The 55452-nt window shown below is 65.7% G+C and carries 56 protein-coding genes and 2 pseudogenes (2 of these 58 cut by a window edge); 48 read left to right on the top strand and 10 right to left on the bottom strand.

All coding sequences use genetic code 11. The annotated features are described in order from the left end of the window. The 3 genes from ACPYIS_RS06700 to ACPYIS_RS06710 all read left to right on the top strand — a co-directional run. Window positions 1-247: the end of a glycoside hydrolase family 108 protein gene (locus ACPYIS_RS06700; protein WP_425974029.1), read on the top strand. Its footprint begins 272 nt before the window's first position; only the last 247 of its 519 coding nucleotides appear in the window; the start codon falls outside the window, past its left edge; it ends in the stop codon at window positions 245-247. After that, complete coding sequence (locus ACPYIS_RS06705) at window positions 244-672, top strand: holin family protein (RefSeq protein ID WP_369668594.1); 429 nt, start codon at window positions 244-246, stop codon at window positions 670-672. Before ACPYIS_RS06700 ends, ACPYIS_RS06705 begins: the two co-directional genes overlap by 4 nt. Window positions 673-1072: 400 nt before the next feature. Continuing rightward, entirely contained in the window at window positions 1073-1273 is a 201-nt protein-coding gene (locus ACPYIS_RS06710; protein WP_424894836.1) for a hypothetical protein, read from the top strand. A 37-nt stretch (window positions 1274-1310) separates the two neighbouring features. Here ACPYIS_RS06710 and ACPYIS_RS06715 read toward each other — a convergent pair. Continuing rightward, a protein-coding gene (locus ACPYIS_RS06715) for an IS3 family transposase (RefSeq protein WP_424859250.1) occupies window positions 1311-2482 on the bottom strand; the annotation gives its coding sequence in 2 pieces (ribosomal slippage) (window positions 1311-2227 and window positions 2227-2482; 1173 coding nt in all). A gap of 102 nt (window positions 2483-2584) precedes the next feature. Here ACPYIS_RS06715 and ACPYIS_RS06720 point away from each other — a divergent pair. Beyond that, entirely contained in the window at window positions 2585-3067 is a 483-nt protein-coding gene (locus ACPYIS_RS06720) for a hypothetical protein (RefSeq protein WP_424894835.1), read from the top strand. A 119-nt stretch (window positions 3068-3186) separates the two neighbouring features. On the opposite strand, the gene ACPYIS_RS06725 is transcribed toward ACPYIS_RS06720, so the two are convergent. After that, the gene (locus tag ACPYIS_RS06725; RefSeq protein ID WP_424894834.1) at window positions 3187-4389 is read right to left on the bottom strand and encodes a tyrosine-type recombinase/integrase; all 1203 of its coding nucleotides are present in this window, start codon (window positions 4387-4389) and stop codon (window positions 3187-3189) included. Between the two features lie 124 nt (window positions 4390-4513). Between ACPYIS_RS06725 and ACPYIS_RS06730 the strand changes: the two genes are divergently transcribed. Then, entirely contained in the window at window positions 4514-4765 is a 252-nt protein-coding gene (locus tag ACPYIS_RS06730) for a helix-turn-helix domain-containing protein (protein WP_425974068.1), read from the top strand. 386 nt (window positions 4766-5151) lie between these two features. Continuing rightward, window positions 5152-5973: a hypothetical protein gene (locus ACPYIS_RS06735; RefSeq protein ID WP_424894832.1), complete on the top strand. Its 822-nt coding sequence runs from the start codon at window positions 5152-5154 to the stop codon at window positions 5971-5973. Here ACPYIS_RS06735 and ACPYIS_RS06740 read toward each other — a convergent pair. Beyond that, complete coding sequence (locus ACPYIS_RS06740; protein ID WP_424894388.1) at window positions 5857-6822, bottom strand: IS481 family transposase; 966 nt, start codon at window positions 6820-6822, stop codon at window positions 5857-5859. The genes ACPYIS_RS06735 and ACPYIS_RS06740 overlap by 117 nt on opposite strands. A gap of 78 nt (window positions 6823-6900) precedes the next feature. Between ACPYIS_RS06740 and ACPYIS_RS06745 the strand changes: the two genes are divergently transcribed. Further along, entirely contained in the window at window positions 6901-8109 is a 1209-nt protein-coding gene (locus ACPYIS_RS06745) for a beta strand repeat-containing protein (RefSeq protein WP_425974069.1), read from the top strand. 333 nt (window positions 8110-8442) lie between these two features. Here ACPYIS_RS06745 and ACPYIS_RS06750 read toward each other — a convergent pair whose 3' ends face one another. Beyond that, complete coding sequence (locus ACPYIS_RS06750) at window positions 8443-8850, bottom strand: integrase core domain-containing protein (protein WP_424894829.1); 408 nt, start codon at window positions 8848-8850, stop codon at window positions 8443-8445. A 175-nt stretch (window positions 8851-9025) separates the two neighbouring features. Between ACPYIS_RS06750 and ACPYIS_RS06755 the strand changes: the two genes are divergently transcribed. The 7 genes and pseudogenes from ACPYIS_RS06755 to ACPYIS_RS06785 all read left to right on the top strand — a co-directional run bounded on the left by ACPYIS_RS06755 (window position 9026) and on the right by ACPYIS_RS06785 (window position 13813). After that, the gene (locus tag ACPYIS_RS06755) at window positions 9026-9634 is read left to right on the top strand and encodes a hypothetical protein (protein WP_058615537.1); all 609 of its coding nucleotides are present in this window, start codon (window positions 9026-9028) and stop codon (window positions 9632-9634) included. Between the two features lie 175 nt (window positions 9635-9809). Then, window positions 9810-10352 carry a DUF3782 domain-containing protein gene (locus tag ACPYIS_RS06760; protein ID WP_424894828.1) on the top strand — a complete coding sequence of 181 codons (543 nt, stop codon included), beginning with the start codon at window positions 9810-9812 and terminating at the stop codon, window positions 10350-10352. 73 nt (window positions 10353-10425) lie between these two features. Then, complete coding sequence (locus ACPYIS_RS06765) at window positions 10426-11961, top strand: class I SAM-dependent methyltransferase (protein WP_424894827.1); 1536 nt, start codon at window positions 10426-10428, stop codon at window positions 11959-11961. A gap of 53 nt (window positions 11962-12014) precedes the next feature. Further along, a complete protein-coding gene (locus ACPYIS_RS06770) occupies window positions 12015-12266 on the top strand; it encodes a hypothetical protein (protein ID WP_424894826.1) in 252 nt (83 codons plus the stop codon). 76 nt (window positions 12267-12342) lie between these two features. After that, a pseudogene (locus ACPYIS_RS06775) lies at window positions 12343-12435 on the top strand (DUF4124 domain-containing protein); the annotation flags it as partial. A gap of 30 nt (window positions 12436-12465) precedes the next feature. Further along, a pseudogene (locus ACPYIS_RS06780) lies at window positions 12466-12678 on the top strand (lytic transglycosylase domain-containing protein); the annotation flags it as partial. A 34-nt stretch (window positions 12679-12712) separates the two neighbouring features. Next, the gene (locus ACPYIS_RS06785; RefSeq protein ID WP_424859746.1) at window positions 12713-13813 is read left to right on the top strand and encodes a glycosyltransferase family 4 protein; all 1101 of its coding nucleotides are present in this window, start codon (window positions 12713-12715) and stop codon (window positions 13811-13813) included. A 59-nt stretch (window positions 13814-13872) separates the two neighbouring features. On the opposite strand, the gene metK is transcribed toward ACPYIS_RS06785, so the two are convergent. Continuing rightward, window positions 13873-15057 (bottom strand): methionine adenosyltransferase, encoded by a 1185-nt coding sequence (gene metK / locus ACPYIS_RS06790; RefSeq protein WP_424859745.1) that lies wholly within the window; start codon window positions 15055-15057, stop codon window positions 13873-13875. Window positions 15058-15242: 185 nt separating this feature from the next. On the opposite strand from metK, the gene ACPYIS_RS06795 reads away from it, so the two are divergent. Continuing rightward, window positions 15243-16085: a lysophospholipid acyltransferase family protein gene (locus ACPYIS_RS06795; protein WP_424859744.1), complete on the top strand. Its 843-nt coding sequence runs from the start codon at window positions 15243-15245 to the stop codon at window positions 16083-16085. Here ACPYIS_RS06795 and ACPYIS_RS06800 read toward each other — a convergent pair. Both ACPYIS_RS06800 and yihA read right to left on the bottom strand, forming a co-directional pair. Next, on the bottom strand, window positions 16065-16991 hold the full coding sequence (locus ACPYIS_RS06800) for an alpha/beta fold hydrolase (RefSeq protein ID WP_424859743.1): 927 nt from the start codon (window positions 16989-16991) through the stop codon (window positions 16065-16067). The genes ACPYIS_RS06795 and ACPYIS_RS06800 overlap by 21 nt on opposite strands. 39 nt (window positions 16992-17030) lie before the next feature. Beyond that, window positions 17031-17681: a ribosome biogenesis GTP-binding protein YihA/YsxC gene (gene yihA / locus ACPYIS_RS06805; RefSeq protein WP_424859742.1), complete on the bottom strand. Its 651-nt coding sequence runs from the start codon at window positions 17679-17681 to the stop codon at window positions 17031-17033. A gap of 93 nt (window positions 17682-17774) precedes the next feature. On the opposite strand from yihA, the gene ACPYIS_RS06810 reads away from it, so the two are divergent. From ACPYIS_RS06810 to ACPYIS_RS06830, 5 genes are all read left to right on the top strand, one after another. Then, on the top strand, window positions 17775-18389 hold the full coding sequence (locus ACPYIS_RS06810; RefSeq protein WP_424859741.1) for a c-type cytochrome: 615 nt from the start codon (window positions 17775-17777) through the stop codon (window positions 18387-18389). 189 nt (window positions 18390-18578) lie between these two features. Then, entirely contained in the window at window positions 18579-20723 is a 2145-nt protein-coding gene (locus ACPYIS_RS06815; protein ID WP_424859740.1) for a cytochrome c biogenesis protein ResB, read from the top strand. Then, window positions 20720-22087: a c-type cytochrome biogenesis protein CcsB gene (ccsB, locus tag ACPYIS_RS06820; RefSeq protein WP_424859739.1), complete on the top strand. Its 1368-nt coding sequence runs from the start codon at window positions 20720-20722 to the stop codon at window positions 22085-22087. Before ACPYIS_RS06815 ends, ccsB begins: the two co-directional genes overlap by 4 nt. 15 nt (window positions 22088-22102) lie before the next feature. Then, complete coding sequence (msrP, locus tag ACPYIS_RS06825; RefSeq protein ID WP_424859738.1) at window positions 22103-23068, top strand: protein-methionine-sulfoxide reductase catalytic subunit MsrP; 966 nt, start codon at window positions 22103-22105, stop codon at window positions 23066-23068. Continuing rightward, window positions 23037-23693 (top strand): sulfite oxidase heme-binding subunit YedZ, encoded by a 657-nt coding sequence (locus ACPYIS_RS06830; RefSeq protein ID WP_424859737.1) that lies wholly within the window; start codon window positions 23037-23039, stop codon window positions 23691-23693. The genes msrP and ACPYIS_RS06830 overlap by 32 nt, the downstream gene beginning before the upstream one ends. Here the strand turns inward: ACPYIS_RS06830 and lysA are convergent. Then, a complete protein-coding gene (gene lysA / locus ACPYIS_RS06835; protein ID WP_424859736.1) occupies window positions 23650-24951 on the bottom strand; it encodes a diaminopimelate decarboxylase in 1302 nt (433 codons plus the stop codon). The two genes, ACPYIS_RS06830 and lysA, sit on opposite strands and share 44 nt — an antisense overlap. Further along, the gene (gene lptM, locus ACPYIS_RS06840) at window positions 24938-25237 is read right to left on the bottom strand and encodes an LPS translocon maturation chaperone LptM (RefSeq protein ID WP_425974077.1); all 300 of its coding nucleotides are present in this window, start codon (window positions 25235-25237) and stop codon (window positions 24938-24940) included. Before lptM ends, lysA begins: the two co-directional genes overlap by 14 nt. Here lptM and cyaY point away from each other — a divergent pair. Next, on the top strand, window positions 25119-25448 hold the full coding sequence (cyaY, locus tag ACPYIS_RS06845) for an iron donor protein CyaY (protein ID WP_299018777.1): 330 nt from the start codon (window positions 25119-25121) through the stop codon (window positions 25446-25448). The genes lptM and cyaY overlap by 119 nt on opposite strands. A gap of 36 nt (window positions 25449-25484) precedes the next feature. On the opposite strand, the gene ACPYIS_RS06850 is transcribed toward cyaY, so the two are convergent. Next, entirely contained in the window at window positions 25485-27854 is a 2370-nt protein-coding gene (locus ACPYIS_RS06850; RefSeq protein WP_424894825.1) for a penicillin-binding protein 1A, read from the bottom strand. A gap of 197 nt (window positions 27855-28051) precedes the next feature. Between ACPYIS_RS06850 and ACPYIS_RS06855 the strand changes: the two genes are divergently transcribed. The 27 genes from ACPYIS_RS06855 to hisA all read left to right on the top strand — a co-directional run. Next, window positions 28052-29134 (top strand): pilus assembly protein PilM, encoded by a 1083-nt coding sequence (locus ACPYIS_RS06855; RefSeq protein ID WP_299018507.1) that lies wholly within the window; start codon window positions 28052-28054, stop codon window positions 29132-29134. Next, a complete protein-coding gene (locus tag ACPYIS_RS06860) occupies window positions 29131-29742 on the top strand; it encodes a PilN domain-containing protein (RefSeq protein ID WP_424859733.1) in 612 nt (203 codons plus the stop codon). Before ACPYIS_RS06855 ends, ACPYIS_RS06860 begins: the two co-directional genes overlap by 4 nt. Before the next feature lie 18 nt (window positions 29743-29760). Further along, window positions 29761-30447 carry a type 4a pilus biogenesis protein PilO gene (locus ACPYIS_RS06865; RefSeq protein ID WP_299018504.1) on the top strand — a complete coding sequence of 229 codons (687 nt, stop codon included), beginning with the start codon at window positions 29761-29763 and terminating at the stop codon, window positions 30445-30447. Next, window positions 30444-31004, top strand: coding sequence for a pilus assembly protein PilP (locus ACPYIS_RS06870; protein ID WP_299018502.1), 561 nt, complete (start codon window positions 30444-30446; stop codon window positions 31002-31004). The genes ACPYIS_RS06865 and ACPYIS_RS06870 overlap by 4 nt, the downstream gene beginning before the upstream one ends. A gap of 44 nt (window positions 31005-31048) precedes the next feature. Further along, a complete protein-coding gene (pilQ, locus tag ACPYIS_RS06875) occupies window positions 31049-33190 on the top strand; it encodes a type IV pilus secretin PilQ (RefSeq protein WP_425974079.1) in 2142 nt (713 codons plus the stop codon). After that, a complete protein-coding gene (locus ACPYIS_RS06880) occupies window positions 33190-33738 on the top strand; it encodes a shikimate kinase (protein WP_299018509.1) in 549 nt (182 codons plus the stop codon). Before pilQ ends, ACPYIS_RS06880 begins: the two co-directional genes overlap by 1 nt. 10 nt (window positions 33739-33748) lie before the next feature. After that, window positions 33749-34921: a 3-dehydroquinate synthase gene (gene aroB / locus ACPYIS_RS06885; RefSeq protein WP_424859729.1), complete on the top strand. Its 1173-nt coding sequence runs from the start codon at window positions 33749-33751 to the stop codon at window positions 34919-34921. Continuing rightward, window positions 34899-36074 (top strand): deoxyguanosinetriphosphate triphosphohydrolase, encoded by a 1176-nt coding sequence (locus ACPYIS_RS06890; RefSeq protein WP_424894822.1) that lies wholly within the window; start codon window positions 34899-34901, stop codon window positions 36072-36074. The genes aroB and ACPYIS_RS06890 overlap by 23 nt, the downstream gene beginning before the upstream one ends. An 18-nt stretch (window positions 36075-36092) precedes the next feature. Beyond that, complete coding sequence (locus ACPYIS_RS06895; RefSeq protein ID WP_424894821.1) at window positions 36093-36827, top strand: transposase; 735 nt, start codon at window positions 36093-36095, stop codon at window positions 36825-36827. A 93-nt stretch (window positions 36828-36920) separates the two neighbouring features. After that, window positions 36921-41708 carry a glutamate synthase-related protein gene (locus ACPYIS_RS06900; protein WP_424894820.1) on the top strand — a complete coding sequence of 1596 codons (4788 nt, stop codon included), beginning with the start codon at window positions 36921-36923 and terminating at the stop codon, window positions 41706-41708. A 37-nt stretch (window positions 41709-41745) separates the two neighbouring features. Beyond that, a complete protein-coding gene (locus ACPYIS_RS06905) occupies window positions 41746-43212 on the top strand; it encodes a glutamate synthase subunit beta (protein WP_424859725.1) in 1467 nt (488 codons plus the stop codon). 96 nt (window positions 43213-43308) lie between these two features. Then, window positions 43309-44133 carry an ABC transporter ATP-binding protein gene (locus ACPYIS_RS06910; protein WP_425974081.1) on the top strand — a complete coding sequence of 275 codons (825 nt, stop codon included), beginning with the start codon at window positions 43309-43311 and terminating at the stop codon, window positions 44131-44133. Continuing rightward, window positions 44130-44912 (top strand): lipid asymmetry maintenance ABC transporter permease subunit MlaE, encoded by a 783-nt coding sequence (gene mlaE / locus ACPYIS_RS06915; RefSeq protein ID WP_299021864.1) that lies wholly within the window; start codon window positions 44130-44132, stop codon window positions 44910-44912. The genes ACPYIS_RS06910 and mlaE overlap by 4 nt, the downstream gene beginning before the upstream one ends. 21 nt (window positions 44913-44933) lie before the next feature. Then, window positions 44934-45404 (top strand): outer membrane lipid asymmetry maintenance protein MlaD, encoded by a 471-nt coding sequence (gene mlaD / locus ACPYIS_RS06920; RefSeq protein WP_299021861.1) that lies wholly within the window; start codon window positions 44934-44936, stop codon window positions 45402-45404. After that, window positions 45401-46120, top strand: a complete 720-nt coding sequence (locus ACPYIS_RS06925) for an MlaA family lipoprotein (protein WP_424859723.1) — start codon at window positions 45401-45403, stop codon at window positions 46118-46120. Before mlaD ends, ACPYIS_RS06925 begins: the two co-directional genes overlap by 4 nt. A gap of 108 nt (window positions 46121-46228) precedes the next feature. Next, the gene (locus tag ACPYIS_RS06930) at window positions 46229-46870 is read left to right on the top strand and encodes an MlaC/ttg2D family ABC transporter substrate-binding protein (RefSeq protein ID WP_299021855.1); all 642 of its coding nucleotides are present in this window, start codon (window positions 46229-46231) and stop codon (window positions 46868-46870) included. Between the two features lie 6 nt (window positions 46871-46876). Further along, window positions 46877-47173: an STAS domain-containing protein gene (locus ACPYIS_RS06935; RefSeq protein ID WP_299021848.1), complete on the top strand. Its 297-nt coding sequence runs from the start codon at window positions 46877-46879 to the stop codon at window positions 47171-47173. 12 nt (window positions 47174-47185) lie between these two features. Continuing rightward, window positions 47186-48112: an ABC transporter ATP-binding protein gene (locus ACPYIS_RS06940; protein WP_299021843.1), complete on the top strand. Its 927-nt coding sequence runs from the start codon at window positions 47186-47188 to the stop codon at window positions 48110-48112. Then, a complete protein-coding gene (locus ACPYIS_RS06945; RefSeq protein ID WP_424859721.1) occupies window positions 48109-48864 on the top strand; it encodes an ABC transporter permease in 756 nt (251 codons plus the stop codon). Before ACPYIS_RS06940 ends, ACPYIS_RS06945 begins: the two co-directional genes overlap by 4 nt. Window positions 48865-48908: 44 nt before the next feature. Further along, complete coding sequence (locus ACPYIS_RS06950; RefSeq protein ID WP_299021838.1) at window positions 48909-49163, top strand: BolA family protein; 255 nt, start codon at window positions 48909-48911, stop codon at window positions 49161-49163. Between the two features lie 2 nt (window positions 49164-49165). After that, window positions 49166-50440 carry a UDP-N-acetylglucosamine 1-carboxyvinyltransferase gene (murA, locus tag ACPYIS_RS06955; RefSeq protein WP_424894818.1) on the top strand — a complete coding sequence of 425 codons (1275 nt, stop codon included), beginning with the start codon at window positions 49166-49168 and terminating at the stop codon, window positions 50438-50440. Further along, on the top strand, window positions 50437-51129 hold the full coding sequence (gene hisG, locus ACPYIS_RS06960) for an ATP phosphoribosyltransferase (RefSeq protein ID WP_424859720.1): 693 nt from the start codon (window positions 50437-50439) through the stop codon (window positions 51127-51129). The genes murA and hisG overlap by 4 nt, the downstream gene beginning before the upstream one ends. A gap of 2 nt (window positions 51130-51131) precedes the next feature. Further along, on the top strand, window positions 51132-52469 hold the full coding sequence (gene hisD / locus ACPYIS_RS06965; RefSeq protein ID WP_424859719.1) for a histidinol dehydrogenase: 1338 nt from the start codon (window positions 51132-51134) through the stop codon (window positions 52467-52469). Then, window positions 52466-53563 (top strand): histidinol-phosphate transaminase, encoded by a 1098-nt coding sequence (hisC, locus tag ACPYIS_RS06970; protein ID WP_299021821.1) that lies wholly within the window; start codon window positions 52466-52468, stop codon window positions 53561-53563. Before hisD ends, hisC begins: the two co-directional genes overlap by 4 nt. Further along, window positions 53560-54177: an imidazoleglycerol-phosphate dehydratase HisB gene (gene hisB / locus ACPYIS_RS06975; protein ID WP_424894816.1), complete on the top strand. Its 618-nt coding sequence runs from the start codon at window positions 53560-53562 to the stop codon at window positions 54175-54177. Before hisC ends, hisB begins: the two co-directional genes overlap by 4 nt. Before the next feature lie 47 nt (window positions 54178-54224). Then, the gene (gene hisH / locus ACPYIS_RS06980) at window positions 54225-54917 is read left to right on the top strand and encodes an imidazole glycerol phosphate synthase subunit HisH (RefSeq protein ID WP_424859718.1); all 693 of its coding nucleotides are present in this window, start codon (window positions 54225-54227) and stop codon (window positions 54915-54917) included. Window positions 54918-54940: 23 nt separating this feature from the next. After that, window positions 54941-55452 carry the 5' portion of a 1-(5-phosphoribosyl)-5-[(5-phosphoribosylamino)methylideneamino]imidazole-4-carboxamide isomerase gene (hisA, locus tag ACPYIS_RS06985; RefSeq protein WP_424859717.1) on the top strand. The gene runs 229 nt beyond the window's last position, so the window shows 512 of its 741 coding nt (coding positions 1-512); its start codon is at window positions 54941-54943; its stop codon lies beyond the right edge, outside the window.

The following is a 55452-nucleotide window of genomic DNA, read 5'->3' on the forward strand; positions in this document are numbered from 1 at the left end:
TGTGCATTCCGGACCGAAGCGAGCGGCGCAGTGGTTGCAAAGCGCTCTCGGCGTCACGGCCGACGGCGTGATCGGTCCCAAGACCAGCGCGGCACTCGCACAAGCTGACCAAGGTGTGCTCTACGGCAAGGTGCTCGGCCAGCGCCTACGCCACCTCGGTCGGCTGATCACCAACGATCCGAAGCAGTCGGCCTTCGCCGCTGGCTGGATGAACCGAATGGCGGAATTCGTGGAGGGCACGGTATGACCCCGATACTTACCACCTTGGCCCCGGGCTTGCTCGAAGCCGGCAGCCGACTCATCGACCGCCTGGTGCCTGACCCAGCCGAACGTGAGAAAGCCAAGCTCGCGCTGCTGCAGGCCGAGGGGCAGCTGGCGCTGCAGGAGATGCAGACCAGCCTCTCGGCGATCCTGGCTGAGGCCAACTCGGCCGACCCCTGGACCAGCCGGGCACGGCCGACGTTTCTGTATGTGATCTACGGCGTGATCCTGCTGTGCGTGATGGGTGCCATCATCGGCATCTGGTGGCCAACGCACGTCTTCCAGGCAGCGGAGAACTTGAACAAGTTGCTGGGTGCAGTGCCCGAGAGCCTGTGGTGGCTATTCGGTGCTGGCTACCTGGGCTACACCGGCGCGCGCAGCTTCGACAAGTGGCGTGGGCCAGCCCGGTGACTGGTGCTGCCGGGCACGACAACCTGAAACGACGATCCCCCGATCTCACTGCCTTCATGGGTGGTGGGGTCGGGGGATTTTTGCTTTGTATTGGGGTGCGCCGGTAAAATGACGGCTTGGACAGGGGACAGGGGACAGGGGACAGGGGACAGGGGACAGGGGACAGGGGACAGGGGACAGGGGACAGGGGACAGGGGACAGGGGACAGGGGACAGGGGACAGGGGACGGAATCGTAATTTTCCGACCCCAGAAAAAACTAACCCCGGGTTCATCACCAGACTCATTGGAGACTGGGAGAGGAATAGCCCGGGGACTGCAGACGAAATATAACACACCCCCGCCACTCGTTGCCAGTTGCTCTTCCGCTGTGCCTTGACGGCGGAGTTGAGAAGGCCACCTATGCAACATACAGGCTCCAGCAGCCAAGCAGCACCAAGCCCCTCGGGCACGACGATCACCTGGTCGGAGCTCGAGGCTGCCTTTGCGCCTGAGCGCTTGGCGCCTTACCTGAACCACTCGGGGGGTGACCGCGACCGGGCGGTGGCACTCTACCTCTGGAACATCGCCCTGTGTGAGAGTCTGTATCCCTTGCTCAACTGACCTTGCCCGCGAGTTCCGGATCCCATAGCTGAGACCGTTACGCAGCCTGCCTTTTCTGGGCGGCAAGCCAAGCCCGTTCGAATTGCATCGGACTGACATAGCCCAACGACGAATGAAGCCGCCGGTGGTTGTAGAACGTCAGCCAGTCGACGATCTCGTCCATGGCGTCGCGCCGGGTCTTGAAGCGTTTGCCGTGCAGCCTGCCCACCTTGAGCGAGCCCCACAGGCTTTCCGTGGGCGCATTGTCCCAGCAGTTCCCCTTGCGACTCATCGAGCTGCGCATGCCGTAGCCGGTCAGCGCCTTCTGGAAGTCGGCACTGCAGTATTGGCTGCCGCGATCGCTGTGGCATATCAGTCCCGGCGGCGGATGGCGGCGGAACCAGGCCATGTGCAACGCGTCAATCACCAGCTCGCGCCGCATGTGCGGCTGCATCGACCAGCCCACGACCTGGCGGCTGAACAGGTCGATGATCACCGCCAGGTACAGCCAGCCCTCGTCGGTGGCCACATACGTGATGTCGCTCGTCCACACGGCGTTCGGCGTGGCCGGCTTGAACTGCCGATCCACAAGGTTCGGCGCCACCGGCAGCTTGTGGTTGCTGTCGGTCGTAGCCTTGAACTTGCGCTTGCCTCGGGCGCGGATGCCGTGCAGGCTCATGAGCTTGCGAACGCGCTCCTTACCCACCCGAATGCCGCGTGCCAGCAGTTCCTTCCAGATCCGCGGCCAGCCGTACTCGCCACGCGTTTCGGCATGGATCGCTCGGATATGAACCAGCAGAGCATCGTTGCTGATCCCACGTCGTGGTCGTGCCTGGCGCACACGGTGGTCGTGGTACCCACTGGGGCTCACCCCCAGAACTGCGCACGCCACCGACACGGGCCAGCGCTTGCGGTTACGCTCGATCCAGGCGTACTTCACCCCCGCTCCTTCGCGAAGTACGCCGTCGCTTTTCCCAGGATGTCGCGCTCCATCTTGACCCGCGCCAGCTCCGCGCGCAGCCTGGCGATCTCCATCTGCTCTGGGCTCACCGGCTTGCTTCCAGCCCCCGCCAGACGACCGTCTCGGTCCGCACGGATCCAGTTGTGCAGCGTCTGTTGCGCAATGCCCAGGATCTTCGCCGTCGCCGCCATGCTCTGGCCAGCCTTGACCAGCCTGACCGCTTCCAGCTTGAACTCCAGCGTGTAGCGCGCTCTCGTTGCCTTCGTCACTTCCGTTCTCCTTGCCTGTATTCAACCACTCAGCAAGGGATCCGGTTTCCAGGGGCAAGGTCAAACCTGAGTGAAATCACGTTACGCAATCGGTTCCATCAGGTGCTCAGCCAGCATTTCCAGCGACTGGACTGGTACGACGACGCGTGGCTGGATCAGCGGGATGCATCCAAGGTGTTGGAGGCCAAGCAGAAGATTGCTCGTCACCGGCTGAGTCCGACACCCGGGCGCGTGGTGGCCGAGTTGACGTTCGGATTCTGGACCAGCTTGCTCGACGTTCGCTACGAACGCAGCCGGGTTCTCTGGCCTGCCTTGGCGCCGAAGATTTTCAGCAACGCGCCTCGCAAGCTGCGCACCCGAAAAGATCAGTCTCCTTATGCAGCTCGACTGCGCACCCTGCGCAACCGGGTGTTCCACCACGAGCCGGTCTGGCACTGGCCCAATCTGCCGGCAGTGGTCAGGGAATCGGAAACCTGGCTACTCTGGTTGAATCCTGACATTGCCCGCTTGCACAGTCTGCTGGATCGCTTTCACAGCATCCACGCGGCCGGCCCAGGTGGTATGCCCAACATCAAGGCAGTTTGATGGCATCGGTACTGGGCATCCAGTTGCCCAGTCCAAAAGCCAAAGCGCGACAGCAATGTGTCGCGCTCCATTCCTCTCCAGCGTTGCCCGAAAAGTGATGACACTCTTCGGACAAAAAATCAGGCGGTGGCCACCGCCGCCGATTGATTCACCACCGGCCGCCGCCCCACGACATTCCCCACCACGTTGACCGCCTCAAGCATCGCCTGCGGCGACAGGTGCGCATAGCGCATCGTCACCTTCGGATCGTGGTGTCCCAGGAGCTTCTGCACCTCATACAACGACCGCCCGGCATTGACCAGGAAACTCGCATAACTGTGGCGCAGGTCGTGCAGCCGCACTTCCGAGAGTCCCACCTTCTTTCGGATCGAGTCCCAGGCGTAGAAGATCGACACCGGCGGCTTCTTGGTCTTCGGGTTGAAAAACACCCAAGGGATGTCGTCCTGCCGAGGTAGCGACTGCAGCAACTCGATGGCCGCATCCGACAGGGGAATGTGGCGCGCCTTCTTCGACTTCGAGCGCGCCGCCGGCACCGTCAGCAGCCGACGATTGAAATCGATCTCGTCCCAGCGGGCATCCAGGATCTCCCGCTTCCTCGCCCCGGTGTAGAGCAACAGCCGGATCACCTGACCCACCTGCACATTGCGGTTGGTGTCCAGCTCGTCAAAGAGCCGCTGCACTTCCTCGGTGGTCAGGTAGCGCTCCCGTGCCCCGTGGTCCTCAAAGGGCTCCACGCCATCGCAGGGGTTGCTCTTGGGCGGCAGGATGTCCCAGCGGATCGCGCAGTTGTAGATGAACTTCATCAGCACGATCATCCGGTTGCAGGTCCCGGCCGCGTAGCCCTTCTCGAACACCGCGTGGTGGAAGGCCACCACATCGGAGCGGGTGATCCGGTTCATCCGGAAGTCGGCAAACACCGGCAGCAGGTGGTTGCGCAGCATCGTCTCATCCGTTTCCCAGCTGCGCTTACGGGTCTTGGCGTAGGGCAGGTAGCGCTCGGCCACGAAAGCACCAAAGGTCGGCACATCCTTGAAGCGATGGCTCTCCACCTTCGGGTCGCCACCCTCGGCGACCATTTTGCTCATAGCATGGGCGCGAGCCCTGGCGTCAGCCAGTGATATTTCCTCCGCTCGACCAATGCGCGCCAAGCGTACCTTCTGCTCAGCATCGCGATAGCGGAAGTAGTAGGTGCCATTTCCGCTGGATCGGTGTTCCAGCAAGAAACCCTTGATCTCGGTGTCGAAGTAGCAAGTGGTCCTCTCGTCAGGTAGTTGCTTGCTCAGGCGTTCGATTAAACGGGGGGTCAGCAGCTGGGTTGGCATCTTCAATCTCCTCTATCTACGAACACCATACTACGATACAATTCTCCCGAAAGGACATAAAAAGCGTCCAATCAAGCAGAAATATTTAACTGCTAAGACCGAGCAAAGAGAAGAGGAGTCGACCATGATCGACGGAAGACAGATCCGTGCCGCGCGCGCGATGCTGGGCTGGAGCCGGGAAGACCTGCTCAAGGCCTCGGGCATCTCGATGTCGGCACTGCTGCGCATGGAAGGAGCGCTGGCCGACAGTCGCAGCTCGACGCTGAACAAGGTAGTCAAGGCCCTGAGCCTGGCCGGCATCGAATTCGTCACCCGCGATGACGGGGCGATTGGCGTGATCCTGAAGGCACAAAACCCACCTCAAGCGCCACAATGAGTACAGCGTCCCGAGCCACCCAAAAGGCACAAAGGCCACCTGATGAGACACATTCGGTGGCCTTATTTGTTGCAGCCCGAGGCAAAGTATGAGGCTTGTAGGTCGAACAAAGATTGTGGTAGAAAAAATCCTTAAAAGGAATATTTTGTGTTCTATGTGACTGGTAGGACGTTGGTAGGACGATCTACAGCACTTTCACTGCTATATAGATAGGTGGCGCGGCTAAGTGTTTGATAAGACAAATAAAATATCCGTAAAGACTGAAAATATGTCTTTTGTGGTAGGAAAGTGGTCGGAAGTGGGCGCTTAGGAGGCTTCAAAACGCGAGTAAGTCTTTGACTTAAAAATGGATTGCAGAGTAGCTGGCTATTATGCTCACAACGGGTGTGGACAACATCACCCTGTCCAACGCCCAGAAGTCCGTCGTCGGTATCGTGGACTTCAACAACTCCGTCTCCACCCTCAACGCCGGTGACGTCATCGTCGGCACCGGCGTCGTTGGCGACGAGCTGCGCGTGATTCTGGATAGCACAAGCTACCCCGGCTCGGCGACGATCACCGATGTCGACACGATCACCGTCCAGGTGGGCGCGGGTGGTGGTGTTACATTCAACGCCACCGGCGTCACGGGCGCCAAGCAGATCATCATGAAGGATGCCGTTGGCGCGCAGACCATCAGCAACATCGGTTCGCTTTCCACCGCGGTGGGGATCACCAACACCACGCAAAGCCTGACCGCCAACTGGTCCAACGCCTTGCTCGCCGGCTCGAACGACGCCGTGACCGTACTGCTCGACACCGCGACAGGCGCGGCAGCGCAAACCGTTACCGTCAGCAACGGCGTCGAAGTGGTCAACGTCAAGACCTCCGGCGGCAAGTCCGACATCAACAACATCACCGACAATGTTGCCAGCGGCTCGCTGAAGACCATCAACGTTGCTGCCGACGCTGCGCTGCGTATCCGGAACCTCGATGCCGACATCACCACCTTTGATGCCAGCGCCTCCACGGCCGGCGTGCGTGTAGCGTTCGGCGCAGGCAAAGACATCACGGCCACCGGCGGCAAGGGGGATGACCGCTTCACATTTGGCCTAGGTGTCAGGTCCCGGACGATTACGTGGTTTGAAGATGAAAAGATCGGGGCGTTGAGGGTACCACTTTTTCAAGGCCTCCAGAGGTGTTATGTGTCCGATTGCCTTCTGGGGTAAATGATGGTTGTACAGCCAAACATAACGGGTCAAGGTAGTCTCGAGGTCCTCGGCGCTGTTGAAGTGATGGGTGGCAAGGACCTCGGCAATACGGCCGTTGAAGCGTTCGACCATGCCATTGGTCTGAGGGTGTCTGGGCTTGGTGAGGCGATGCTCGATGCCAAGGGCCTGGCAGAGCTGATCGAACTCGTGCTTCCCGGACGGTGCGCGCGCGCCTGAGGCGAAGAGGCGATCCGTGAACTCCTTGCCGTTGTCGGTGAGGATGTGCGTGATTCTGACCGGGCAGGTCTTGTGCAAGGCCTTCAGGAAGCTTCTGGCCGCGGCTGCGGTCTTGTTTGGCTTAATCTGGATGAAGACCCAACGGGTGGCGCGGTCAATGGCGACGAAGAGATAACGCCTCTGATGTTCGTCGGGCATCTGCGGCAGGTACTTGACGTCGATGTGCAGGTAGCCCGGCATGTAGGTCTTGAATGGCTTGGAAGCAGGCGCATCCTTGGCTTCACTGGGCAGTTGGGATAGGCCATGGCGCTTGAGCAGACGATACAGCCCAGAACGTGAGGCCCGGGGGTTGATGAACTCCCGTGTGACCACCAGCAGATCGTCAAGGGGTAGCTGGAGGGTCTTGCGCAGCTCCACCACCAAAAGCTCCTGCGCCGGGGTGAGCGTCGTCTGCAAACGATGCGCGGTATGCGGGCGATCTTCCACAAAGTCCCGACGCTTCCAGCGGCGGATGGTGTCTTCGGATACGCCCAACTCGGCTGCCAAGGCCGCAACCGACAAGGACGAGGACTGGATGTAGGCGCGGGTGGCGGGGGTTGTGGTGGCGTTTTTGTGTAGGCGAATAATCATGGTTGAGCGCTCCGGAGGTTGTCGATCAGCTCTCGCATCACTGCGCGACTAACGAAGAGTGCACGACGCGAAGGATCTATGCAATCGTCCGGAACCCTACACCTAGGCGACTTCACCGACAAGGACAAAGTCACCGGCGGTGACGGCACCGACCGCCTCGATGTCACGCTGAATGCCAACCTCGCCACCAAGAACCAGATCAGCGGCATCGAGACCATTTCGGCGAGCGCCAATGGTGCCGCCTTCACCTTCAACCTCAGTGGCAACACCGACATCAAGACCTTTATCGTGCGTGAGGACGGTGGAGCGAACACCATCACCCTCACCAACGCCGAACAGGTGCTGCAGACGGTCGGCTACCAGGGGAATGAAACGAACGGCAACCAGACCTTTGACAACCTCACCGTCAACCTCGCCCCGGGCAAAGGCACGGGCTCGTCTGACGCCACCACGGTGGTCGTCAATAACAAGGACGCGAGCGGCGCTGAAGTGGCGCTGGCGACGGGGAATGCGTTCAACCTCGGCACCCTCACCCTGCCCAACGTCGAAAACGTCACCATCGACGTGCAGGCCAACGGCAACGCCAACCTGACGCTGTCCGACACCGCGCTGACCTCGCTCACCCTGAAGGCCACCAAGGACCTGACCTTCAATGCTGCGCTCAACTCGACCAAGCTGACCACCGTCGATGCCACCGGCGTCAATGGCAAGCTGACGATCGATACCAGCTTCTCGAACGAGTCGGTCACCATTTCGCTCGGCAATGGCAACAACGTGGTCACCGTGGGGGGGGGTAACGGCACGGACGACATCACGCTGGTTCAGCTCGGCACGGGTGCCAACACCATCGCCCTGGACCCCACAACGGTCGGTCCAAACGGCTTCTTCATCGCTACCGGCTTCAACGCCGGTGTAGGTGGGGATTTGATCGACTTTACTGGTCTTGTAAACTTTGAGAGCAAGGCTCTTAATGCCGCAGCGACAGGTTCGGCAGGTGTGGACGTCGTCGCCGTAACAAACGCTAACGCCATGAACGTGACAGGTAGCGATGAGGCGACCCTGATTGCCAATTTCCTGGCGCTGACCAACCCCACGGCTGGCAACGACAACGCTTTCGACAATAACCTTTCCGTGGGAGACCTCGTCGTTGTCAACGGTAATGATAGCAATGCCTATATCTTCCGTGTCACGGCAGTTAACGCTGATGTCGATATTAGCGGAGCTCAACTCGTCGGTGTTCTGACGGGTGTGAATGCGGCCCAACTCGTCCCCGGCAACTTCTCGTAAGCCGCTCGATCGGGCAGGGGGAACGCATAACGCCCCTGCTCTCCCGTCACCCTGCCCCGCCCTTCGCAAGAGGGGCGGGGTTTTTTCAGGGGGCCTGGGAGATGCGCAGGGCCTCTACTGTGCTGGTGAAAAGATCCCATAAACCACTTTTTGCACAGTTTGGTGCCCGACACCAGACGCATCAAGCGCGTGCTCGGGATGAATCCACCCCGTCAGACCGCTCTCTGGCGGCAAGGGTGGGACAAAGCGCCGGGCAAGGGCGGTCCCCCGGGCCGCCATGGCCTCGGCTGTCGGCGCCGATGGCCGCGAGTGGCGGCATGTATCCGTCGGGATTTACGCTGCCCAGCGGTAGCTGGAGTGCAGGCCACCGGTCCACTGCTTTCGAACCAGCTCGCGCGGCGATTTGAAGAAGTCCGGATCGTTGACCGCCGGATTGTTCGTCACGTCGGCAATGATGGGCGGCTCTGTGCCGCAAGCCATGTGCGGCCGGGCGGTGTTGTAGTACTGGCGAAACTCAGTCAACAGCCACTTGAGGTGCCGCTCGTTGAGCGGTTGCCCATAGCGCAGCAGTTCATCGTCGAGTATGCGGTGAAAGCGCTCCACCACCGCGTTCTGCCAAGGGCATGGGTAGCCGATGCGGATGGTCCGTATCCCCATGGCCGGCAGGGTCTGTTTGACCAGCGGCAGGAAAATACTGTCGCGGTCCATGACGATGGCCTGCGGCAGCTCGTCGACCTCCATGAACTATGTTGGTAAAAAAGCTCGGACAAGCCAGCGCCGCCAGACCTGCGCCAGCCGGCCGAGGCCGAACAAAAATGCGGACGCACGGGCGGCACCAGTGCCCGACGGGCCACGCCACGCCCGCCGCTGCGGGATAATGTGTGGCAGCCGCCGACATTCCCCAAGGGAGAGCCCCATGAGCACCAACGCCGCCGAGATGAGCTGGGACGACATCAAGGCCCTCGTGGCCGAACTCGCCATCCAAAGCAAGGAAACCGATCGCAAGTTTCAGGAGACCGAGCGCCTGCTCAAAGAGCGTTCGGAAGAGACCGACCGCAAGTTTCAGGAGACGCGCGAGCTACTCGATCGCCTCTCACGCCGCTTTGGCGATCTGGGCAACCGCCTGGGCGAGTTCGTCGAGGCGATGGTCGAGCCTGCGTTGGTGGACTTGTTTCGCGCGCGCGGGCTCGATGTCAGCGAGGTCCATCGCCGCGTGACCTCGCGTCGGGGTGGCGAGGCGATCGAGATCGACCTACTCGTGGTCGATGGTGACACCGCGGTCGCGGTCGAGTGCAAAAGCCGCTTGACCAAAGAGGAGGTCGAGCGCCACGTCGAACGCATGAACAAGTTCAAGCGGCTGCTGCCAAAGTATGCTGACATGCGGGTTCATGGCGCAGTAGCCGGGATGGTGGTCGATGAGGATGCCATCCAAGCCGCCCAGGCCGCCGGGCTGTGGGTGCTGGCCCAATCGGGCGAGACGGTGGCACTCAAGAACGACCCTGGCTTTGCACCCCGGGTGTGGTGAACCAAAAACACCCAGCGCGTGCTGATGAGTAAACCCGCCCCGTCGGACTAGCTCCAGCGGCAGAGGCCCAACAAAAATGCTGACGCGCGGGCGGCGCCAGTGCCCGACGGGCAACGCCACGCCCGCCGCTGCGCGATAATGGGGTAGCCGCCGACATTCCCCAGGGGAGTGACCCATGAGCACCAACGCCGCCGAGATGAGCTGGGACGACATCAAGGCCCTCTTTCGTGAGACCGACCGCAAGTTTCAAGAGACCGAGCGCATGATCAAAGAGCTCGGGCGGCAAATTGGCGGCCTGGGCGACAAGTTTGGCTACTTTGCCGAGGGCATGGCGCTGCCCTCGATGGAGCGATTGCTCCAGAAGCGCTTTCACATGACCAACGTCAGTGCGCGCCACCGCGTGCGCCTGGGCAGCCGTGAGCAAGAGTACGATGTGCTGGCCTGGGCGAATGGCAAGGTGAATCAGGCGGTGGTGGTCGAATTCAAAAGCCGCGTCAAGCGCGAGGCGATCGCGCAGCTTATCGAGCAAGTCCAACGCCTGCCGGAGTTGGTTCTTGTGCTTTCGGGCAAGACCCGCATTGGGATTCTGGCGGGCATCGACTGGGATGCAGGCGTGATGGAAGAAGCGCAGGCGGCGGGCCTCTACACTGCCACGATCCATGACGACCTCTTTGAGCTGACCACGCCCAAAGGCTTTGAGCCGCAGCGCTGGCAGTAAGTGTTGAAGCTGGCGGCTCGAGCCGCCCCACGACAATCTGCAATGACTGTGACGCACGACAGGGAGCCCTACGATGACCGACTGGAGCGCCGGCTATGTGGCCGACATCACTTACACCTACGGCTACTACGCCGAACTCAACCCGCTGCGTGCGCGGCAGGCGCTCGTCAACGCTGGCATGGTACCGCCAGAGGTGGTTACCGCGTGCGAACTGGGCTTTGGCCAGGGGCTGAGCATCAACCTGCACGCGGCGGCGTCCCCCATACAGTGGGTTGGCACCGACTTCAACCCCGCGCAAGCCGGCTTTGCCCAGCAGCTCGCTGTCGCCGCCGGCTCAGGGGCCAAGCTCTACGACGACGCCTTTGCCGAGTTCGCCCAACGGTCAGACTTGCCCGACTTTGACTTCATCGGCCTGCACGGCATCTGGAGCTGGATTTCGGACGACAACCGCCGCGTCATTGTCGACTTCATCCGGCGCAAGCTCAAAGTGGGTGGCGTGCTCTACATCAGCTACAACACGCAGCCGGGCTGGGCGGCCATGGTGCCGCTGCGCGAGCTCTTGACCGAACACGCCCAGGTGCTGGGTGCACACGGGGTGGGCATCGTCAGTCGCATCGATGCCGCCCTCGACTTCGCTCAGCAGCTGCTGGCCACCCAACCGGCGTACGCCCGCGCCAACCCCCAGGTCGCCGAGCGCCTCAAGCGTATCCAGGAGCAAAACCGTCACTACCTCGCGCACGAATACTTCAACCGCGACTGGCACCCGATGAGCGTGGCGCGCATGGGCGAGTGGCTCGCCAGCGCCAAGCTGCAATACGCCTGCTCCGCGCATTGCCTCGACTCTATCGATGCCCTCCACCTGACGGCGCAGCAGCAGGCGCTGCTCGCGCGCATCCCCGACCCGATGTTGCGTCAGTTGGTGCGCGACTTTTGCGTCAACCAGCAGTTCCGCCGCGACTACTGGGTCAAGGGCGCTCGCAAGCTTGGTGCGCTAGAACAAGTCGAAGCCTTGCGGGCACAGAAGGTCATTCTTGTCACCCATCGCCCGGATGTTTCGCTGAAGGTGACCGGGGCCCTGGGTGAGGCCAACATGAGCGAAGCCGTCTACACGCCTATCCTCGACCTACTGGCTGACCACAAGCCCAAGTCGCTTGCCCAGATCGAGCAGGCGGTCAAGGACAAGGGTGTCGCCTTCGCTCAGGTCGTCCAGGCGGCCACGGTGCTCACTGGAGCGGGGCATCTGGCGCCGGTGCAGGACGAGCAGGCCATCACCAGAGCAAAAAAACAGACCGACAAGCTCAATGCGCATCTGTGCCTGAAGGCACGGGGCAGCAACGACATCAGCTTCCTCGCCAGTCCAGTGACGGGCGGTGGCGTTGCCGTCAACCGATTCCAGCAGCTATTCCTGCTGAGCATGGCGCAGAACAAGAAACAGCCCGCCGAGTGGGCACAGGCGGTGTGGCAAACCATCGCGGCTCAGGGGCAGAAGCTGGTGAAGGAAGGCAAGGCGCTGGAAACGGCCGAGGAGAACATCGCCGAGTTGACCCAGCAGGCGCAGACCTTTGCGCATAAGCAGCTGCCCATCCTGAAGGCGCTGCAGATTGCTTGAGACGCCACTGTGGTCATCTGACGCGCGAGGGGGTCGAGCGGCATGTTGAGCGCATGAACAAGTTCAAGCGGCTGCTGCCCAAATATGCCGACATGCGCATTCAAGGCGCGGTGGCCGGGATGGTGGTCAATGAGGATGCCATCGAAGCAGCACAGGCCGCGGGGCTGTGGTACTGGGGCGTGACCCGGCACGCCTGGCCGCGCTGCGCGAGCGCCTACCGCGCAATTCACGAGCGGGTGCTGGCCGGGTTGCCGCCAGCACTGCTAGAGGTCGGACTGGACGGGCGGGTGACTGCCGTAGAATGAAAAAATGCGAAATCGGCAGATAGTTGTTCGGTGGAACATGCGCGGCAAAGTGGCGCGTGCGGCGTTGGCGGTCGCGATGGTTTGCGTGCCCCCTTGGGCGTGCGCGTCGCGGCTTTGGACGTACGTGGATGCCCAGGGGGTTACCCATATAGGTAACGTTGCGCCGCCCCCCGTCAAACGGTTGCAGTGGCTCGGGCCGGACGAGCGAGTGAAAGTCAGGGTTGCCACCCGCTATTTGGCCGATCTGCTGCGCATGTTCGAGGGGGAGCTGGAGCTTGCGATCGCGGCCTACAACGCGGGTGAGGGCGCCGTGCTGCGCCACGGTCAGCGCATACCGCCCTATCCCGAGACGCAGCAGTATGTCACCCGCGTCATGCGCTACTACCGCGCATTGACGGGCTCTGCAGGGTAAGCCCCTAAGTCGAGCGAGCCCACCACGCCACGCCATGTTGACGCAGTTGGTCCTTTCTTTTCTGGTGTCACTGCTCGCATGCGGATGGCTGGTACGCGAAGGCCGCAGGTTCGCCCATCGCTACCCCGCAGACGCGCCGCAGCGTTTCCACGCGGGGGACGTGCCACGCTTGGGCGGCGTAGCGATGCTCGCCGCGTTTGTGTTGGTCTCGGCACGACAGGTGCACCCCATCATGGGAGATTTACGCTTGTCGGTCGTGTCATGGCCAGTGTGGGTGGCTGTCGTGTTGACGGTGCTGCCCGCCGTGCTGGGGGGGATCTTCGAGGATTTGACGCACCGGCTCCGCCCGTTTCTTCGTTTTGCGTTGACGGGTGTTTCCGCAACGCTCGCGGTCGCCGTGCTGGGGTTGAATATCGATCGCTCTGGCTTGCCGTGGTTCGACGAATGGTGGCGTTGGACGCCGTGGTTTGGCATCGCCCTGGCATGGCTGGCGGTGGCAGGTTTGCCACACTCCTTCAACCTGATCGATGGCTACAATGGGTTGGCGGGTGCCGTGGCATTGGCCATCACAGCCGCACTGGCATATGTAGCGCTGAAGGTCGGCGACTGGCCGCTGGCGGCGCTGCTGTCGTCACTGGCCGGCGCGACGGCGGGCTTTCTGGTGTGGAACTACCCGCGTGGCCTGCTGTTTGCAGGGGATGGCGGCGCCTACCTGTGGGGCAGCGTGCTGGCCATCGCGGCCATTGCGTTGGTGCAGCGCAATCCGGCGGTGTCACCCTGGTTTCCGATGTTGCTGTTGTCGTATCCAGTCGTCGAGACACTTTTTTCCGTTTATCGCAAAGTGGTCCGGGGCGATTCTCCAGGGGTGGCGGATGCGCTGCACTTTCACCAGTTGATTTACCGACGCATCGTGCGCGGCGTGTTCCACGACGATGCCGCGCGGCAACTGTTGATGCGAAACAACCGAACGTCTCCCTACCTGTGGGGCTTTGCCATGACGACCGTCGTACCGGCGGTCCTGTTTTGGGACATGACGCCCGTGCTGATGCTGGGGTGTGGGTTATTCGTGGTGGGCTACGTCGCCGCGTATTTGACGATTGTGCGGTTCAAGGTGCCACGCTGGTTGCGGCGGTGAGATATGCGTTTCGGTGACCATTGATTCGACGATACCCCGAATGCACCCGCTTGCGACGCTCAGCCCTTGATTCCCGCCAAATCCCGCAACACCTGCACCTTGTCGGTGTGCTCCCAGGTGAACTCGGGCTCATCGCGGCCGAAGTGGCCGTAGGCTGCCGTTTTGCTGTAGATCGGCCGCAGCAGGTCCAGCATCTGGATGATGCCTTTGGGCCGCAGGTCGAATACCTCGTTGACGATGGCGGCGATCTTGTCATCCGGGATCACGCCCGTGCCTTCGGTGTACACGGTCACGTTGATCGGGCGCGCCACACCGATGGCGTAGCTGACCTGGATTTGGCACTGGCGCGCAAGCCCCGCGGCGACGATGTTTTTGGCCACGTAGCGCGCAGCGTAGGCCGCGGAACGGTCGACTTTGGTCGGGTCTTTGCCGCTAAAGGCGCCGCCGCCGTGCGGGCAGGCGCCGCCGTAAGTGTCGACGATGATCTTGCGCCCGGTCAGGCCACAATCACCCTGCGGGCCACCGATGACGAAGCGCCCCGTGGGGTTGATGAGGTAGCGCGTGTCCTTGAGCCACTCCTTGGGCAGCACGGGCTTGATGATCTCTTCGATGCACGCCTCGATGAACGCGGGCTTCATGTGCTTGCCGTCGCTCATCTCCGGGCTGTGTTGGCTGGAGAGCACCACGGTGTCGATGCTGTGTGGGCGGCCATCCACGTAGCGCATCGTGATCTGGCTCTTGGCATCCGGGCGCAGAAAGGGCAGGCGCCCGTCCTTGCGGAGTTGCGCCTGGCGCTCGACGATGCGGTGCGCGTAGTAGATGGGCGCGGGCATCAGCTCGGGCGTTTCGTCGCACGCGTAACCGAACATCAGCCCCTGGTCGCCCGCGCCGGTGTTGAGGTAGTCGTCACTCGCGTGATCCACGCCCTGCGCGATGTCGTTGCTCTGCTTGTCGTAGGCCACCAGCACCGCGCAGCCCTTGTAGTCGATGCCGTACTCGGTGTTGTCGTAGCCGATGCGCTGGATGGTGTCGCGCGCCACTTGGATGTAGTCCACATGCGCGTTGGTGGTGATTTCGCCCGCCAACACCACCAGGCCGGTGTTGCACAGGGTCTCGGCCGCCACGCGCGAGCGCGGGTCTTGTGCCAGGATGGCGTCCAGGATGGCATCCGAGATCTGGTCGGCCACTTTGTCCGGGTGACCTTCGGAGACGGATTCGCTGGTGAAGAGGAAGTCGTTCGCCATGGTGTTTACACTCCGTGTGTGGGTTGGCTGCCGGCGTTGCGCCGGCGCCCCGTGAGCGGGTGGTGTGGCGAACGCTTTAGCGGCATTTGTGAATCGCCCGCAAGTAGTTCGGTAACTCGGCGATAGGCCCGGATTGTATCCGCGTCGCCGAGAGATGTGTCGTTCCCTTGCTCAATCCCGCCGTCATGATGCGTTGGTTGTCGCTGCTGGCCCGCTGGCCCTTGCCGCTGCTGCACGCCCTGGGCTGGGTGGGCGGCTGGGTGGTGTGGCTGTTGTCGCCCCCCTACCGGCGGCGCTGGCGCGAGCACACCCGGCTGGCCGGGCTGCGCGGGTGGCCGCGCTGGGCGTCGGTGGGGGCGGCGGGCCAACAGGTGGCGGAGCTGCCGCGTCTGTGGTTTGGGCCGCCGGTGCGCGTGGGTTGGGAGGGGGCGGCGCACATCGAGGCGGCGTTGGCGCAGGGGCGTGGGGTGTTGTTCTTGACGCCGCACCTGGGGTGTTTCGAGGTCACGCCGCGCGCTTATGCCGAGCGCTTTGGCCGGGCCGGCGCGCCGATCACGGTGCTGTACCGCCCCGCGCGCCACGCCGGGCTGGATGCGGTGCTGCGCCAAGCCCGACAGCGCCCTGGCATGGCGGCGGCACCCACCTCGCTGGCCGGCGTGCGCCAGTTGATGCACGCCTTGCGCCGCGGCGAGGCGGTGGGTCTGCTGCCCGATCAAGTGCCGCCCGAGGGGCTCGGGGTGTGGGCGCCGTTTTTTGGTCGCCCGGCCTACACCATGACGCTGGCCGCGCGGCTGGCGCAGCAGCCCGGCGTGCAGGTGCTGCTGGCGTGGGGGCAGCGGCTGCCCTGGGGGCGTGGCTATGTGGTGCACGTGCAGCCGTGGTCGCAGGTGATGGACGAGCCCCTGGCCGCTGATGCCGCCCTGGCGGCTGCGCAGATCAACCGTGCGATGGAGCGCCTGATCGCGCGAGCCCCGGCCCAGTACTTGTGGGGTTATGCGCGCTACAAATCACCGCGCCCGCTGGGCTGACGCGACGAACGCTTCGATCGACGCGAGCACCCGCTCGGGTTGCTCGTGCAGCAACCAGTGGGTGGCGTCGGGCAGCCGCTCGATACGCAAGTCCGGGACCCACGCCTCCAGTCCCTCGAGCAGGCCGGGCAGCAGCGCCTGGTCGCGCATGCCCCAGATGGCCAGCGTAGGCACGGACACGCGCAGCAGCGCATTGGGTAGCTCCACCCCGGCGGCACCGGGGTCGTCGGCACTGGGTGGGCGCAGCGGCGACGCGGCGTAATAGTGGAGCCCTCCCTGCAGGCCGAGGGCCCACACCGCCTCGTGCTGCGCCTGCAGCGCGGGCGTGAGCCACCGGGACGTGTCGGACATCCCCCGAAAAAAAGCCCACAGCTTGGCGTAGCCGTTGGCCGCCAGCCACTGTGCGGCGTCGGGGCGACACAGGACGTTCATGTAGGCGCTGGCCTGCTGCTGCGCGGCCGAGGTGCGCAGCTCGCGCCAGAACGTGCCCGGGTGTGGGGAGTTGAGGATGACGAGCCGATCCAGCCGCTGCGGCTGCAGCGCGGCCAGGTTCCAGGCAACGGCGCCACCCCAGTCGTGGGCGACGAGCCCGGCCACGCGCCCGGGTGTGGGGCCATGGACGGTCACCTGTTCGATGAGTGCCGTGATGTCTTGCACCAGGTGCTTGGCGCGGTAGGCTTGCACGTCCTTGGGTGCGCTGGAGCGCTCGTAGCCGCGCAGGTTGGGTGCGATGCAGCGAAACCCACCATGTGCGGGGTCGACAAAGTGGCGCAGCGCGTCGTCCCACACGAAGGCGGCTTGCGGAAAGCCGTGCAGAAACAGCAGCACTGGGCGAGTGGGGTCGCCAGCGGCGCGCACACTCAGAGTGATGCCGTGGGGCAGCGGTAGATCGAAGGTTTCAATCATGGGAAGGGGCTCCGGCGCATGGCCCCGCCGCACCGTGGGTCAAGCAGAGGCTGGCGCGTGCGTCCAATCCCACAGCCGTTGGGCCACTGCCTCCACACCCTGGCGCTTGAGGGCGGAAAAGAGCATCGCATCCCCGCCGTGGGTTTGGAGTCGCGCAATGGACAGCGCCTTGGTTTGTTCGGGCCGCGAAAGCTTGTCGGCTTTGGTGAGCAACACGAGAAAATCCAACCCCTGCTCCACGCGCGGGCGGATGATGTCGAGCAGTGCTTGGTCGAGTTCGGTCAGGCCCAGACGCGCGTCACACAGCATCACCACCGCGCGCAGGTTGGGGCGGCTGACCAGATAGTTGGCCATGACCTGCTGCCAGCGCCGCTTGGCGGCCTGTGGCACGGCGGCGTAGCCGTAGCCCGGCAGGTCGGCCAGCACGGCATCGGTGGCGCCTTGCTTGCCCAGCGCGAACAGCACGATGCTCTGGGTACGCCCGGGCATCTTGGAGGCGAACGCAAGCTGGCGCTGTTGCGCGAGCGTGTTGATGCAGGTCGACTTGCCCGCGTTGGAGCGGCCGACGAACGCGATCTCGGGCACGTCCAGCGTGGGCAGGTTTTGCAGTTGCGGCGCTTCAGTGAGGAAGCGCGCCGTGTGCAGCCAGGCCATTGCCTGTGCTGCTGTCGAGGGGTTGATGGTCGTCATACGGGGTGTGTTTGGCGCCATTGTAGAATTGGGCGTTCCGTACAGGGCGTCGGGGTCGGCCCCGGTGCCGTCCCATCCTTCAGCGACCCAGCCATGAAACCCATCGCCACGCTCATCGGAGCCGTCCTGGCCGCCACCTTGCCCTGGAGCGCCCAAGCGCAGACCGCGCAGCCCAACCTCAAACGCGGTGCCGCGCTCTACGGTCAGGTGTGCGTGGCCTGCCATGCCGCGGATGGCAACTCCACCACTGCCGCCAACCCCAAGCTTGCACAGCAGCACCCCGAGTACCTGATCAAGCAGCTCAAGGAATACAAGTCGGGCAAGCGGGCCAACGCCGTGATGGTGGGTTTTGCGAGCGCGCTCTCCGACCAGGACATGACCGACATCGCCCACTGGCTGGCCAGCCAGAAGGGCGCGCCGGGATTTGCCACCGATGCCGAGCTGGTGCGCTTGGGTGAGCGGATTTATCGCGGTGGTATCGTCGATCGGCGCATTCCCGCCTGCGCGGGGTGCCACGGGCCGGCGGGCTCTGGCATCCCGGCCGAGTACCCGCGCCTGAGCGGCCAGCATGCCGAGTACACCGCGACGCAGCTCAAGCTGTTCCGCAGCAACGAGCGGGCCAACAACAAGACCATGCACGAGATTGCGCGTTACCTGACGGACCGCGAAATCCAGGCCCTGGCCGAGTACACGGCTGGGTTGCGCTGAGTGCCGGGGTGGGTGGCCCGACGCGCCCACCACGTGCCCACCCATACGCCCGCAGGCGGTCAGGGGAATATCAGTGTCGGGTAATATCTGCACGGGTCGTTTGTCTGCCCTCGGAACCTTCTCCCGACGCTCCACTCTCAATCCAGGCAGGCCCACCGTCGGCCTGCCTTTTTCGTGTCGTCTGCCCGCATGAGCGCCTCCACCGCCGGTATCGAGCTCAAGCTGCCCTCGCGCCGTTTCGCCACGGTGGTGGAGCTGCTGTCGTCCATGCGCTTTGCCATCGCGCTGCTGACGGTGATCTGCATCGCGTCGGTGGTGGGCACGGTGCTCAAGCAGCACGAGCCGATCAACAACTACATCAACCAGTTCGGGCCGTTTTGGTCGCAGGTGTTTGACGCGCTGGATCTGTATTCGGTCTATAGCGCGTGGTGGTTTTTGCTGATTCTGGCGTTCTTGGTGGTCAGCACCTCGCTGTGCATCGCGCGCAACACGCCCAAGATTCTGGCCGACTTGCGCCAGTTCAAAGAGCACGTGCGCGAGCAGAGCCTGCAGGCGTTTCACCACAAGGCGCAGGCGACCCTGCCCGAGGCGCCCGAGCGTGCGGCCCATCGCATCGGGCAGGCGCTGCTGGCGCGCGGCTGGAAGGTGCGGCTGCAATCGCGCGAAACGCCCCACGGCACCGGCTGGATGGTGGCGGCCAAGGCAGGGGCCGCCAACAAGCTCGGCTATCTGGCCGCGCATTCGGCCATTGTCATCATCTGCATTGGTGGGCTGCTCGATGGCGACCTCATGGTGCGCGCGCAGATGTGGTTTGGCGGCAAGGAGCCCCTGCAGGGCGGCGGCATGATCGCCGAGATTCCGGACAAACACCGACTGCGCGACACCAACCCGACCTTTCGGGGCAACCTGCTCGTCACTGAAGGCACGCGCGCTGGCGTCGCGGTGCTCGCGCAACCCCAGGGGATGATCCTGCAGGAGTTGCCGTTCGACGTCGAGCTCAAAAAATTCATCGTCGAGTACTACGACACGGGCATGCCGCGGCTGTTTGCCAGCGATATCGTCATCCACGACCGCTACACCGGTGAGGCGCGCCCAGCACGGGTGGAAGTCAACCACCCGGTCGAGTACCGGGGGATCCAGATCTATCAGTCCAGCTTCGACGACGGCGGCTCGCTGGTCAAGCTGCGGGCGCTGCCGATGGGCGCCAACGTCAAGCCGTTCGAAGTGCAAGGGCGCATCGGCGAAGCCACCACGTTGACCAATGGCGAGCAGCGGCTGCGGCTGGAGTTCACCGGGCTGCGCGTCATCAACGTGGAAAACTTCAGTGGCAACGCCGGCGCCGGCGCCGATGTGCGCAAGGTCGATTTGCGCCAAGCGATCGAGTCGCGCCTGGGGGCGGGCAACAAGACCGCGACCGAACGGGTGCTGCGCAACGTCGGTCCCAGCATCACGTACCGGCTGCGCGACGAGGCTGGGCAAGCGCGCGAATTTCATAATTACCAGTTGCCGATCGACTTGGACGGCCAGCGCGTTTACTTGCTGGGCGTGCGGGAATCCCCGTCCGAGCCGTTTCGTTACCTGCGCGTACCGGTGGACGAGAAGGACAGTCTCGACGGCTTCATTCGCCTGCGCGCCGCGTTAGCGGACGACGCGTTGCGAACGATGGCGGTGCGGCGTTATGTGGCGATGGCGGCCGCAGGCCAGCCCGCCAGCGTGGTCGAGGCGCTGACCGCGTCGGCGCACAGGACCTTGAATTTGTTTGCCGGCGACGACCCCGAGCTCGAGCGCCTGCCGCACAACGGCGCCCCGCGCTTGGGCGGCTTGCAAGCGCTGTCGGCTTTTCTGGAGGCCAACGTCCCCGAGGCCGAGCGCGAGCGCGCGGGCGAGGTGTTGCTGCGCATCCTCAATGGCACGCTGTTCGAGCTGCACCAGCTCAGCCGCGAGCGCGCCGGCCTGCCGCCCGCCGAGCGCAACGACGCCACGGCCGCGTTCATGACGCAAGCGGTGCTGGCCCTGTCGGATGCGTTTTTCTATCCGGCGCCGCTGACGTTCGAGCTGACCGACTACGAGCACGTACAGGCCAGCGTGTTTCAGGTCGCGCGTGCCCCTGGCAAGACCATTGTTTATATCGGTTGCCTGTTGCTCATCATCGGCGTTTTTGCCATGCTGTACGTGCGCGAGCGGCGCTTGTGGGTGTGGTTGGCGCCCACTGGCAGCGCGGGTAGTCAGGCGACGATGGCGCTGTCGAGCAACCGCAAGCTGCTCGACAACGATCGTGAATTCGACGGCCTCAAGGGCTTGCTGCATCCGCCCACCCAGGAGGGGACGACATGACATCGGCATCGCAGACGATCGATTTGCAACTGGACAAACAGCGCACCGGCGCCACGGGCTGGCGTGGTTGGCTGGTGGCGCGCACGCGCTGGGACTGGCTGTACGCCCTGCTGGTGCTGGCGGGCACGGCCGTTGCGTTTGCCGTCTATGGCGCGCGCATGGACGTCTATGAACGCGCGATCCTGGCTGGCACGGCGCCCAGCCTGATCGCACTGGCGTGGTTCTGGCGCCCGGTGCAGGCGCTCACGGTGGTGGTGGCGGCGCTGTCGCTGCTGGCCATCGGCTTGTATCAGGTCGATGGGCGTGCCGACTTGGCACGTGCCGATCAAGTGTTTTTGCTCAAGTACTTTTTGTCCAGCCAGTCGGCCATCCTGTGGATGAGCGTGCTCTTTTTCATGAGCACGGTGTTTTACTGGATCGGGCTGCTGGCACCGCGCGGTGGGCAGACCGCGCAGATGCTGGGCTCGCGCCTGGCGTGGGCGGCGGTGACGCTGGCGCTGGTGGGTACCATGGTGCGCTGGTACGAGAGCCACCAAATCGGCCCGGGGATCGGCCATATTCCGGTCAGCAACCTGTATGAAGTGTTCGTGCTGTTTTCGTGGTTGACCGCGGCGTACTACCTGTATTACGAGGATCGCTATCAGACCCGCAGTATGGGCGCATTCGCCATGCTGATCGTCAGTGCGGCGGTGGGCTTTTTGCTGTGGTACACCGTCGTGCGCGAGGCGCACCAGATTCAGCCGCTCGTGCCCGCGCTGCAGAGCTGGTGGATGAAGCTGCACGTGCCGGCCAACTTCATCGGCTATGGCACGTTTGCCATCGCGGCGATGCTGGCGTTTGCCTATCTGATCAAGCAAAGCGCAGCGGAGACGCGCTGGTGGAAGCTGCTGCCGCTGTGGGTGCTGGGGATCGTGCTGTGCTTCGAGCCGCTGGTGTTCCGTCAAGGGGCGGCAGACAAGGGAGGCAGTTACTGGTTCGTGTACTTCGGCGTCTCGGCGCTGATCGTGGGCGGCATTCTGGCCGCGCGGCGGCGCATTGCCGAGCGCTTGCCCAGCCTGCAGGTGCTCGACGACGTGATGTACAAAGCGATCGCGGTCGGATTTGCGTTCTTCACCATCGCCACCGTGCTGGGTGCGCTGTGGGCGGCGGAGGCGTGGGGTGGCTACTGGAGCTGGGACCCGAAAGAAACCTGGGCGCTGATCGTGTGGCTGAACTACGCCGCATGGCTGCACATGCGCTTGATGAAGGGCCTGCGTGGAACGGTCGCTGCCTGGTGGGCGCTGGTGGGGCTGGCCATCACCACTTTTGCTTTCCTCGGTGTCAACATGTTCTTGAGCGGCCTGCACAGCTACGGCTCGCTCTGACGGGGATTCCCAGCCATGTCTGCCGTGCGGCCCAGCGAGATCACGCCACGTACGGTCTATGAAAACCGGCGCGACTGGCTGCGCCGCCTGGGCCTGGTCACTGCCGCCGCATGGGCGCCAAAGGGATGGTCGTCATCGACCTCGGCGGTCGTTCGGCCAGGCAAGCGCCCGCCGTTGGCAGCCGTGCCCAGCACGCTGCCTGGCGCCCGCACCGCCGACGCATGGACGCCCTACGAGCAGGTCACCCAGTACAACAATTTTTACGAGTTCGGCGTCGACAAGGACGAGCCAGCTCGGCTCGCGCACCGCATGCCCCTGCGGCCATGGACAGTGCAAATCGATGGCCTGGTGGCCAAGCCGTTGACGCTGGACATCGACGACCTGCTCAAACTCGCGCCGATGGAGGAGCGCATTTACCGGCTGCGCTGTGTCGAGGGCTGGTCGATGGTGGTGCCGTGGATCGGTTACCCGCTGGCCGCACTCATCGAGCGCGTGCAGCCGCTGGGCAGTGCGAAGTTCGTCGAGTTCCACACCCTCGCCGACCGCGAGTCCATGCCGGGCCTGCGCTCCAACGTGCTGCTGTGGCCCTACGTCGAGGGCCTGCGCCTGGACGAGGCGCGGCACCCCCTGACGTTGCTGACCTTTGGTCTGTACGGCGAGATGTTGCCGCCGCAAAACGGCGCACCGCTGCGTGTGGTGGTGCCGTGGAAGTACGGCTTCAAGAGCGGCAAGTCGATCGTGCGCGTGCGATTCGTGGAGAGACAGCCGGCAACCGCCTGGACGGTGGCCGCGCCACACGAGTATGGCTTTTACGCCAACGTCAACCCGGATGTGCCGCACCCGCGCTGGAGCCAGGCCAGCGAGCGGCGCCTCGGGCAGGGCGGGCTGTTCGCGCCGCGTGTCAAGACCCAGTTGTTCAACGGCTATGCCGAGCAGGTCGGCCAGCTCTATGCGGGCATGGACCTGCGGCGCTTTTATTGACGTGGATCGCTGGCTGCGCGCGGCCAAGCCCTGGGTGCTGCTGGCACTGTCCGCACCGGCGCTGTGGCTGTGGGGGATGGCGCTGGCCGACCGGCTGGGTGCAAACCCGGCCGAGGCGCTGATTCGTGGTCTGGGCGATTGGACGCTGCGGCTGCTGTGCCTGACACTGGCCATTACCCCGCTGCGGCGCTGGACCGGCTGGGCGGCGCTCGCCGGATGGCGGCGCGGGCTGGGACTGTGGACGTTTGCTTATGCGCTGCTGCACCTGCTGGCCTATGCATGGCTGGATCAGGGTTGGGATGGGCACGCCGTGTTGCGCGACGTGGCCGAGCGGCCGTTCATCCTCGTCGGCGTGCTGGCGGTGCTGCTGTTATTCCCGTTGGCCGCGACGTCGTTCGATGCCGCCATCCGTTGGCTGGGCGCGCGGCGCTGGCGGGCCTTGCACCGGGCGGTGTACGCGGTGGCGGGGCTGGCGATCCTACACTTTTTCTGGATGCGCAGCGGCAAGACGCTCTACGGCGAGGTTATCGCCTACGCGGCCGTGCTGGCAGTGCTGCTGGGCTGGCGGGTGTGGGACGCCGTCAGTCGAGCGCGAGGCCGCGCTCCTGCCGCCACAGGTCGTTGATCGACTCGCGCGCGCGGATCAACTGGGCGCGATCGCCGCTGACCAACACCTCGGCCGCTTTGCCGCGCGAGTTGTAGTGGCTGGCCATGCTCATGCAATACGCGCCGGCGGACCCGACGGCGAGCCAGTCGCCGGCCTGCACGGCCAATGCGCGCTCGCGGCCCAGCCAGTCGCCGCTTTCACACACGGGGCCCACCACGTCCCATACTTGGGGCGGCTCGGTGCGGGGGCGTACCGGCGCGATGGCGTGGTAGGCGTCGTACATGGCTGGGCGTGGCAGATCGTTCATGGCCGCGTCCACGATCAGAAAGTTTTTGACCGGGCCGGGTTTGGTGTAGAGCACCTCGGTGATGCAGATGCCGGCATTGCCCACGAGGGAGCGACCGGGCTCCAGCAGCAGCCGCCGCTGCCCATGCCCGCGCGCGTCCAGGCGCGCCAGCAGCGCTTGCCACAGCGCGTCGGCCGCCGGGGGCTGTTCGCCGTGGTATTCAATGCCCAGCCCGCCGCCCAGGTCCAGGTGGTGCAGCCGGATGCCCTCGGCTTCGATCGCCTCCACCAGGTCGAGCACGCGCTCCAGCGCGTCCAGGTAGGGCCCCGTGCTGGTGATCTGCGAGCCGATGTGACAGTCGATGCCGACCACCTGCAGCCCAGGCAGGCTGGCCGCGTGGCGGTAGGCGTCGAGTGCCTCGTCGTGCGCGATGCCGAACTTGTTGTCTTTCAGACCCGTGGAAATGTAGGGGTGCGTCTGCGCGTCGACGTCGGGGTTGACGCGCACGCTCACCGGTGCGCGCGCGCCCAGCTCGCGCGCCACCGCATCCAGCACGTCCAGCTCGGCGCGGCTTTCGACGTTGAAGCAGCCGATGCCTACCTGCAGCGCGCGGCGCATCTCGGCTCGCGTTTTGCCCACGCCGGAAAAAACGATGCGCTCGGGCGCCGCCCCGGCACGCAAGGCGCGCTCGAGCTCGCCGCCCGAGACGATGTCGAAGCCGCACCCTGCACGGGCGAAGACCTCCAGGATGGCCAGATTCGAATTGGCTTTCATCGCGTAGCACACCAGCGCGTCGCGGCCCGCCAGGCCGCGCTGGTAGGCGCTCAACGCGCCCAGCATGGCCGCGCGCGAGTACACGAACAGAGGGGTGCCGTGTTCGCGTGCCAAGTCGGCGACGCGCACGCCTTCGGCCCAGAGCTCGTCGTCGCGATAAGCAAAGAAGGGAGCGCCGGGCAGATACGGCGTCAGGGGTGTGTCAGCGCGGGACATGCGATGGGGAATGGGAAGGGGAGGAAGGGGAAGAAGCGGCCGCGGTCGGCAGCGTCAGCGGCCCCTTTTGTCCGCAGCCCACCAGGGCCAAGGCCAACACGGCACCCCAAGCGGCGGAGCGCCATCCTACAATGCGCCGTCTCGTTTGCATCTGGACGATTGTAGTGATGACCGACCTCGAATACCTGGACCGCGCCGAAGCCGTGCTGAAGGCGGTGGAGTTGAGCTGTGACCGCATCAACGAGACGACCGACGCCGACATCGACAACCAGCGCGTCGGCGGCATGGTCACGCTCACGTTTCGCAACGGCAGCCAGATCGTGATCAACCTGCAAAAGCCGCTGCACGAGATCTGGATGGCGGCACGCTCGGGCGGCTACCACTACCGCTTCGACGGCCAGCGCTGGATGGATACCAAGGGCGCGGGCGAATTTTTCGAGCATTTGTCACGTGAGGCTTCGGCGCAGTCTGGCATGACATTGACATTCGCCCCTTGACGAGGCAAGAAGCCGCCACAGCGCGTACCCGGCCCCTCATGGCCTGAACAGGTCCAGGATGCTGCGTTTCTCGCGTGTCTCGGCGTCCGCATCGGGGGGGACGTCCCCTGCAGGCGTGGTCGCCGCATCCTCGAAGCCCAGCCGCCGCACATAGCTGCCATCCGCATATTCGTCATACACCCAGTCGCCCCCGGAGAAGCTCACGCCCGGCGGGGGCATAAGCTCTTGCACGGGCGTATGGCGTAGCGCCTGGCCCATGAAATCGATCCAGATCGGCAGCGCCAAGGCGCCACCCGTGGCGCGCCGCCCTAGGTTGCGTGGCGTGTCATAGCCCAGCCACGCGGCGGCGGATAGGGTGGGGTGATAGCCCACGAACCACGCATCTTGGGCGTCGTTGGTGGTGCCGGTCTTGCCGTAGAGGTCGGGTCGCTTGAGCGTGGCCTGCGCGCGCGCCGCGGTGCCCGAGCGCGTGATTTCGTTGAGCAACTGGCTCATGAGGAAGGCGTTGCGCTCGGGCAGGGTGCGGTTGTCCTCGGACGGCGCCTGCGCGGGGACGTCGAGCAGCACGCGGCCTTTGTGGTCACTGATGCGGGTGATGAGCACCGGCGGCAAGTAGTGCCCGCCGTTGGCAAAGACGCCGTAGCCTGCGGCCATCTCCAGCGGTGTGACGGCGCCAGCGCCCAGCGCCATCGTCAAATAGGGCGGATGTTTGGCCGGGTCGAGTCCAAAGCGCGTGATCCACTGCTGAGCCGACTGCGTGCCCACAACCCGCAGCACCTGGATCGAGACCATGTTCTTGGATTTGGCCAGCGCCGTGCGCACCGTCATCGGTCCCTCGTACTGGCCGTCGTAGTTTTTGGGCTCCCAGGGCTTACCCCCCGTGACGCTGGCCGGAAAGAACAGCGGTGCGTCATTGACCACTGTCTGGGGCATGATGCCCTTTTCGAGCGCGGCGGAGTAGATGAAGGGCTTGAAGCTCGATCCCGGCTGGCGCTGCGATTGCGTGACGCGGTTGAACTTGTTGCGCTCGAAGTCGAAACCGCCGATGAGCGCGCGGATACCGCCGTCGCGTGGGTCAACGGCCACGAACGCCGCTTCGACCTCGGGCGTCTGGGTCAGATACCAGCCCTGCGACACCTTGACGATGCGCACCACGGCACCGGGACGCAGGCGCAGGTGGGGCGGGGCACTGGGGTCGAGTCCGGAGCGCACGGGCTCCAGCCCGGCGCCGGTGATCTCGATCGGCGCGTCGTCGCCGCGCACCACCACCACCCGGCGCGGGTCGGCCGACAGCACGACGGCAGTCAGCAGCGGCGGGTTGTCCGGCACGGCCGCCAGTGCTTCGTCGATGGCGGCCTCGCGCCGTGCCGGGTCGGTGGGTAGGTCGATGAACCGCTCTGGGCCCCGATAGTGCTGCTTGCGCTCGAAGTCGAGCACCCCTTGGCGCACCGCACGCCACGCGGCGCGCTGCAACGCCGCGTCGATGGTGGTGTGGACCTGCAGGCCCGCGGTGTAGGCGTCTTCGCCGTAGCGCGCGACGATCGCTTGGCGTACCATCTCGGCAATATAGTCGGCGTGCACGTCCTGTTCCGCGTCGTAGCGGCGCAGCCGCAACGGCTCTTCGCGCGCGGCTTTGGCCTCGGCCTCGGTGATGAAGCCGTTTTCCAGCATGCGATCGATGATGTAGAGCTGGCGGGCGCGCGCGCGCTTGGGGTTGCTGATGGGGTTGTAGGCAGAGGGGGCCTTTGGCAGGCCGGCGAGCATGGCGGCTTCGGCAATGGTGAGTTCCTGCAGGGACTTGCCGAAATACGTGCGTGCTGCCGCCGCAAAGCCATAGGAGCGGTGCCCGAGAAAAATCTGGTTCATGTAAATCTCGAGAATCTGCTCCTTGGTCAGCAGGTGCTCGAGCTTGAACGTGAGCAAAATCTCGTAGATCTTGCGCAGGTAGCTTTTTTCGCTGGAGAGGTAGACGTTGCGCGCCACCTGCATGGTGATGGTGGACGCGCCCTGGCTCTTGGCTTCGCTCAAGTTGGCCAGCGCTGCCCGCAGCAGGCCCCGGTAGTCGATGCCGCTGTGTTCGAAGAAGCGGGCGTCCTCGATGGCCAGCACTGCGTTGATCATGACGGGGGGGATGTCCTCGAACGGCACGAGATTGCGCCGTTCCTCGCCGAACTCGCCCAACAGCGAGCCGTCGCGCGCATAGACCCGCAGAGGCAGCTTGGGGCGGTAGTCTGCCAGTTCGCTGACGTCGGGTAGATTGGGGTACGCCATCGCCAACCCGAGCGCGACCAACATCAGTCCCGCCAACGCAAGCCCTCCCAGCGCACCGAGAACGCCCAGCAACACACGCAGCCAGGCGGGTCGGGCAGGCTTGGGAGCCGAGGGGGGAGAGCCAGAATCAGACATGGAAGGCAGGGTAGGCTCTGTATTATAGGAACCCACGCGCGGACGGCTCACCCAGCGGAACTGTCGGTTGCCGGCAACAGCGGAGAGATAGTCGCATGCCGAATGAGATGTTTCTGGCTGACTGCAGCCACTGCTGCTAGGATACCTTGGGTAGATACTGTGCCAGTAGCGGGCCGTGTGGCCCATGGGGGTGGGATTTGATTGCACTCGGATCATGGTGGAGCCGCGAGCCTGCGCCGCTGCTCGGCATCGACATCAGCGCGACGACGCTCAAGCTGGTCGAGTTGGGCCGCCGGCGCGATGGGGGCTATGCGCTGCTGCACTGTGCGATCGAACCCTTGGAAAAAGGCTGGATCGTCGAGGGCAACATCGAGAAATTCGATGAAGTGGCCGAGGCCATGCGGCGCCTCGTGCGCAAGGCGGGCACCAAGACGCGCGACGTGGCGCTGGCACTGCCCGGCTCGGCGGTCATCACCCGCAAGGTGCATCTGCCCGCCGGTCTGCCCGAGGATGTGCTGCAAATCCAGGTCGAGGCCGAGGCCGCGCAGTTGATCCCTTTCCCTCTGTCGGAGGTGGCGCTCGATTTTTGCGTCATCGGGCCGTCTGCCAATGCGCAGGGATACGACGAAGTTTTGGTGGCGGCTGCACGCAAGGAAAAGGTGGCGGATCGCCAAGGGGTAGCCGAGGCCGCCGGCCTGCACCCCGTGATCATGGATGTCGAGCCCTACGCCTCGCGCCTGGCCGCGCGCCGGGCGATCGAGCGGCTGCCCAATGGCGGCAAGAACCTGCTCGTCGCCCTGTTCGAGATCGGCTCGCAGTCGACGGCGCTGCAGGTGATTCGCAACGATGAAATGATTTACGAGCGCGACCAGCCCGTCGGCGGGGCGGCGCTGACGCAGCTCATCGCGCGCCAGTATGGTCTGTCGATCGAAGAGGCCGAGCAAAAGAAAAAGCTCGGGTCGGGCTTGCCGGCCGACTATCCCCAGCTCGTGCTGCAGCCTTTTTTGGACATGCTGGGGCAGGAGTTGGGCCGGGCACTGCAGTTTTTCTTCACCAGCACGCCGTACAACCGGATCGACCACGTCCTGTTGTCCGGCGGGTCGGCCAGCCTGCCCGGTATCGCCGAAGCGGTCATGGCCCAGACGGGGTTTGTGGCGCGCGTGCTCGATCCTTTCGAAGGCATGACCTTGCCGCCCAGCGTGCCGGCGGCCCGCCTGGCTGTGGAGGCGACGTCGTACCTGGTGGCCACCGGACTGGCGCTGCGGAGGTTCGTGTCATGATCGCCATCAATTTGCTGCCCCACCGCGAGTGGGCGCGCAAGAAGCGGCGCGAGGCGTTTTACCTCCAGCTCGGCTTGGCCGTGGTTGGCGCCATCGGCATTGCGGCCGTGGTGTATGGGGTGTACGAGGCCCGCATCGCGATGCAGGAGGGGCGCAACCGGCAGTTGCAGGCGGAAATCGCCAAGCTCGATGGGCAAATCAAGGAAATCGCCACCCTGCAGACCGAGCTCGACGCGCTCAAGGCTCGCCAGGATGCCGTGCAAAGCCTGCAGGCCGACCGTAACATGCCCGTGCACCTGCTCAACGAAGTGGTGCGACAGCTCCCCGATGGTGTCGTCGTGCGCTCCCTCAAGCAAGACGGCGACGCCATCACCCTCGGCGGCGTGGCCCAATCGCAAGAGCGCGTTTCGGAGCTGTTGCGCAACCTGTCGGGGCGCAGCCCGTGGCTGCATCAGCCGCAGCTCATCGAGATCACGGCGGGCACCATGAACTTCAATCCGGGTGGGCAGCGCCGCGTGTTCAACTTTTCGCTGCGTGTGCAGCAGCGCAAAGGCGAGGCTGGCGGTGCGGCGGGTGTCGCCCCAGCCGGTCAGGGCGCAGCGGTCTGATTCCCAGCGGGCGACTCCATGGCTTCCAAACGCACTTCCCCTTCTGTCGACTGGTCTGCCCTGCAGCAGCGTCTGCAGGCGCAGTTCAGCGGGCTCGACCCCAACGACCCGTCGCGTTGGCCGCCCCTGCCGCGGGCACTCCTGCTGCTGGCCGTGACGGGTTTTGTGCTTGCGGGGCTGTGGTATGCCTGGCTGTCCGAGCGCAGCGACGCGCTGCAGGCCGCCCAGCAGCGCGAGGGTGAGTTGCGCGCGCAGTACACCCAGAAGGTGGCCAAGGCGGTGGCGCTCGATGCGCTCAAAGCCCAGCTCGAACAGGTGCGGCAGTACGTGGTCCAGCTCGAGAAGCAGTTGCCCAACCGCGCCGAGATGGACGCGCTGCTGTCCGACATCAACCAAGCGGGTGTCGGTCGCGGCTTGCAGTTCGAGCTGTTTCGTCCTGGGCAAGAGGTGGTGCGTGACTACTATGCCGAGCTGCCCATCACGGTGCGCGTCAGCGGCTCCTACCACGACATCGGGATGTTCGTCTCCGACGTCGCGCACCTGTCGCGCATCGTCACGTTGGGCAATCTGGCGCTCAACCCCGCCCCCAACCGCAACGACTTGCTGGTGATGGAGACGACGGTGCGCACCTACCGCTATCTGGACCCGGATGAGGTGTTGGCGCAGAAAGCGGCCACCAAGGCGGCGCAGGGGGGCAAGAAATGACGGGTCGTCCGCTTTCCTGGTCGGTCCTGGCGCTGGCTGTGCCGCTGGCGGCCTCGGGCCTGTTGTCCGGGTGCGCCGATGGCGAGCGTGACGACCTGAGCCAGTGGATGGCGCAGCAGCGCGCGTCGGCGCAACCCAAGGTACCCGCCGTGCTGCCTCCGAGCAGTTTTACGCCTCAGGCGTATCTGGGCAGTGAGGCCGTATCGCCCTTCAGCGAAGAGCGCTTGACCCGCGTGCTGCGCAGTGACACATCGGCCGCGGCATCACGTCTGATCGAGGCCGAAATGCGGCGCCCGCGCGAGCCGCTGGAGGCGTTCCCGCTCGATGCGATGGCCATGGTCGGCCTGCTCGACAAAGGTGGCCGACGGGTGGCGTTGGTGCGGGTCAATGGCCTGCTGTATCAGGTCAGCGTGGGCACCCGTCTGGGGCAAAACTTCGGGCGGGTGACCGCCATTACCGAGAATCAAATCGCGCTGCGCGAGATCGTGCAAGACGCCACTGGCGAGTGGATCGAGCGCACGGCGACCCTGCAGTTACAAGAAGGAACCGGTCCATGACCTCGAGCCTCACAACCCGACACAACGCCCCCGGGCGATCGAGCGTGACGCGGGGGCTGCGCCGATGGGCGCCCTTCTTCGCCGTGGCCGCTGCCGCGCTGCAGATGGGGTGGGCGCATGCGCAGGGCGCCATTCGGTCGGTCAGCGCCAACCTCTCCGGTGGACTCGAGGTCGTTCGGATCGAAACCGCGCAACCGCTCAAGGAGCTGCCCGCCGCGTTCACCATCCAGACGCCGGCACGTATCGTGCTCGATTTCCCCGGCGCCGTCAATGCCACGGGTCGCAGCACCATCGAGGTCAACCAGGGCAACCTGCGTTCGGTCAACCTGGTCGAGGCAAGCGGGCGCACGCGGCTGGTGCTCAACCTCAACCGCGCCGTTCCGTACGACACCGAGTTGCAGGGCAACGTGCTGGGCATCCGGTTGCAAAACCCGCCGGCGGTGGCTGGCACGGCGCCGTCGGCAGTCGGCGGCACCACCTTCGACGCGGGCAGTAGCGCCACCGGCATGGCCGCCCTCAACGATATCGACTTCCGGCGCGGCGACGAGAGCACCGGGCGTGTGATCGTCGAGCTGGGCAACCCGCAGACCGGCGTCGACGTGCGCCAACAGGGGCGCAACCTGGTGGTGGAGTTTTTGCGCACCACGCTGCCCGAAGGGCTGCGCCGACGGCTGGACGTGGCGGACTTCGGCACGCCGGTACGCATGATCACGGCGACCCAAGTCGGTGACCGTGTGCGCCTGTTGGTCGAGCCCGCCGGTGACTGGGAGCACAGTGCGTACCAGAGCGACAACCGGTTCGTGCTCGAGGTGCGGCCGGTCAAGGCCGATACGAACAAGCTCGTCCAGGGGCCCAAATACAGCGGTGAGAAGTTGTCGCTGAATTTCCAGAATATCGACGTGCGCGCACTGCTGCAAGTGATCGCGGACTTCACCAACTTCAACATCATCACGACCGACACCGTGCAGGGCAACCTCACGCTGCGCCTGAAAGACGTGCCGTGGGACCAAGCGCTGGACATCATTCTGGAGTCCAAAGCGCTGGGCATGACGCGCACAGGCAACGTCATTCGCGTCGCGCCCAAAAAGGAACTCGATGCCGAGGCCGTGGCGCAGCGCGAGGTCAACAAGAAACTCGAAGAGCTCGAACCCTTGCGCACCGAGGTATTCCGCCTCAATTTCGCGAAGGCGGAGGAGGTGGCCAACACCCTCAAGGACGCCACCGCCAGCGGTAGTGGTGACAACCGTGCCACCAACCGCATCCTGTCGACCCGCGGGTCGGCGATCGCGGACGTGCGTACCAACCAGGTTTTCGTGACCGACGTCGCCGGTCGGCTGGAGTCGGTGCGTGACTACATTCGCCGCGTGGACAGCCCCAAGCGGCAGGTGATGATTCAGGCGCGTATCGTCGAGGCGACGGAAGGGTTTGGCAAGTCACTGGGGGTCCGCCTCGGTGTTGGCGGGCAGCGTCTGGTTCTGGGATCTGTCGATGGCAGTCGCATCAATGCGAATGTGGGTGGGAGCTACAACCAAATCGGTGCATCGCCAAGCTCGCAAACCTTGTCCGGTAATCCGCCAGCGGCGATGGTCAACCTGCCTGCGCCCAACGCTTTGGCGACGGGTGCGGCAGTTCCAACGTTTGCAGCCTCCATCTTCAGCCCCAATGCCACTCGATTCCTAACGTTGGAGTTGTCGGCGCTCGAGTCGGATTCTCGTGGTCGGATCATCTCCAGCCCTCGGTTGGTGACGGGTGACTTGAGTAAGTCCAAGATCAAACAGGGCGATCAACTCAAGCTCATCCTGCCTGGCGGCAACAACGCTGCCCCACGTGTAGAGACGGTCGATGCGAATTTGCAGCTCGACGTTGAGCCCCAGATCACTCCTAGTGGGAAAGTTTTGCTGAAACTCAATATCACAAAAAATCGTGTGCAAAGTTTGAGTGCGGCTGGGGCGAGTCTCGCAGTCAAAGAAATCAACACGGAGGTGATGGTCGACAATGGTGGTACCGTCATGATTGGTGGGATTTTTGAACAGGAAGAGTCCAATGATGTGGATAAGGTTCCTGTCCTCGGCGATCTCCCCGGAATTGGTAATCTTTTCAAGGTGCGGGCCAACAAGGTGGAGAAAAAAGAGACGCTGATCTTCATTACTCCGGTCATTTTGGAAGGCCAGGATACCGCGCAGTGATTCGATTGGTTTTGATTGGCCTGCCCGGCGCGGGCAAGACCACCGTCGGCCGCCAGCTCGCGCGGCGGCTGCAGGTGCCGTTTCTCGATTCCGACCAGGTGATCGAGGAGCGCATCGGCTGCAGCATTCGCGAATTTTTTGAGCGCGAGGGCGAGCAGGCCTTTCGCGACTTGGAGGAGGCGGTGATCGACGAACTCACGCAGGGCGGGCCGTGCGTGCTGTCCACCGGTGGGGGGGCAGTGTTGCGGCCCGCGAACCGGCAGCGGCTGCGCGAGCGGGGGCGGGTGTTTTATCTGTGTTCGACCCCTGATGCCTTGATGCGCCGCCTGCGCCACGACCGCACACGCCCGCTGCTGCAGGTGGCCGATCCGGCGCAGCGGTTGCGCGAGCTGTATGCGGCGCGCGACCCGCTGTATCGCGAGACGGCGCATTACGTGATCGAGACGGGCCGCCCGTCGGTCGCCACGCTGGTCAACACGATTTTGATGCAGCTGGAGTTGGGCGCCGATGCGGCTGTGCCGGATTCGGCCGCCGGCGCGGCCCGCTAAACTCGGGGGTATGGTCGCCTCCCGTTCTTCCGTCGATCCGGCGCCGCCGGCCACCCTGTTGCACACGGTCACCATCGAGCTGGGTGAGCGCAGCTACCCGATATTCATTGGGCACGGCCTGCTCGACGATCCGCAGACCTGGGCCGGACTGCCGCGGGCCTCGACCGCGGTCGTGGTCAGCAACGAGATCGTGGCGCCGCTGTACGCGGCGCGGCTGCGCGCGGCGCTCGCGCCGCACTATGCCCGCGTGCTGGAGGTCGTGCTGCCCGATGGCGAGGCGACCAAGGATTGGGCGACGCTGAACCGGATTTTCGATGCGCTGCTCACGCACGGGTGCGATCGCAAAACCGTGCTGTTGGCGTTGGGCGGGGGCGTCGTCGGCGACATGACCGGTTTTGCCGCCGCCTGCTACATGCGCGGGGTGCCGTTCGTGCAGGTGCCCACGACGCTGCTGGCGCAGGTGGATTCGTCGGTGGGCGGCAAGACCGCGATCAACCACCCGTTGGGCAAAAACATGATCGGCGCCTTTTATCAGCCGGTCCGGGTGGTGTGCGACCTGGCGACGTTGGCGACGCTGCCCGAGCGCGAGTACTGCGCCGGCCTGGCGGAGGTGATCAAATACGGGCCGATCCACGACTCCGTGTTTTTGGACTGGATCGAGGCCCACATCGAGGCGTTGCGCTCGCGCGAGCCGGCGATCGTGGCCCACGCGGTGCGCCGCAGTTGCGAGATCAAGGCGGCCGTGGTCGGGCAGGACGAGCGCGAGTCGGGCCTGCGAGCGATCCTCAATTTTGGGCATACCTTCGCTCACGCGATCGAGGCCGGACTGGGCTATGGCCAGTGGTTGCACGGCGAGGCGGTGGGCTGCGGCATGGTGATGGCCGCCGTGCTGTCTCAGCGGCTGGGCTTGGTGTCGCCAGCGTATGTCGAGCGGCTGACGCGCCTTGTCGCGGCGGCGGGGCTGCCCACACGCGCGCCGGTGCTGGCGCCCGACAACGCGGCGCGCTACCTGTCGCTGATGCGCGTGGACAAAAAGGCCGAGGCGGGCGAGATCCGCTTCGTCGTTGTCGATGAGCGCGGCCAGGCGTTCGTGCGTGCGGTGCCCGACGCGGTGGTGGCCGAAGTGATCGAGGCCTGCGCGGCGGGTGGAGGCGACACCGATGCTGGCACCCTACGCGTGTGATCCGGCACGCAGTCGCGGCCGCCGTCACCCCGAGCCGGCGGCGCCGACGCGCAACGATTTTCAGCGCGACCGGGACCGCGTGATCCACTCGACCGCGTTTCGGCGCCTGGTGTACAAAACCCAAGTCTTTCTCAACCACGAGGGCGACCTGTTTCGCACGCGGCTGACCCATTCGCTGGAGGTGGCGCAGCTCGGGCGCAGCATCGCTCGGCCGCTGGGGCTGCACGAGGATTTGGTGGAAGCGATCGCGCTCGCGCACGACCTGGGTCACACCCCGTTTGGGCACGCGGGGCAAGACGCGCTCAACGCCTGCCTGCACGAGGACACGGGCCCAGCGGCGCTGGAGCCACCCGGCGAGGACGAGCCGCATGGCGGCTTCGAGCACAACCTGCAGAGCCTGCGCGTGGTGGATGCGCTGGAGGAGCGCTACCCGGACTTCGACGGTCTGAACCTGTGCTTAGAGACACGCGAGGGCATCCTCAAGCACTGCTCCCGCGCCAACGCCCAGTGGCTGGAGGCGCGCGAGCCTGGCGGCGTAGGGGCCCGCTTTCTGCGCGGGCAATCGCCGTCGCTGGAGGCACAGTTGGCCAACGTGGCCGACGAGATTGCCTACAACGCGCACGACATCGACGACGGCGTGCGCAGCGGGCTGCTGACGCTGGAGCAGCTGGAAGCGGTGGCGCTGTTCGACCACCACCGGCGTGCTGCCTTGGCCGATCATCCACGGCTACAGGGCCGGCGGTTGCTCTACGAGACGATCCGCCGCATGCTCAGTGCCCAGGTGTACGACGTGATCGACGCCACGCGGCAGGCGTTGCGCGAGGCCGACGTCCGCTCGCTCGACGACGTGCGATCGCGCGCGCCCCTGCTGGGCTTTTCGCCCGCGATGCGCGAGGCGTCCGCCGCCCTCAAGCGGTTTTTGCTCACGCACTTGTATCGCCATCCCCAGGTGTTGGAGACGACCGGACGGGCGCGGCGTATCGTGGCTGATCTGTACCAGGCCTATTGCGCCGATCCGTCGCTGCTGCCAACGGGTGCCCGGCGCCCCGGGCTGTCGCTGCGGCGGCAGGTGGCGGACTACATCGCCGGCATGACCGACCGGTTTGCGATCCGTGAGCACGAGCGCCTGACCGGCGAGCGGCTGTTTACCTGACGCACGGAGCCCGGCGACATGGCACGCTTGCCCCGGCTGGCGGTGACGGACGCGGCCCATCTGGTGGTGTGGCGCGGGCACAACGGGCAGCCCGTCTTTGTCGACGACGACGACCGCCAAGCGTGGCTGGCGTCGATGGCGGAGGGCGCGGTGCGCGAGGGCGTGGAGTGGCATGGCCACGCGCTGCTGGTGTCGGCTCTTTGGATGCTGGTCACACCGTGCTTCGACGGGGCGCTGTCGCGTTGGATGCAGGCGCTCGGGCGAACCTATGTGCGCCGCTTCAACCAGCGCCATGGGCGGCGCGGCACCCTGTGGGACGGTCGCTACCGGGCGGCGGTGCTGGCGCCCGACTGGGTGCTGCCGGCATTGGTCTTTTTGGACCAGGAGCCGGTGAGCGAGGGATTGGCCGCCACGCCGGAGGCCTGGCGTTGGTCGAGTCACCGCCATTACGTGGGCGCCGAGCCGCAGCGGGCCGTGACGCCCCCTGCCGCCTGGTGGTCGCTGGGCGACACGCCGTTTGCGCGCGAAGCCGCTTACCGCCGCCTGGTGCAGGAGGGGCTGTCCCGGCAGCAGGCGCAGCGCCTGCGCGAGGCCGCTCTCAAGGGGTGGCCGGTAGGGGATGCCACCTTTTTGGCGGCGTTGCAGGCCCAGACTGGCCGCCGCACCGAACCGGCGCGGCCTGGGCGCCCACGCAAGGTGGTCAATGATCTGTCCCCAAATAATTCCGAGAAGGCTGCGGTGTCAATGAAATAGTGATCTGACCCCAAAAAAAGTGCTTGCCCGTTATGCTGCAATGCACTATCCTGTGGCCCTTCGTCTTTCGTCAACCCGGCCAAGGAGTCAGGCGTGACCGCTACCCCCCAATCCACTGCCGAGCAGCACGGGCTGTACTGCGCTGCCCATGAACACGATGCCTGCGGTGTCGGCTTCGTCGCCCACATCAAGGGACACAAGAGCCACGACATCGTCACCCAGGCGCTCAAGATTCTGGAAAATCTCGACCACCGCGGCGCGGTCGGGGCTGATCCGCTGATGGGTGACGGCGCGGGCATCCTGATCCAGATCCCGGACCAGCTCTACCGCGAGGAGATGGCCAAGCAGGGCGTGACCCTGCCGCCGCCGGGTGAATACGGCGTGGGCATGATCTTTTTGCCCAAGGAGCACGCCTCGCGCCTGGCTTGCGAGCAAGAGATGGAGCGCGCGATCAAGGCCGAGGGCCAGGTGCTGCTGGGCTGGCGCGACGTGCCGGTCAACCGCGACATGCCGATGTCGCCCGCCGTGCGCCAGACCGAGCCGATCATCCGCCAGGTGTTCATCGGCCGCGGCAGCGACGTCATCGTGCAAGATGCGCTCGAGCGCAAGCTGTACGTCATTCGCAAGACGGCCAGCGCCGCCATCCAGCGCCTGCAGCTGACGCACAGCAAAGAGTACTACGTGCCCAGCATGAGCAGCCGCACCGTGGTCTACAAGGGGCTGCTGCTGGCCAACCAGGTGGGCGAGTACTACCGCGACTTGCAAGATCCGCGCTGCGTCTCGGCGCTGGGGTTGGTGCACCAGCGCTTCTCCACCAACACCTTCCCCGAGTGGCCGCTGGCGCATCCCTACCGCTACGTGGCGCACAACGGCGAGATCAACACCGTCAAGGGCAACTACAACTGGATGCGCGCGCGCGAGGGCGTCATGAGCTCGCCGGTGCTGGGCCCGGATCTGAAGAAGCTCTACCCCATCAGCTTTGCCGGGCAGTCGGACACCGCGACGTTCGACAACTGCCTGGAGCTGCTGACGATGGCGGGCTATCCACTGGCGCACGCGGTGATGATGATGATCCCCGAGCCGTGGGAGCAGCACACGCTGATGGACGAGCGCCGACGCGCGTTCTATGAGTACCACGCCGCGATGCTGGAGCCGTGGGATGGGCCGGCGTCGATCGTGTTCACCGACGGGCGCCAGATCGGGGCCACGCTGGACCGCAACGGCTTGCGGCCGTCGCGCTATTGCATCACCGATGACGACATGGTGATCATGGCGTCCGAATCGGGCGTGCTGCCGGTGCCCGAGAGCAAGATCGTGCGCAAGTGGCGCTTGCAGCCAGGCAAGATGTTCCTCATCGATCTGGAGCAGGGCCGCATGATCGACGACGAGGAAATCAAGGCGACCCTGGCCAACGCCAAGCCGTACAAGCAGTGGATCGAAAACCTGCGCATCCGCCTAGACGACGTGGAGCGCCCGGTGGCCGGCGACGACGAGGCCAGCGTCAAGGCGGTGGCGGATGAATCGTCCCAGGCGGCGATGGAGCGGGTGGACGCCAACCTGCTCGATATGCAACAGGCCTTTGGCTACACGCAAGAGGACATCAAGTTCTTGATGGCGCCGATGGCCCAGAACGGCGAAGAAGGCGTGGGCTCGATGGGCAACGACAGCCCGCTGCCGGTGCTGTCGGACCGGCCCAAGCCGCTGTACAACTACTTCAAGCAGCTATTCGCGCAGGTCACCAACCCGCCGATCGACCCGATCCGCGAGGCGATCGTGATGTCGCTGGTGTCGTTCATCGGCCCCCGCCCCAACCTGCTCGACATCAACCAGGTCAACCCGCCGATGCGGTTGGAGGTCAGCCAGCCCGTGCTCAGCGACGCCGACATGGCCAAACTGCGCGACATCGAGCGCCGCACCGGTGGCAAATTCCGCAGCACCACGCTGGACATCACCTACCCGGTTGCCTGGGGCAAGGAGGGGGTGGAGGCCAAGCTCGCCTCGCTGTGCGCGGAGGCGGTCGACGCCATCCGCAGCGGCAGCAACATCCTCATCGTCAGTGACCGCGGCGTCAACCGCGAGCGGGTGGCGGTGCCCGCGCTGCTGGCGCTCTCTGCCATCCACCAGCACCTGGTGCGCGAGGGGCTGCGCACCGCCACCGGTCTGGTGGTGGAGACGGGCAGCGCGCGCGAGGTGCACCACTTCGCGGTGCTGGCCGGCTACGGGGCGGAGGCGGTCTACCCCTACTTGGCGTTCGAGACGCTGCGCGCCATCCACAAGGATTTGCCCGGTGACCTATCGGCCGACAAGGCGATCGCCAACTACATCAAGGCGGTGGGCAAGGGGCTGTCCAAGATCATGTCCAAGATGGGCGTGTCCACCTACATGAGCTACTGTGGCGCGCAGTTGTTCGAGGCGGTGGGCATCAACAGCGCGACCATCGACAAGTACTTCACCGGCACGCCCAGCCGGGTCGAGGGCATCGGCGTGTTCGAAATCGCCGAGGAGGCCATCCGCTGGCACCGACAGGCGTACAGCAACGACCTGCCGATGCGCGACATGCTCGACGTCGGTGGCGAATACGCGTGGCGCGCCCATGGCGAGCAGCACATGTGGACGCCAGATGCGATCGCCAAGCTGCAGCACGCCACGCGTGCGGGCAACTTCGCCACCTACAAAGAGTACGCGCAGCTCATCAACGACCAGTCGCGCCGGCACATGACGCTGCGTGGGCTGTTCGAGTTCAAGGTCGATCCGGCCAAGGCGATTCCGATCGACGAGGTCGAGCCCGCGTCCGAGATCGTCAAGCGCTTCGCCACCGGCGCCATGTCGCTGGGGTCGATTTCCACCGAGGCGCACACCACGCTGGCCATCGCGATGAACCGCATCGGCGGCAAGTCCAACACCGGTGAGGGGGGCGAGGACCCGGCGCGTTACCGCAACGAGCTCAAGGGCATCCCGATCCGCAAGGGCGAGACCGTGGGTTCGATCATCGGCCGCGACAAGGTCGAGGTCGACATCGAGCTGCAAGACGGCGACAGCCTGCGCTCCAAGATCAAGCAGGTGGCCTCTGGCCGCTTTGGTGTGACGGCCGAATACCTGGTGAGTGCCGACCAGATCCAGATCAAGATGGCGCAGGGTGCCAAGCCCGGCGAAGGCGGTCAGCTGCCCGGCAGCAAGGTGTCGCCCTACATCGGCTATTTGCGCTACTCCGTGCCGGGCGTGGGCCTGATCAGCCCGCCGCCGCACCACGACATCTACTCCATCGAGGATTTGGCGCAGCTCATCCACGACCTGAAAAACGTCAACCCGCGCGCCGACATTTCGGTCAAGCTGGTGGCCGAGGCGGGTGTGGGGACGATCGCCGCTGGCGTGGCCAAGGCCAAGGCCGACCATGTGGTCATCGCCGGCCATGACGGCGGCACGGGCGCGTCGCCCTGGTCGTCCATCAAGCACGCGGGCAGCCCGTGGGAAATCGGCTTGGCCGAGACGCAGCAAACGCTGGTGCTCAACCGCCTGCGCGGTCGCATCCGCGTGCAGGTGGACGGGCAGATCAAGACCGGGCGCGACGTCGTTATCGGCGCGCTGCTGGGGGCCGATGAGTTTGGCTTCGCCACCGCGCCGCTGGTGGTCGAGGGCTGCATCATGATGCGCAAGTGCCACCTCAACACCTGCCCGGTGGGTGTGGCCACGCAAGACCCGGTGTTGCGCCGCAAGTTTGCCGGCAAGCCCGAGCACGTGGTCAACTACTTCTTCTTCGTGGCCGAAGAGGTGCGCGCCATCATGGCGCAGCTGGGCATCCGCAAGTTCGACGACCTGGTGGGCCGCACCGACTTGCTCGACATGCGCCGTGGCATCGAGCACTGGAAGGCCAAGGGGCTGGACTACAGCCGCCTGCTGCACCAGCCGCCGGTGGCCGACGGCGTGGCGCGCCGCCACGTCGAAACCCAGGATCACGGGCTGGATCGGGCGCTGGACGTGCGGCTGATCGAAAAGGCCCGTCCTGCTATCGAGCGTGGCGAGAAGGTGCACTTCATCGAGAGCGTGCGCAACGTCAACCGCACGGTGGGCGCGATGCTGTCGGGCGAGGTCACGCGCCACCACCCGGAGGGGTTGCCTGACGACACCATCCGCATCCAGATGGAGGGCACGGGTGGCCAGTCGTTCGGCGCCTTCCTGTGCAAGGGCATCACGCTGTACCTGATCGGCGACGCCAACGACTACACTGGCAAGGGTCTGTCGGGTGGGCGCATCGTGGTGCGCCCCAGCATCGACTTCCGCGGGGATGCGGGCCACAACATCATCGTGGGCAACACGGTGCTGTACGGTGCGACGCGCGGCGAGGCGTTCTTCCGCGGCGTCGCTGGTGAGCGTTTCGCCGTGCGGCTGTCCGGCGCCACCGCGGTGGTGGAGGGCACCGGCGACCACGGCTGTGAGTACATGACCGGGGGTACCGTCGTCGTACTGGGCAAGACGGGGCGCAACTTTGCCGCCGGCATGAGCGGTGGTATCGCCTACGTCTACGACGAAGACGGCCTGTTTGCCAAGCGCTGCAACACGGCGATGGTGGCGCTCGACCGCGTGGTCTCGGCCGCCGAGCAGGAGGCCACGGTCGATCGCGCCATCTGGCACCGCGGCATGACCGACGAGGCGCAATTGCGCCAGTTGCTGGAGGAGCACCACCGCTGGACCGGCTCCACCAAGGCGCGCGCCCTGTTGGACGACTGGGCGACGGCGCGCACGCGCTTCGTCAAGGTGTTCCCGCACGAGTACAAGCGCGCCCTAGGCGAGCTGGCCGCCAAGCAGTCGGCCGCCGAGGTAGCGGCCGAGGCCGCGCCTGCCAAATCGGCGGGCAAGTCCCGCAAGACCGCGCCGGCCGCGTGAAGGCGGCGCCGTTCATCGACTGACGAGGCAATCGATCATGGGTAAGATCACTGGCTTCATGGAATACGCGCGCGTCGAGGAGGGCTACCAGCCCCCGCAGGAGCGCGTCAAGCACTATCGCGAGTTCGTCATCGGGCTGGACGAGGCGCAGGCCAAGATCCAGGGCGCCCGCTGCATGGACTGCGGCACGCCGTTTTGCAACAACGGCTGCCCGGTCAACAACCTCATCCCGGACTTCAACGACCTCGTCTATCGGGGCGAATGGAAGAACGCGATCGAGGTGTTGCACACCACCAACAACTTCCCCGAGTTCACCGGGCGCATCTGCCCGGCGCCCTGTGAGGCGGCGTGCACGCTCAACATCAACGACGATCCGGTGGGGATCAAGTCGATCGAGCACGCCATCATCGACCGCGCCTGGGCCGAGGGCTGGGTGCTGCCTCAGCCGCCCAAGGTCAAGACCGGCAAAAAGGTGGCGGTGGTCGGCTCTGGTCCCGCCGGACTGGCGGCAGCCCAGCAGCTCGCGCGCGCGGGGCACGACGTGACGGTGTTCGAAAAGAACGACCGCGTCGGCGGGCTGCTGCGCTACGGGATCCCCGACTTCAAGATGGAGAAGTGGCTCATCGACCGCCGCGTCGAGCAGATGCAGGCCGAAGGGGTGACTTTCCGCACCCGGGTGCTGGTGGGCACGCTGCCCGAGGGCGTCAAGGTGAACAATGACGCGCGCGAGGTCATTGCGCCGGAGCAACTGAAGGCCGAGTTCGACGCCGTGCTCTTGTGCGGCGGGGCCGAGCAGCCGCGCGACCTGCCGGTGCCGGGCCGCGAGCTCGATGGCATCCATTTCGCGATGGAGTTCTTGCCGCAGCAAAACAAGGTCAACGCCGGCGACAAGCTCAAAAAGCAAATCACCGCCACCGGCAAGCACGTCATCGTCATCGGCGGGGGCGACACCGGCAGCGACTGCGTGGGCACCAGCAACCGGCACGGTGCGGCCAGCGTGACGCAATTCGAGGTCATGCCCCAGCCGCCCGAGCAGGAAAACAAGCCGCTGACCTGGCCCTACTGGCCGCTGAAGCTGCGCACCAGCACCAGTCACGAGGAAGGCTGCCAGCGCGAGTTCGCCATCGCCACCAAAGCCTTCATCGGCAAAAACGGCAAGGTTACGGGCGTGCGCACCGTGCACGTCGAGCTCAAGGACGGCAAGCTGGTCGAGATTCCTGGCACCGAGAAAGAATACAAGGCCGACTTGGTGCTGCTGGCGATGGGCTTCGTGTCGCCGATTTCTACCGTGCTGGATGCCTTCGGCGTCGAGAAGGATGCACGCGGCAACGCCAAGGCGCACACCGAGGCCAACGGCGGCTACGCGACCAACGTGCCCAAGGTGTTTGCCGCGGGCGACATGCGGCGCGGCCAGTCGCTGGTGGTGTGGGCGATCCGCGAGGGCCGCCAGGCCGCGCGCGCGGTCGACGAGTACCTGATGGGGCACTCTTTGTTGCCCCGCTGACGCGCAAGCCCGCGATCGCGCCCGTGCGACGCGCTTGCGGGTTATCCCGTATGATTCGGCAGCCGGAGCCACCGGCTGTTGTTATTTTTTGCATCCATGATCGAGTCCCCCCTCGTCGAGCTGTGCCGCGTCACCTTCGGGTACGGGGATGGGCGTCCCGTGCTCGACGACGTGAGCTTGCACGTGCCCCGTGGCAAGGTCACCGTGCTGATTGGAACCTCGGGTGGGGGCAAGACGACGCTGCTGCGGCTCATCGGTGGGCAGTTGCGGGCCCGCAGCGGCCAGGTGCTGTTCGACGGACAAGACGTCGGCGCGCTCGACCGCGACGGTCTGTACGCGGTGCGGCGGCGCATGGGCATGCTGTTTCAGTTCGGCGCGCTCTTTACCGACATGTCGGTCTTCGACAACGTGGCCTTTCCGCTGCGCGAGCACACCCGGCTGTCGGAGCCGCTGATTCGCGACATCGTGCTCATGAAGCTGCACGCCGTCGGTTTGCGCGGCGCGCGCGACCTGATGCCGGGCGAACTCTCCGGCGGCATGGCGCGCCGCGTGGCGCTGGCGCGCGCCATCGCGCTCGATCCGGAGCTGATCATGTATGACGAGCCGTTTTCGGGCTTGGACCCGATCTCGTTGGGCACGGCTGCGCGGCTGATTCGGCAGCTCAACGACACGCTGGGCCTGACCAGCATCATGGTCTCGCACGAGCTGGAGTCCACCTTCGCGGTGGCCGACCACATCATCGTGCTGGCCAACGGGCGCGTGGCGATGCAGGGCACGCCAGACGAGGTGCGGCACAGCGAGGACCCGCTCATTCGCCAGTACGTGACCGCGTCGCCCGACGGCCCGGTGCGTTTTCACTATCCGGCCGTTTCGGTGGCCGAGGATTTCGGCCCCACGCTGCGGGGAGGGCGACAGGCATGAAAGGGTGGCATCCCGCCGATATCGGCTTTGCCGTGCGCGCCAAACTGGCCGACCTGGGGCTGGGCGCGCGGTTGTTCGTGCGCCTGTTGCTGGGCACGTGGGCGAGTTGGCGGCGCTTCGGGCTGATCCGCGACCAGATTCACTTCTTGGGCAACTATTCGCTGTCGATCATCGCGGTCTCGGGGCTCTTCGTGGGTTTCGTCTTTGGGCTGCAGGGCTACTACACGCTGCAGCGCTACGGCTCGTCCGAGGCGCTGGGCCTGCTCGTGACGTTGAGCCTGGTGCGCGAGCTGGGGCCCGTGGTCACCGCGCTGCTGTTCGCCGGGCGGGCCGGCACCTCGCTGACCGCCGAGATCGGCCTGATGAAGGCCGGCGAGCAGTTGAGCGTCATGGAAATGATGGCGGTGGATCCCATCGACCGCGTGCTTGCGCCGCGGTTTTGGGGCGGGGTCATCGTCATGCCGCTGCTGGCGGCGGTCTTCAGCGCCATGGGGATCATCGGTGGCTGGGTGGTCGGGGTACTCATGATCGGGGTCGACGGCGGCGCGTTCTGGAGCCAGATCCAAGGCGGTGTCGACGTGTGGGCCGACGTCGGCAATGGCATGATCAAGAGCGTGGTGTTCGGCATCGCGGTGACGTTCATTGCCCTGCTGCAGGGGTTCGAATCGCACCCGACGCCCGAAGGGGTGTCGCGCGCCACCACGCGCACGGTGGTCATGGCGTCGCTGACGGTGCTGGGCTTGGATTTCATCCTGACGGCGATGATGTTCACCATCTGACTGAGCGAGGAACGTGGAGTGATGCAGCGATCCAAAATCGACGTGTGGGTGGGGCTGTTCGTGCTGATCGGGGCGGTCGCCATCCTTTTTTTGGCCCTGCAGGCCGCCAACCTGTTGAACCTGAGCTTCAACCCCACCTACCGCGTCACGGCGACGTTCGACAACGTCGGCTCGCTCAAGCCCAAGGCGGCGGTGCGCAGCGCCGGTGTGGTGGTAGGGCGGGTGGAGTCGATCGCGTTCGACGACCAGACGTATCAGGCGCGCGTGGTGCTGGCGCTCGAATCGCGGTATGCTTTCCCGAAGGACAGCTCGCTCAAGATTCTGACCAGCGGCCTGCTGGGCGAGCAGTATGTGGGGATCGAGCCCGGCGGCGCGGACGCCAACCTGTCCGAAGGTGACGTGGTCACCCACACCCAGTCGGCCGTGGTGCTGGAAAACCTGATCGGTCAATTCCTCTTCAACAAGGCCGCCGAAGCGGGAGGTGCACAATGAACCGAGAAATGGTCATCCGCTGGCGCCGGTCGGGTGCCGCGATGCTGGCGGTGGCCGCGATCGCTATCTCGGGCTGTGCCACCGGGCCGGATGCCAACCCGCGCGATCCGCTCGAGCCGTTCAATCGCGGCGTTTACCAGTTCAACGAGGCGGTCGATACCGCCGTGCTGCGGCCCGTGGCGCAGGGATATGTGGCGGTGGTGCCGTCGCCCGTGCGCACGGGGGTGGGCAACTTCTTTGCCAACCTGCGCGATGCCTGGTCGGCGCTCAACGCCGCGCTGCAAGCGCGCCCGCAGCCAGCGGCCGAGAATTTCATGCGCTTTAGCGTCAACACCTTCCTGGGCCTCGGGGGTGTGCTCGACATTGCCAGTGAGATGGGCATCCCGCGCACGACGCTCGATTTTGGTCACACGCTGGGTCGATGGGGCGTGCCGCCTGGCCCCTATCTGGTGCTGCCGCTGCTGGGGCCGTCCACCGTGCGCGAGACGGTCGCACTGCCCGTCGACCGGCGCGGCGACCCCGTCTCGCAAGGGGTGGACGATGTCGCCACGCGCAATAGCGCGCAAGCGCTGCGCTTGGTCGATACGCGCGCCTCGCTGCTGCGCGCGGGGGAACTGCTGGAGCAGGCGGCGTTGGACAAGTACGGGTTTACGCGCGATGCCTACCTGGCGCGCCGTCAGCGCCAGATCGATGCCTCGCGTGGCGACGACGAGTGACGCGCCGACGTCACCAGTGGTAACAGTCCGGAACCCGGCGCGTCTTTTCTGAACCGAATGGATATGCAAACGACCCTTGTATCTCCGACCCGCCCGGTAGCGGCCGTGATGAACCGCCGCCGCTGGTGGATCACCAGCGCGGCCGTTGCGCTCGCGGCGACCCTTGCGTGGCAGCCCCACGCCCGCGCCCTGGCGATGGAAGCGCCCGATGCGCTCATCCAGCGCGTGGGCACCGAAGTGTTCGAGGCCGTCAAGCGCGACCCCGCCCTGCGCAACGGTGACATCACGCGCATCATGGAGCTGGTCGACAGCCGGCTCATGCCACACGTCAACTTCGAGCGCATGACCGCGTCGGCCGTCGGGCGCTTCTGGCGGCAAGCCACGCCTGAGCAGCGCCAGCGCCTGATGGCGGAGTTCAAAATCCTGCTGGTGCGTACCTACTCGGGCGCGCTGACCCAGATTCGCGACCAGACGCTGGTCATTCGCCCCCTGCGTGCGGCACCCGACGCGACCGAGGTCGTGGTGCGCTCCGAGATTCGCGGCGGCAAGGGCGACCCGATCCAGCTCGACTACCGGCTCGAACAGACGCCCACCGGCTGGAAGGTGTACGACCTCAACGTCATGGGGGTGTGGCTGGTCGAGACGTACCGCACACAGTTCGCGCAGGAGATCGCGGCCAAGGGCATCGACGGGCTGATCGCCGCGCTGGCCGAGCGCAACCGCGCCAACGCCAACGCGCAGCGGAGCTAAATCGGCATGGCCGAGGCACTCGTCACTCCCCTGCCGCCGCTGCCCGCCACCCTGACCCACGCACAGGCCGAGGATTACGTGGCGCGCTGCCGTGCCGCGCTCGCGGCCGTGTCGCCCGCCCCGTTCGTGGCGCGGGTGGATGCCGCGGCGCTGCAGGAGTTCGATTCCTCGGCGCTGGCGGCGCTGCTGGCCGTGCGGCGCGAGGTGCTCGCCCGCGGGGGCGACTGGCAGGTGAGCGGCTTGCCGCCCCGGGCGCGGGTACTGGCAGGCCTGTATGGGGTGGCGGAGCTGCTGCCGTCGTAGAATGGCGGGTTTATGTCCGCCGCCGTCCGATTCGATCACGTCAGCAAGCGTTTCGACACGCCACGCGGGCTCTTGCACGCCCTGCAAGACGTGGCGTTCGACATCGAAGCGGGCGAATTTTTCGGCCTGCTCGGCCCCAATGGCGCGGGCAAGACCACGCTCATCAGTATCCTGGCCGGGTTGAGCCGACCCAGCAGCGGGCGCGTGGCGGTGTTCGGGATCGATGTGCATGCCGATCCCATGCAGGCGCGGCGGCGCTTAGGCATCGTGCCGCAGGAGCTGGTGTTCGACCCCTTCTTCACCGTGCGCGAGGCGCTGCGCTTTCAGTCGGGCTACTTCGGCATCCGCGGCAACGACGCCTGGATCGACGAGCTGCTGGCCGGGCTGGGCTTGACCGACAAGGCCGACACCAATATGCGGCAATTGTCCGGTGGTATGAAGCGGCGGGTCATGGTGGCGCAGGCGTTGGTGCACCGGCCGCCGGTCATCGTGCTCGACGAGCCGACGGCGGGCGTGGACGTCGAGCTGCGCCAAACGCTGTGGGCGTTCATTTCGCGCCTCAACCGTGAGGGCAGCACCGTGCTGTTGACCACGCACTACCTGGAAGAGGCCGAGGCGCTGTGTGGCCGCATCGCGATGCTGCGCGCCGGGCGCGTGATCGCCCTGGAGCGCACGGCGGATTTGCTCAAACGCGCGTCGGCCAACGTGTTGCGCTTCAAGACAGATCAGATGCTGCCGGCGGCGCTGGCGGCGCGCGCGCGCGTGACCGGGCGCATCAAGCAGATCAAGGTGCACGACGCCTACGAGGTCGAGCAGACGCTGGCGGCGTTGCGCCAAGCGGGCGTCGTGATGGAAGACATCGAGGTGCACAAGGCCGACCTGGAAGATGTGTTTCTGGATTTCATGGCCGTACAGCCGACTGCGGAGGCGCCGGCATGAGTGGCTGGCAAACCCTGCTGCGCAAGGAGGTGCTGCGCTTCTGGAAAGTGGCGTTCCAGACGGTGGCCGCGCCCATCGTGACCGCCATGCTGTACCTGCTGATCTTTGGCCACGTGCTCGAAGAGCACGTGCAGGTCTACGACGGCGTGGGCTACACCGCGTTTTTGCTGCCTGGGCTAGCGATGATGAGTCTGCTGCAAAATGCCTTTGCCAACAGCTCGTCCAGCCTCATCCAGAGCAAGATCATGGGCAACCTGGTCTTCATCCTGGTGGCACCGCTGTCGCACTGGGCCTGGTTCGTCGCCTACGTCGGCTCGTCCGTGCTGCGCGGGCTGGTCGTGGGCACGGGGGTGTTGTTGGTCACGGCATGGGCGGCCGAGTTGCGTTTTGCCCATCCGCTGTGGATCGGGGTGTTTGCGGTGCTGGGGGCGGGTCTGTTGGGCGCGCTGGGCGTGATCGCCGGCCTGTGGGCCGAGAAGTTCGACCAGATGGCGGCGTTTCAGAACTTCCTCATCATGCCCATGACGTTTCTGTCCGGCGTGTTCTACTCCATCCACTCGCTGCCGCCGTTTTGGCAGGCGGTCAGCCACCTCAACCCGTTTTTTTACATGATCGACGGTGCGCGCTACGGCTTTTTTGGGGTGAGCGACGTCTCACCTTGGCTGAGCCTGGCGGTGGTCGGCACGGCGTTCGTCCTCGTGGCGGCGCTCACGCTGCACCTGCTGCGCATCGGCTACAAGATACGCCATTGATTTTGCTGGGCGCTGCAGCGCCAGACCTCACGAGAGCACCGACCATGACTGCCGACCAACTGCGCGCCCTGATTGCGGCCGGACTGCCGTGCGAACACCTGGAGGTCAGCGGTGATGGCCGTCACTGGATGGCCATCGTCGTCTCGCCCGCCTTCGAGGGGTGCCGCGCCATCCAGCGCCACCAGATGGTGTACGCCACGCTGGGGCAGCGCATGCACACCGACGAGGTGCACGCCCTGTCCATGAAGACCTACACACCTGCCGAGTGGCAGGCCGCCCGCCGCACAGCGCAGGAGTGACGATGGAGCGGCTCAGTATCCGGGGCGGCCAGCGGCTGCACGGCGAGGTGGAGATCTCGGGCGCCAAAAACGCGGCGCTGCCCGAGCTGTGCGCCGCCTTGTTGACCGACCAGCCGGTGACGCTGCGCAACGTGCCGCGGCTGCGCGACGTGGCCACCATGCGCGCGTTGTTGGAGGGCATGGGGGTGCAGGTGCGCACGCATGGCGAGCGCGGCGGCATGACGCTGCACGCTGTCGGCGCGCTGCAGCCGGTGGCGCCGTACGAGATGGTCAAGACCATGCGCGCCTCGATCCTGGTGCTGGGGCCGTTGCTGGCACGCTGCGGCCAGGCGCGCGTGTCGCTGCCCGGGGGGTGCGCGATCGGCTCGCGCCCGGTGGACCAGCACATCAGGGGTTTGCAGGCCATGGGGGCCGAGATCGTGGTCGAGCACGGTGACATCGTGGCGCGGCTGCCCGCTGGGCGCAGCCGGCTGCGTGGCGCGCGCATCACCACGGACATGGTTACTGTCACCGGCACTGAGAACCTGATGATGGCTGCGGCGCTTGCCGAGGGCGAAACCGTGCTGGAAAACGCCGCGCAGGAGCCCGAGGTGGTCGATCTGGCGCAGCTGCTGATTGCCATGGGCGCGCGCATCGAGGGCCACGGCACCAGCCGCATCCGTATCGAGGGCGTGGCAGCGCTTGCGGGTGCCGAGCACACGGTCGTCTCGGACCGCATCGAAGCGGGGACGTTCTTGTGCGCGGTGGCGGCCACCGGGGGCGAGGCGTGGCTGCGCGCGGCCCGCGCCGAGCACTTGGACGCGGTGATCGACAAACTGCTCGACGCCGGCGTGCAGGTGCAGGCCGAGCCCGACGGTATGCGCGTGCGCTCGCCCGGCGGCGCGGCGTTGCGGGCGCAGAGTTTTCGGACCACCGAATATCCGGGTTTTCCGACCGACATGCAGGCGCAGTTCATGGCCCTCAACGCCATCGCGCAGGGGCCCAGCGCCATCACCGAGACCATTTTCGAGAACCGCTTCATGCACGTGCAGGAGCTGGTGCGGCTGGGGGCGCAGATCCGCATCGACGGGCGCACCGCGTTCGTCGAGGGGGGGCGGCGGCTGTCGGGCGCGACCGTGATGGCGACCGACTTGCGCGCCTCGGCCAGTCTGGTCATCGCCGGATTGGTCGCCGACGGCGAGACGGTGGTCGACCGCATCTACCACCTGGACCGCGGCTACGACCAGATGGAGCGCAAACTGCGTGCGCTGGGCGCCGACATCGAGAGGATCGCATGAGTGCCGACACCGTGACCCTGGCCCTGTCCAAGGGCCGGATCTTCGACGAGACGCTGCCGCTGCTGCGTGCGGCGGGCATCGAGGTGCTCGAAGACCCCGAGACCTCGCGCAAGCTGATCCTGCCCACCAACCGGCCCGAGGTGCGTGTGGTGCTGGTGCGCGCCACCGACGTGCCTACCTACGTGGAGCACGGCGGCGCCGATCTGGGCGTGTGCGGCATGGACACGCTCATCGAGCACGAGGCCACCTGGGGCGACGCGGCCCGGGTGGGTCTGTACCGGCCGCTCGATCTGGGCATCGCCCGCTGCCGCATGAGCGTGGCGGTGCCGGCCGATTTCGACTACGCGCGCGCAGTGCGCCAGGGGGCGCGCCTGCGCGTGGCGACCAAATATGTGGCGATCGCGCGCGAGTTCTTCGCCAGCAAGGGCGTGCACGTGGATTTGATCAAGCTCTATGGCAGCATGGAGCTGGCGCCACTGACCGGGCTGGCCGACGCCATCGTCGACTTGGTCTCCACCGGCAATACCCTCAAGGCCAACCGGCTGGTCGAGGTCGAGCGCATCATGGACATCTCGTCGCAGCTGGTGGTGCGGCCGACCGCGCTCAAGCTCAAGCGCGAGCGCATCCGCCCCATGCTGCAAGCCTTTGCGCAAGCGGTCGCGCAGCGCTCTGCGACAATGGAATCATGACCATGGCAGATCGACTCTTGGCCCGCCCACTGCGGCTGGACACCACGGACGCGGATTTCGAGGCACGCTTCGCGGCGCGCCTGCACTGGTCGGCCGAGACCGACGCGGACATCGAAGCGCGCGTCGCGCAAATTCTGGCCGACGTGCGCACACGCGGTGATGCGGCGGTGCTCGAGGTCACGCGTCGCTTCGACGCGCTCGAGGCGGCCAGCGTGGCCGAGTTGGAGTTGGGCGCGCCCGTCCTGCGCCAGGCCTTCGATGGCCTGCCTGCCGCGCAGCGCGACGCCCTGCAACAGGCGGCCGCGCGCATTCGCCGCTACCACGAGGCGCAGCTCGACGCGTGCGGCCGCTCGTGGGAGATTCGCGAGGCCGACGGCACGCGGCTGGGGCAGAAGGTCACGCCGCTGGACCGCGTCGGCATTTACGTGCCGGGTGGCAAGGCGGCCTACCCGTCGAGCGTGCTCATGAACGCGATACCGGCCCACGTCGCGGGCGTGCCGGAGATCGTCATGGTCGTGCCCACGCCGCGCGGCGAGCGCAACCCGCTGGTGCTGGCCGCGGCGCACGTGGCGGGCGTCAGCCGCGCATTCACCGTCGGGGGGGCGCAGGCGGTGGCGGCGCTGGCCTATGGCACCGCCACCATCCCGAAAGTGGACAAAATCACCGGCCCGGGTAACGCCTACGTGGCCAGCGCCAAGAAGCACGTTTTTGGTACCGTGGGCATCGATATGATCGCGGGGCCTAGCGAAATCCTGGTGCTGGCGGACGGCACCACACCACCCGATTGGGTGGCGATGGACCTGTTCAGCCAAGCCGAGCACGATGAGCTGGCGCAGTCCATCCTGCTGTGTCCGGATGGGGCCTATCTGGACGCGGTGCAGGCAGCCATCGACCGCCTGTTGCCCACCATGCCGCGCGCCGACATCATCGCCAAGAGCCTCAACGGCCGTGGCGCGCTCATTCGCACGCGCGACATGGCCGAGGCGTGCGCAATCAGCAACCGCATTGCCCCGGAGCACCTGGAGATCGCCAGCCGCGAGCCGCAGCGCTGGGAGCCGCTATTGCGGCACGCGGGCGCGATCTTTCTGGGTGCCTACACCAGCGAGAGCTTGGGCGACTACTGCGCCGGCCCCAACCACGTGCTGCCCACCAGCGGCACGGCGCGTTTTTCCAGCCCGCTCGGGGTGTACGACTTCCAGAAGCGCACGAGCCTCATCGAAGTCAGTGCCGACGGCGCGCAGACGCTGGGCCGCATCGCGGCGGTGCTGGCGCATGGCGAAGGCTTGACTGCGCACGCGCGCGCGGCCGAGCTGCGCCTGTGCTCGGAGGGCGATGCATGAGCGCGCGGCTCGACGCCGCCCTGCAGCGCATCCGAGACGACGTGCAGGGCATGCACGCCTACGCGATCCAGGATGCCGTGGGCCTCATCAAGCTGGACGCGATGGAAAACCCCTTCGCGCTGTCCGAGCCGCTGCAGCGCGCACTCGGTGAGCGCCTGGGCCGCGTGCCCGTGCACCGTTATCCGGGGCCGCGCATCGACGACCTCAAGCGCGCGCTGGCCGCGCACGTCGACCTGCCCGCGGGTGCGGCGCTCATGCTGGGCAATGGCTCGGACGAATTGATCGCCTTGTTGGCCCTGGCGTGCGATCGGCCCGGGGCCGCCATCGTGGCGCCGGTGCCCGGCTTCGTCATGTACGCCATGAGCGCGCAGCTACAGGGCCTGGCCTTCCACGGCGTGCCGCTCACACCCGACTTCGCGCTTGACGAGGCGGCCATGGTCGAGGCGATCGCGCGCGTGCGGCCGGCAATCACCTATTTGGCGTATCCCAACAACCCCACCGCCAACCGCTGGGATCCGGCGGTGATGCGGCGCGTCATCACCGCCGTCGGCGCGGCAGGCGGCCTGGTGGTGGTGGACGAGGCGTACCAACCCTTTGCCAGCCACACCTGGCTGGACGAATGGCGCGCTGACCCCGACGCGCACGCGCACGTGCTCGTCATGCGCACCCTGTCCAAATTCGGGCTGGCGGGCGCTCGGCTGGGCTACCTGATCGGCGCGGCGCCCCTCATCGCCCAAATCGACAAAGTGCGGCCGCCCTACAACGTGAGCGCCCTCAACGCCGAGTGCGCGCTGTTTGCGCTGGAGCACGCCGACGTGTACGCCGCGCAGGCGGCCACCATCCGCGCCGAGCGCGAACGCCTGCAAGGGGCACTGGCCGCGCTGCCGGGCGTGCGGCCCTATCCCAGCGAGGCGAACATGATTCTGGTGCGCGTGCCCGACGCCGCGCGTGCCTTTGCAGGCTTGCGCGCGCGTGGCGTCTTGGTCAAGAATGTTTCTACAATGCACCCGTTGCTGGCCAACTGCCTGCGGCTGACCGTCGGCACCCCCGCCGAAAACGACGCGCTGCTGGCGGCGCTGCCTCCCTCGCTATGACCACCTTACCCGCTCCCAGCGTCACCCCGCGCACCGCGGAAGTGCAGCGCGTCACGGCCGAAACCCGCATCCGCGTGCGCGTCGACCTCGACGGCACGGGGCAGGCCCGGCTCGACACCGGCATCGGGTTTTTCGATCACATGCTGGATCAGATCGCCCGCCACGGGCTGATCGATCTGGAGATCGAGTGCCGCGGAGACCTGCACATCGATGGCCACCACACGGTGGAGGATGTCGGCATCACCTTCGGGCAGGCGCTGGCGCGCGCGGTTGGTGACAAGCGCGGCATCCGCCGCTATGGGCACGCCTACGTGCCGTTGGACGAAGCCCTGTCGCGCGTGGTGGTGGACTTTTCTGGCCGGCCTGGGCTGCACATGGACGTGCGCTTCACCGCCGGCATGATCGGGCAGTTCGACACCCAGCTCGTGACCGAATTTTTCCAGGGCTTCGTCAACCACGCGGGCGTGACGCTGCACATCGACAACCTCAAGGGCGTCAACGCACACCACCAGTGCGAGACGATCTTCAAGGCGTTTGCGCGCGCGCTGCGCGCCGCGCTGGAGCGCGATGCCCGCCTGGGGGACGCCGTGCCCTCGACCAAGGGCAGTTTGTGAGCGCCACCGTCACCGGTCACGAGGCGAACGCAGCTTCCACGAGCACGATGTATACCCCGATCAGGCGCGAGACGGTCGCGGTCGTCGATTACGGCATGGGCAACCTGCGCTCGGTGGCGCAGGCGGTCATGCACGCGGCGCGGGCCAGCGATCGGGTCGACGTCGTCGTGACGGCCAGCCCGCAGGTGGTGCGCGACGCCCACCGCGTGGTGTTGCCCGGGCAAGGGGCCATGCCCGATTGCATGGCCGAGCTCGAGCGCAGCGGCCTGCGCGAGGCGGTGCTGCACGCGGCGGCCACCAAACCGCTGTTCGGTGTGTGCGTCGGCATGCAAATGCTGCTCGACCATTCCGAGGAAGGCGACACCCCCGGCCTGGGCTTGATCGCGGGCGAGGTGGTGCGTTTTCGCCTGCAGGGCCAGCGCCAGCCCGACGGCAGCCGCTACAAAGTGCCGCAGATGGGCTGGAACCGTGTCTGGTACGGCTTCGAGCATGGCGCGAGCGAGCAGCCACCGGCCCATCCGCTGTGGGCGGGCATCCCGGACGGCAGCTACTTCTACTTCGTGCACAGCTACCATGCGCACCCGGCGCATCCCGCCCACGCGGTGGGCGTGACCGAGTATGGCGTGCGCTTTGCCAGCGCCATCGCGCGCGACAACCTGTTCGCTACCCAGTTCCACCCAGAAAAGAGCGCCGCCCAAGGGCTGGCCCTGTACCGCAATTTCCTGCACTGGAATCCCTGAACCCTCAACCCCGCCCGAAAGCCATGCTGCTGATCCCCGCCATCGACCTGAAAGACGGCCAGTGCGTGCGCCTCAAGCAAGGCGACATGGAGCAGTCCACCATCTTTAGCGACGACCCCGCCGCCATGGCGCGCCACTGGGTCGAGCAGGGCGCCACCCGCTTGCACTTGGTGGACTTGAACGGCGCCTTCGCGGGCAAGCCCCGCAACGAAGCCGCCGTGCGCAGCATCTTGCGCGAAGTCGGCGACGACATCGACGTGCAGCTGGGCGGTGGCATCCGCGACCTCGACACCATCGAGCGCTACTTGGACGCCGGCCTGCGCTACGTCATCATCGGCACCGCCGCCGTCAAGAATCCCGGCTTTTTACAGGATGCCTGCAGCGCCTTCGGCGGACACATCATCGTCGGGCTCGACGCGCGGGACGGCAAGGTGGCCACCGACGGCTGGAGCAAGCTCACCGGCCACGAGGTCGTCGATCTGGCGCGCAAGTTCGAGGACTACGGCGTCGAGGCCATCGTCTACACCGATATCGG

The organism is Tepidimonas sp. HKU78 (genome assembly GCF_049860815.1).
Lineage (GTDB): Bacteria > Pseudomonadota > Gammaproteobacteria > Burkholderiales > Burkholderiaceae_C > Tepidimonas.

Coding starts and splice junctions, on each gene's coding strand:
- ACPYIS_RS06705 (WP_369668594.1), top strand. CDS start 244: ATGACCCCGATACTTACCACCTTGGCCCCGGGCTTGCTCGAAGCCGGC.
- ACPYIS_RS06710 (WP_424894836.1), top strand. CDS start 1,073: ATGCAACATACAGGCTCCAGCAGCCAAGCAGCACCAAGCCCCTCGGGC.
- ACPYIS_RS06725 (WP_424894834.1), bottom strand. CDS start 4,389: ATGCCAACCCAGCTGCTGACCCCCCGTTTAATCGAACGCCTGAGCAAG.
- ACPYIS_RS06730 (WP_425974068.1), top strand. CDS start 4,514: ATGATCGACGGAAGACAGATCCGTGCCGCGCGCGCGATGCTGGGCTGG.
- ACPYIS_RS06740 (WP_424894388.1), bottom strand. CDS start 6,822: ATGATTATTCGCCTACACAAAAACGCCACCACAACCCCCGCCACCCGC.
- ACPYIS_RS06745 (WP_425974069.1), top strand. CDS start 6,901: ATGCAATCGTCCGGAACCCTACACCTAGGCGACTTCACCGACAAGGAC.
- ACPYIS_RS06750 (WP_424894829.1), bottom strand. CDS start 8,850: ATGGAGGTCGACGAGCTGCCGCAGGCCATCGTCATGGACCGCGACAGT.
- ACPYIS_RS06755 (WP_058615537.1), top strand. CDS start 9,026: ATGAGCACCAACGCCGCCGAGATGAGCTGGGACGACATCAAGGCCCTC.
- ACPYIS_RS06760 (WP_424894828.1), top strand. CDS start 9,810: ATGAGCACCAACGCCGCCGAGATGAGCTGGGACGACATCAAGGCCCTC.
- ACPYIS_RS06765 (WP_424894827.1), top strand. CDS start 10,426: ATGACCGACTGGAGCGCCGGCTATGTGGCCGACATCACTTACACCTAC.
- ACPYIS_RS06770 (WP_424894826.1), top strand. CDS start 12,015: ATGAACAAGTTCAAGCGGCTGCTGCCCAAATATGCCGACATGCGCATT.
- ACPYIS_RS06785 (WP_424859746.1), top strand. CDS start 12,713: ATGTTGACGCAGTTGGTCCTTTCTTTTCTGGTGTCACTGCTCGCATGC.
- metK (WP_424859745.1), bottom strand. CDS start 15,057: ATGGCGAACGACTTCCTCTTCACCAGCGAATCCGTCTCCGAAGGTCAC.
- ACPYIS_RS06795 (WP_424859744.1), top strand. CDS start 15,243: ATGATGCGTTGGTTGTCGCTGCTGGCCCGCTGGCCCTTGCCGCTGCTG.
- ACPYIS_RS06800 (WP_424859743.1), bottom strand. CDS start 16,991: ATGATTGAAACCTTCGATCTACCGCTGCCCCACGGCATCACTCTGAGT.
- yihA (WP_424859742.1), bottom strand. CDS start 17,681: ATGACGACCATCAACCCCTCGACAGCAGCACAGGCAATGGCCTGGCTG.
- ACPYIS_RS06810 (WP_424859741.1), top strand. CDS start 17,775: ATGAAACCCATCGCCACGCTCATCGGAGCCGTCCTGGCCGCCACCTTG.
- ACPYIS_RS06815 (WP_424859740.1), top strand. CDS start 18,579: ATGAGCGCCTCCACCGCCGGTATCGAGCTCAAGCTGCCCTCGCGCCGT.
- ccsB (WP_424859739.1), top strand. CDS start 20,720: ATGACATCGGCATCGCAGACGATCGATTTGCAACTGGACAAACAGCGC.
- msrP (WP_424859738.1), top strand. CDS start 22,103: ATGTCTGCCGTGCGGCCCAGCGAGATCACGCCACGTACGGTCTATGAA.
- ACPYIS_RS06830 (WP_424859737.1), top strand. CDS start 23,037: ATGCGGGCATGGACCTGCGGCGCTTTTATTGACGTGGATCGCTGGCTG.
- lysA (WP_424859736.1), bottom strand. CDS start 24,951: ATGTCCCGCGCTGACACACCCCTGACGCCGTATCTGCCCGGCGCTCCC.
- cyaY (WP_299018777.1), top strand. CDS start 25,119: ATGACCGACCTCGAATACCTGGACCGCGCCGAAGCCGTGCTGAAGGCG.
- lptM (WP_425974077.1), bottom strand. CDS start 25,237: ATGCCGCCGACGCGCTGGTTGTCGATGTCGGCGTCGGTCGTCTCGTTG.
- ACPYIS_RS06850 (WP_424894825.1), bottom strand. CDS start 27,854: ATGTCTGATTCTGGCTCTCCCCCCTCGGCTCCCAAGCCTGCCCGACCC.
- ACPYIS_RS06860 (WP_424859733.1), top strand. CDS start 29,131: ATGATCGCCATCAATTTGCTGCCCCACCGCGAGTGGGCGCGCAAGAAG.
- ACPYIS_RS06865 (WP_299018504.1), top strand. CDS start 29,761: ATGGCTTCCAAACGCACTTCCCCTTCTGTCGACTGGTCTGCCCTGCAG.
- ACPYIS_RS06870 (WP_299018502.1), top strand. CDS start 30,444: ATGACGGGTCGTCCGCTTTCCTGGTCGGTCCTGGCGCTGGCTGTGCCG.
- aroB (WP_424859729.1), top strand. CDS start 33,749: ATGGTCGCCTCCCGTTCTTCCGTCGATCCGGCGCCGCCGGCCACCCTG.
- ACPYIS_RS06890 (WP_424894822.1), top strand. CDS start 34,899: ATGCTGGCACCCTACGCGTGTGATCCGGCACGCAGTCGCGGCCGCCGT.
- ACPYIS_RS06895 (WP_424894821.1), top strand. CDS start 36,093: ATGGCACGCTTGCCCCGGCTGGCGGTGACGGACGCGGCCCATCTGGTG.
- ACPYIS_RS06905 (WP_424859725.1), top strand. CDS start 41,746: ATGGGTAAGATCACTGGCTTCATGGAATACGCGCGCGTCGAGGAGGGC.
- ACPYIS_RS06910 (WP_425974081.1), top strand. CDS start 43,309: ATGATCGAGTCCCCCCTCGTCGAGCTGTGCCGCGTCACCTTCGGGTAC.
- mlaE (WP_299021864.1), top strand. CDS start 44,130: ATGAAAGGGTGGCATCCCGCCGATATCGGCTTTGCCGTGCGCGCCAAA.
- mlaD (WP_299021861.1), top strand. CDS start 44,934: ATGCAGCGATCCAAAATCGACGTGTGGGTGGGGCTGTTCGTGCTGATC.
- ACPYIS_RS06925 (WP_424859723.1), top strand. CDS start 45,401: ATGAACCGAGAAATGGTCATCCGCTGGCGCCGGTCGGGTGCCGCGATG.
- ACPYIS_RS06930 (WP_299021855.1), top strand. CDS start 46,229: ATGAACCGCCGCCGCTGGTGGATCACCAGCGCGGCCGTTGCGCTCGCG.
- ACPYIS_RS06935 (WP_299021848.1), top strand. CDS start 46,877: ATGGCCGAGGCACTCGTCACTCCCCTGCCGCCGCTGCCCGCCACCCTG.
- ACPYIS_RS06940 (WP_299021843.1), top strand. CDS start 47,186: ATGTCCGCCGCCGTCCGATTCGATCACGTCAGCAAGCGTTTCGACACG.
- ACPYIS_RS06945 (WP_424859721.1), top strand. CDS start 48,109: ATGAGTGGCTGGCAAACCCTGCTGCGCAAGGAGGTGCTGCGCTTCTGG.
- ACPYIS_RS06950 (WP_299021838.1), top strand. CDS start 48,909: ATGACTGCCGACCAACTGCGCGCCCTGATTGCGGCCGGACTGCCGTGC.
- murA (WP_424894818.1), top strand. CDS start 49,166: ATGGAGCGGCTCAGTATCCGGGGCGGCCAGCGGCTGCACGGCGAGGTG.
- hisG (WP_424859720.1), top strand. CDS start 50,437: ATGAGTGCCGACACCGTGACCCTGGCCCTGTCCAAGGGCCGGATCTTC.
- hisD (WP_424859719.1), top strand. CDS start 51,132: ATGGCAGATCGACTCTTGGCCCGCCCACTGCGGCTGGACACCACGGAC.
- hisC (WP_299021821.1), top strand. CDS start 52,466: ATGAGCGCGCGGCTCGACGCCGCCCTGCAGCGCATCCGAGACGACGTG.
- hisB (WP_424894816.1), top strand. CDS start 53,560: ATGACCACCTTACCCGCTCCCAGCGTCACCCCGCGCACCGCGGAAGTG.
- hisH (WP_424859718.1), top strand. CDS start 54,225: ATGTATACCCCGATCAGGCGCGAGACGGTCGCGGTCGTCGATTACGGC.